The sequence below is a fragment of the Streptomyces sp. NPDC093071 genome, assembly GCF_044754545.1.
GTDB lineage: Bacteria > Actinomycetota > Actinomycetes > Streptomycetales > Streptomycetaceae > Streptomyces.
On sequence record NZ_JBIVPH010000012.1, the window covers coordinates 1 to 56,529 of the forward strand.

General features: G+C 72.8%; 48 protein-coding genes and 1 riboswitch. Of the genes, 13 read left to right on the forward strand and 35 right to left on the reverse strand.

What is annotated here, in order from left to right; all coding sequences use genetic code 11:
• From ACIQD7_RS30375 to ACIQD7_RS30385, 3 genes are all read right to left on the reverse strand, one after another.
• On the reverse strand, positions 1 to 719 hold a 719-nt coding region (locus ACIQD7_RS30375; protein ID WP_402445807.1), incomplete at its 3' end, for a thiamine pyrophosphate-binding protein.
• 233 nt (positions 720 to 952) lie between these two features.
• Entirely contained in the window at positions 953 to 3,787 is a 2,835-nt protein-coding gene (locus ACIQD7_RS30380; protein ID WP_402446033.1) for a putative bifunctional diguanylate cyclase/phosphodiesterase, read from the reverse strand.
• Between the two features lie 510 nt (positions 3,788 to 4,297).
• Positions 4,298 to 5,236, reverse strand: a complete 939-nt coding sequence (locus ACIQD7_RS30385; RefSeq protein WP_402446036.1) for a 2-hydroxyacid dehydrogenase — start codon at positions 5,234 to 5,236, stop codon at positions 4,298 to 4,300.
• 102 nt (positions 5,237 to 5,338) lie between these two features.
• On the opposite strand from ACIQD7_RS30385, the gene ACIQD7_RS30390 reads away from it, so the two are divergent.
• From ACIQD7_RS30390 to ACIQD7_RS30400, 3 genes are all read left to right on the forward strand, one after another.
• Positions 5,339 to 6,340, forward strand: a complete 1,002-nt coding sequence (locus ACIQD7_RS30390; protein WP_402445809.1) for an aldo/keto reductase — start codon at positions 5,339 to 5,341, stop codon at positions 6,338 to 6,340.
• Between the two features lie 141 nt (positions 6,341 to 6,481).
• Entirely contained in the window at positions 6,482 to 7,630 is a 1,149-nt protein-coding gene (locus ACIQD7_RS30395; protein ID WP_402445812.1) for a PQQ-dependent sugar dehydrogenase, read from the forward strand.
• Positions 7,631 to 7,656: 26 nt separating this feature from the next.
• Entirely contained in the window at positions 7,657 to 7,944 is a 288-nt protein-coding gene (locus tag ACIQD7_RS30400; protein ID WP_402446039.1) for a DUF6191 domain-containing protein, read from the forward strand.
• Here ACIQD7_RS30400 and ACIQD7_RS30405 read toward each other — a convergent pair.
• From ACIQD7_RS30405 to ACIQD7_RS30415, 3 genes are all read right to left on the reverse strand, one after another.
• Complete coding sequence (locus tag ACIQD7_RS30405) at positions 7,828 to 10,857, reverse strand: AAA family ATPase (RefSeq protein ID WP_402445814.1); 3,030 nt, start codon at positions 10,855 to 10,857, stop codon at positions 7,828 to 7,830. The two genes, ACIQD7_RS30400 and ACIQD7_RS30405, sit on opposite strands and share 117 nt — an antisense overlap.
• A gap of 179 nt (positions 10,858 to 11,036) precedes the next feature.
• The gene (locus tag ACIQD7_RS30410) at positions 11,037 to 11,216 is read right to left on the reverse strand and encodes a hypothetical protein (protein ID WP_121833256.1); all 180 of its coding nucleotides are present in this window, start codon (positions 11,214 to 11,216) and stop codon (positions 11,037 to 11,039) included.
• Positions 11,217 to 11,354: 138 nt separating this feature from the next.
• The gene (locus tag ACIQD7_RS30415; RefSeq protein WP_161371914.1) at positions 11,355 to 11,879 is read right to left on the reverse strand and encodes a hypothetical protein; all 525 of its coding nucleotides are present in this window, start codon (positions 11,877 to 11,879) and stop codon (positions 11,355 to 11,357) included.
• Positions 11,880 to 12,009: 130 nt separating this feature from the next.
• Between ACIQD7_RS30415 and ACIQD7_RS30420 the strand changes: the two genes are divergently transcribed.
• Both ACIQD7_RS30420 and ACIQD7_RS30425 read left to right on the forward strand, forming a co-directional pair.
• Positions 12,010 to 12,567 (forward strand): NADPH-dependent FMN reductase, encoded by a 558-nt coding sequence (locus ACIQD7_RS30420; protein ID WP_121833257.1) that lies wholly within the window; start codon positions 12,010 to 12,012, stop codon positions 12,565 to 12,567.
• 116 nt (positions 12,568 to 12,683) lie between these two features.
• On the forward strand, positions 12,684 to 13,241 hold the full coding sequence (locus tag ACIQD7_RS30425; RefSeq protein WP_402445817.1) for a MarR family winged helix-turn-helix transcriptional regulator: 558 nt from the start codon (positions 12,684 to 12,686) through the stop codon (positions 13,239 to 13,241).
• Between the two features lie 41 nt (positions 13,242 to 13,282).
• Here the strand turns inward: ACIQD7_RS30425 and ACIQD7_RS30430 are convergent, their stop codons facing one another.
• The 6 genes from ACIQD7_RS30430 to ACIQD7_RS30455 form a co-directional block, all read right to left on the reverse strand.
• Positions 13,283 to 13,858 (reverse strand): GNAT family N-acetyltransferase, encoded by a 576-nt coding sequence (locus ACIQD7_RS30430; protein ID WP_402445820.1) that lies wholly within the window; start codon positions 13,856 to 13,858, stop codon positions 13,283 to 13,285.
• A complete protein-coding gene (locus ACIQD7_RS30435; protein ID WP_402445822.1) occupies positions 13,836 to 16,073 on the reverse strand; it encodes an MMPL family transporter in 2,238 nt (745 codons plus the stop codon). Before ACIQD7_RS30435 ends, ACIQD7_RS30430 begins: the two co-directional genes overlap by 23 nt.
• Positions 16,074 to 16,265: 192 nt before the next feature.
• Positions 16,266 to 18,356, reverse strand: coding sequence for a phosphocholine-specific phospholipase C (locus tag ACIQD7_RS30440; protein WP_402445825.1), 2,091 nt, complete (start codon positions 18,354 to 18,356; stop codon positions 16,266 to 16,268).
• 273 nt (positions 18,357 to 18,629) lie between these two features.
• Complete coding sequence (locus tag ACIQD7_RS30445) at positions 18,630 to 19,208, reverse strand: hypothetical protein (RefSeq protein ID WP_402445827.1); 579 nt, start codon at positions 19,206 to 19,208, stop codon at positions 18,630 to 18,632.
• A gap of 2 nt (positions 19,209 to 19,210) precedes the next feature.
• Complete coding sequence (locus tag ACIQD7_RS30450) at positions 19,211 to 21,487, reverse strand: hypothetical protein (protein ID WP_402445830.1); 2,277 nt, start codon at positions 21,485 to 21,487, stop codon at positions 19,211 to 19,213.
• 19 nt (positions 21,488 to 21,506) lie between these two features.
• Entirely contained in the window at positions 21,507 to 21,938 is a 432-nt protein-coding gene (locus ACIQD7_RS30455; protein ID WP_402445833.1) for a hypothetical protein, read from the reverse strand.
• A 242-nt stretch (positions 21,939 to 22,180) separates the two neighbouring features.
• On the opposite strand from ACIQD7_RS30455, the gene ACIQD7_RS30460 reads away from it, so the two are divergent.
• Positions 22,181 to 24,184, forward strand: coding sequence for a serine/threonine protein kinase (locus ACIQD7_RS30460; RefSeq protein WP_402445835.1), 2,004 nt, complete (start codon positions 22,181 to 22,183; stop codon positions 24,182 to 24,184).
• A 74-nt stretch (positions 24,185 to 24,258) separates the two neighbouring features.
• Here ACIQD7_RS30460 and gatB read toward each other — a convergent pair whose 3' ends face one another.
• The 9 genes from gatB to ACIQD7_RS30505 all read right to left on the reverse strand — a co-directional run bounded on the left by gatB (position 24,259) and on the right by ACIQD7_RS30505 (position 35,049).
• Positions 24,259 to 25,770 carry an Asp-tRNA(Asn)/Glu-tRNA(Gln) amidotransferase subunit GatB gene (gene gatB / locus ACIQD7_RS30465; protein WP_402445838.1) on the reverse strand — a complete coding sequence of 504 codons (1,512 nt, stop codon included), beginning with the start codon at positions 25,768 to 25,770 and terminating at the stop codon, positions 24,259 to 24,261.
• Positions 25,771 to 25,786: 16 nt separating this feature from the next.
• On the reverse strand, positions 25,787 to 26,020 hold the full coding sequence (locus tag ACIQD7_RS30470) for a hypothetical protein (RefSeq protein ID WP_030218534.1): 234 nt from the start codon (positions 26,018 to 26,020) through the stop codon (positions 25,787 to 25,789).
• A gap of 5 nt (positions 26,021 to 26,025) precedes the next feature.
• A complete protein-coding gene (gene gatA / locus ACIQD7_RS30475; RefSeq protein ID WP_121833227.1) occupies positions 26,026 to 27,525 on the reverse strand; it encodes an Asp-tRNA(Asn)/Glu-tRNA(Gln) amidotransferase subunit GatA in 1,500 nt (499 codons plus the stop codon).
• Between the two features lie 6 nt (positions 27,526 to 27,531).
• Entirely contained in the window at positions 27,532 to 27,828 is a 297-nt protein-coding gene (gatC, locus tag ACIQD7_RS30480; RefSeq protein WP_121833228.1) for an Asp-tRNA(Asn)/Glu-tRNA(Gln) amidotransferase subunit GatC, read from the reverse strand.
• Between the two features lie 175 nt (positions 27,829 to 28,003).
• The gene (locus ACIQD7_RS30485) at positions 28,004 to 30,124 is read right to left on the reverse strand and encodes a putative bifunctional diguanylate cyclase/phosphodiesterase (RefSeq protein ID WP_402445842.1); all 2,121 of its coding nucleotides are present in this window, start codon (positions 30,122 to 30,124) and stop codon (positions 28,004 to 28,006) included.
• 316 nt (positions 30,125 to 30,440) lie between these two features.
• Entirely contained in the window at positions 30,441 to 32,630 is a 2,190-nt protein-coding gene (gene ligA / locus ACIQD7_RS30490; RefSeq protein WP_402445845.1) for an NAD-dependent DNA ligase LigA, read from the reverse strand.
• A 32-nt stretch (positions 32,631 to 32,662) separates the two neighbouring features.
• Positions 32,663 to 33,676 carry a methionine synthase gene (locus ACIQD7_RS30495; RefSeq protein WP_402445847.1) on the reverse strand — a complete coding sequence of 338 codons (1,014 nt, stop codon included), beginning with the start codon at positions 33,674 to 33,676 and terminating at the stop codon, positions 32,663 to 32,665.
• A gap of 115 nt (positions 33,677 to 33,791) precedes the next feature.
• On the reverse strand, positions 33,792 to 34,490 hold the full coding sequence (locus ACIQD7_RS30500) for an SDR family oxidoreductase (RefSeq protein WP_383413103.1): 699 nt from the start codon (positions 34,488 to 34,490) through the stop codon (positions 33,792 to 33,794).
• 7 nt (positions 34,491 to 34,497) lie between these two features.
• Positions 34,498 to 35,049, reverse strand: a complete 552-nt coding sequence (locus tag ACIQD7_RS30505; protein ID WP_402445850.1) for a TIGR00730 family Rossman fold protein — start codon at positions 35,047 to 35,049, stop codon at positions 34,498 to 34,500.
• A gap of 76 nt (positions 35,050 to 35,125) precedes the next feature.
• On the opposite strand from ACIQD7_RS30505, the gene ACIQD7_RS30510 reads away from it, so the two are divergent.
• Positions 35,126 to 35,728, forward strand: coding sequence for a hypothetical protein (locus ACIQD7_RS30510; RefSeq protein WP_402445852.1), 603 nt, complete (start codon positions 35,126 to 35,128; stop codon positions 35,726 to 35,728).
• 40 nt (positions 35,729 to 35,768) lie between these two features.
• Here ACIQD7_RS30510 and mnmA read toward each other — a convergent pair whose 3' ends face one another.
• A complete protein-coding gene (gene mnmA / locus ACIQD7_RS30515) occupies positions 35,769 to 36,902 on the reverse strand; it encodes a tRNA 2-thiouridine(34) synthase MnmA (protein WP_402445854.1) in 1,134 nt (377 codons plus the stop codon).
• A 61-nt stretch (positions 36,903 to 36,963) separates the two neighbouring features.
• Here mnmA and ACIQD7_RS30520 point away from each other — a divergent pair, with 61 nt between their 5' ends.
• Entirely contained in the window at positions 36,964 to 37,614 is a 651-nt protein-coding gene (locus tag ACIQD7_RS30520) for an N-acetylmuramoyl-L-alanine amidase (protein WP_391164703.1), read from the forward strand.
• A gap of 48 nt (positions 37,615 to 37,662) precedes the next feature.
• Here the strand turns inward: ACIQD7_RS30520 and ACIQD7_RS30525 are convergent, their stop codons facing one another.
• From ACIQD7_RS30525 to ACIQD7_RS30535, 3 genes are all read right to left on the reverse strand, one after another.
• Positions 37,663 to 38,826 carry a cysteine desulfurase family protein gene (locus tag ACIQD7_RS30525; protein WP_121828702.1) on the reverse strand — a complete coding sequence of 388 codons (1,164 nt, stop codon included), beginning with the start codon at positions 38,824 to 38,826 and terminating at the stop codon, positions 37,663 to 37,665.
• 135 nt (positions 38,827 to 38,961) lie between these two features.
• The gene (locus tag ACIQD7_RS30530) at positions 38,962 to 39,825 is read right to left on the reverse strand and encodes a thioesterase family protein (RefSeq protein ID WP_402445858.1); all 864 of its coding nucleotides are present in this window, start codon (positions 39,823 to 39,825) and stop codon (positions 38,962 to 38,964) included.
• A 23-nt stretch (positions 39,826 to 39,848) separates the two neighbouring features.
• A complete protein-coding gene (locus tag ACIQD7_RS30535; protein ID WP_121828704.1) occupies positions 39,849 to 40,526 on the reverse strand; it encodes a trimeric intracellular cation channel family protein in 678 nt (225 codons plus the stop codon).
• Between the two features lie 228 nt (positions 40,527 to 40,754).
• Here ACIQD7_RS30535 and ACIQD7_RS30540 point away from each other — a divergent pair, with 228 nt between their 5' ends.
• Positions 40,755 to 41,495: a VOC family protein gene (locus ACIQD7_RS30540; protein ID WP_402445860.1), complete on the forward strand. Its 741-nt coding sequence runs from the start codon at positions 40,755 to 40,757 to the stop codon at positions 41,493 to 41,495.
• Between the two features lie 88 nt (positions 41,496 to 41,583).
• Here ACIQD7_RS30540 and ACIQD7_RS30545 read toward each other — a convergent pair whose 3' ends face one another.
• From ACIQD7_RS30545 to ACIQD7_RS30580, 8 genes are all read right to left on the reverse strand, one after another.
• Positions 41,584 to 42,738 (reverse strand): ABC transporter ATP-binding protein, encoded by a 1,155-nt coding sequence (locus ACIQD7_RS30545; protein ID WP_402446041.1) that lies wholly within the window; start codon positions 42,736 to 42,738, stop codon positions 41,584 to 41,586.
• 8 nt (positions 42,739 to 42,746) lie between these two features.
• Entirely contained in the window at positions 42,747 to 43,844 is a 1,098-nt protein-coding gene (locus ACIQD7_RS30550; RefSeq protein ID WP_402445862.1) for an ABC transporter ATP-binding protein, read from the reverse strand.
• Positions 43,841 to 44,839, reverse strand: a complete 999-nt coding sequence (locus ACIQD7_RS30555; RefSeq protein WP_121828754.1) for an ABC transporter permease — start codon at positions 44,837 to 44,839, stop codon at positions 43,841 to 43,843. The genes ACIQD7_RS30550 and ACIQD7_RS30555 overlap by 4 nt, the downstream gene beginning before the upstream one ends.
• A gap of 116 nt (positions 44,840 to 44,955) precedes the next feature.
• Positions 44,956 to 46,725 (reverse strand): ABC transporter substrate-binding protein, encoded by a 1,770-nt coding sequence (locus ACIQD7_RS30560; protein ID WP_402445866.1) that lies wholly within the window; start codon positions 46,723 to 46,725, stop codon positions 44,956 to 44,958.
• 109 nt (positions 46,726 to 46,834) lie between these two features.
• Positions 46,835 to 47,863: an ABC transporter permease gene (locus ACIQD7_RS30565; RefSeq protein WP_402445868.1), complete on the reverse strand. Its 1,029-nt coding sequence runs from the start codon at positions 47,861 to 47,863 to the stop codon at positions 46,835 to 46,837.
• 353 nt (positions 47,864 to 48,216) lie between these two features.
• A complete protein-coding gene (locus ACIQD7_RS30570) occupies positions 48,217 to 49,008 on the reverse strand; it encodes an enhanced serine sensitivity protein SseB C-terminal domain-containing protein (RefSeq protein WP_402445871.1) in 792 nt (263 codons plus the stop codon).
• Positions 49,009 to 49,128: 120 nt separating this feature from the next.
• Positions 49,129 to 49,869, reverse strand: a complete 741-nt coding sequence (locus ACIQD7_RS30575) for an enhanced serine sensitivity protein SseB (protein WP_121828709.1) — start codon at positions 49,867 to 49,869, stop codon at positions 49,129 to 49,131.
• Positions 49,870 to 50,002: 133 nt separating this feature from the next.
• The gene (locus ACIQD7_RS30580; protein ID WP_402445874.1) at positions 50,003 to 50,665 is read right to left on the reverse strand and encodes an AAA family ATPase; all 663 of its coding nucleotides are present in this window, start codon (positions 50,663 to 50,665) and stop codon (positions 50,003 to 50,005) included.
• A gap of 151 nt (positions 50,666 to 50,816) precedes the next feature.
• A riboswitch (glycine riboswitch) is annotated at positions 50,817 to 50,930 on the forward strand.
• A gap of 168 nt (positions 50,931 to 51,098) precedes the next feature.
• Here ACIQD7_RS30580 and gcvT point away from each other — a divergent pair.
• From gcvT to ACIQD7_RS30600, 4 genes are all read left to right on the forward strand, one after another.
• Entirely contained in the window at positions 51,099 to 52,223 is a 1,125-nt protein-coding gene (gene gcvT, locus ACIQD7_RS30585; protein WP_402445876.1) for a glycine cleavage system aminomethyltransferase GcvT, read from the forward strand.
• Between the two features lie 77 nt (positions 52,224 to 52,300).
• Positions 52,301 to 52,681, forward strand: coding sequence for a glycine cleavage system protein GcvH (gcvH, locus tag ACIQD7_RS30590; RefSeq protein ID WP_030218599.1), 381 nt, complete (start codon positions 52,301 to 52,303; stop codon positions 52,679 to 52,681).
• A 32-nt stretch (positions 52,682 to 52,713) separates the two neighbouring features.
• Positions 52,714 to 53,982 (forward strand): serine hydroxymethyltransferase, encoded by a 1,269-nt coding sequence (glyA, locus tag ACIQD7_RS30595; protein WP_402445880.1) that lies wholly within the window; start codon positions 52,714 to 52,716, stop codon positions 53,980 to 53,982.
• A gap of 159 nt (positions 53,983 to 54,141) precedes the next feature.
• Positions 54,142 to 55,512: an L-serine ammonia-lyase gene (locus tag ACIQD7_RS30600; protein WP_351973247.1), complete on the forward strand. Its 1,371-nt coding sequence runs from the start codon at positions 54,142 to 54,144 to the stop codon at positions 55,510 to 55,512.
• Between the two features lie 303 nt (positions 55,513 to 55,815).
• On the opposite strand, the gene ACIQD7_RS30605 is transcribed toward ACIQD7_RS30600, so the two are convergent.
• Both ACIQD7_RS30605 and ACIQD7_RS30610 read right to left on the reverse strand, forming a co-directional pair.
• Positions 55,816 to 56,043, reverse strand: a complete 228-nt coding sequence (locus ACIQD7_RS30605; RefSeq protein WP_402445884.1) for a hypothetical protein — start codon at positions 56,041 to 56,043, stop codon at positions 55,816 to 55,818.
• An 86-nt stretch (positions 56,044 to 56,129) separates the two neighbouring features.
• On the reverse strand, positions 56,130 to 56,345 hold the full coding sequence (locus ACIQD7_RS30610) for an EF-hand domain-containing protein (protein WP_121828714.1): 216 nt from the start codon (positions 56,343 to 56,345) through the stop codon (positions 56,130 to 56,132).
• Positions 56,346 to 56,529 lie beyond the last annotated feature (184 nt).

Here is a 56,529-nt window from a genome sequence, read left to right on the forward strand (position 1 = left end):
GACTTGATCACCCCGCCGCCGACGTACAGGACGGGCCGCTTGGCGGCGCTGATCAGCTTGGCCGCCTCCCGGATCTGCTTGGCGTGCGGCTTGGTGACCGGGCGGTAGCCGGGCAGGTCGGTCTGCGGCGGCCAGGAGAAGGTGGTCTTCGCCTGGAGGGCGTCCTTGGCGATGTCGACCAGCACCGGACCCGGACGGCCGGTGGAGGCGATGTGGAAGGCCTCGGCGATCGTCCGCGGGATGTCCTCGGCCTTGGTGACCAGGAAGTTGTGCTTGGTGATCGGCATCGTGATCCCGCAGATGTCCGCCTCCTGGAAGGCGTCCGTGCCGATGGCCTTGGAGGCGACCTGGCCGGTGATCGCGACGAGCGGGACGGAGTCCATGTGGGCGTCGGCGATCGGGGTGACCAGGTTGGTCGCGCCGGGGCCGCTGGTCACCATGCAGACGCCGACCCTGCCGGTCGCCTGGGCGTAGCCGGTGGCCGCGTGGCCCGCGCCCTGCTCGTGGCGGACCAGGATGTGGCGCACCCTCTGCGAGTCCATCAGCGGGTCGTAGGCCGGGAGGATGCAGCCGCCGGGCAGGCCGAAGATGGTGTCCGCGCCCACTTCCTCGAGAGAGCGGATGAGGGACTGCGCGCCCGTGACGTGCTCGACGGGGGTGGGCAGCGCGCCGTTACGGGGCCGCGGCTGCGGATGGTGCCCGGTGGCCTGCTCGGTCATCAGCATCTCTTCTCGAAGCAGAGGGTTTTTGCGAGGTGTTTTACGAGGGTTTGCGGCGATTTCAAGGGGAGCCGGTGCAACAAAAAACCCCTCGTGCCGTGAGGCAAGCGAGGGGAGCGCGTCGGGTGCGTTCTAAGCGGGCCTGTGGTGACCCCGCTTCAGCCGACGCGCTTTCCAAGTACGAGAATTCGGGTGCGCATGGCACTGACCCTCCCCCTCAGCCCGGTTCACTGTCAAGTGGGTGGGACGGGCGTCTCATTATGTGAGCCGATCGGGGGACGGTTTCCGACACGTACGGAGACCGCTCCGGGCAGCGGATACTCGTCCCGGACCAGGGCCCTGCGCAGCCGGTACTCGTCGAGCGGGCCCGAGAAGGCCATGCCCTGGGCGTGGGTGCAGCCCATGGCGCGCAGGGCGACGACCTGCTCCGGCACGTCCACGCCGTCGGCGACGGTCCGCACGCCCAGGTCGCCGGCGATGCGGAGGACGCCCCGGGTGATCTTGCGGAGCCGGGCGGACTCGACCACGCCCTCGACGAGCCCCCGGTCCAGCTTCAGCATGTCGACGGGGAGCCGCCGCAGCGCGTTCACCGCCACGTGGCCGCTGCCGAAGCCGTCGAGCGCGATCCGCACCCCGAGCCTGCGCAGGGCGGCCAGGCGCTGCTCCAGCTCGTCGAGCGGGATCCGGGGGTCGCTGTCGGCCAGCTCGACGATCAGCGAGCCGGACGGCAGGCCGTGCCGGGTGAGCAGGGACTCGACGGAGCCGAGCGGCAGCGAACGGTCCAGGAGGCGCCGGGCGGAGAGCCGGATGGAGACGGGGGTGCGATGGCCGATTCCCGCCCGTTCGGCGGCCTGCTCCACGGCCTCTTCGAGGAGCCAGCGGCCGAGCTCGGCGGTGCGCTCGCCGTCGTCGGTGACGCGGAGGTACTCGGCGGGGGTGAAGAGGATCCCCTGGGCGGAGCGCCAGCGGGCCTGGGCGCTGACGGCGGCGATCCGGCCGGTGGCCAGGTCGACGACCGGCTGGTGGAGCAGGGCGAACTCGCCGTCGTGGAGGGCGGTGCGCAGCCGGGTGGCCAGCTCGGTCCGCCGGACGACCTCGGCCTGCATCTGGGGGGCGTAGAGCTCGACGCGATCCTTGCCGGCGGCCTTGGCGCGGTACATGGCGAGGTCGGCGTTGCGCAGGAGGTCCCCGGCGTCGATGCCGGGCTCGGCGAAGGCGACGCCGATGGAGGCGGCGACCCGCACCTCCTGGCCGCCGTCCAGGCGGTACGGCCGGGAGAGCGTGAGCCGGAGCCGGTCGGCGATCTCCTGGACCTGGTTCCTGCGGGCCGTCCGGTCGCGGCCGCCGTCGCCGAGGATGAGGGCGGCGAACTCGTCGCCGCCGAGCCGGGCGGCCGTGTCCCCGGCCCGTACGGAGTCCTGGAGGCGGCGGGCGGCCTGGACGAGGAGTTCGTCGCCGGCCTGGTGGCCGAGCCGGTCGTTGACCCCCTTGAAGCCGTCGAGGTCGATGAAGAGCACGGCGGTGCCGGGGTCGGAGGAGCGGCGGCCGCCGAGGGCCTGCCGGACCCGCCGGGTGAAGAGGGCCCGGTTGGGCAGGTCGGTGAGCGGGTCGTGCTCGGCGTTGTGCTGGAGCTGGGCCTGGAGGCGGACGCGTTCGGTGACGTCCCGGCTGTTGAAGATCAGGCCGCCCTGGTGCCGGTTGACGGTCGACTCGACGTTGAGCCAGTCCCCCCGGCCCGAGCGGAAGCGGCACTCGATCCGGGTGGTGGGCTCCTCGGCGGGCGAGGCGGCCAGGAAGCGCCGCACCTCGTGGACGACGGCGCCGAGGTCCTCGGGGTGGATGAGGGCGGCGAGTTCGGTGCCGATCAGCTCGTCGGCGTCCCGCCCGTACACCCCGGAGGCGGCCGGACTGACGTAGTGCAGCCTGCCGTTGGGCGCGGCGATCATGATGACGTCGCTGGAGCCCTGCACGAGCGACCTGAAGTGGTTCTCCTTGTGGGCCAGTTCGTGGGTGAGGGCGATGTTGTCGAGGAGCATGATGCCCTGCCGCACGACGAGGGCGAGCACCACCGCGCAGCCGGTGAGGACGACGACGCGGTCGACCCGGCGCCCCTCGACCACGTTGTAGAGGATGCCGAGGGTGCAGACGGCGGCGGCGAGGTACGGGGTGAGGGCGGCGAGCGAGCCGGCGACCGGGCGGCTGTGCAGCCCGGGGCCGCGCGCGGCGGCCGCGCCGTCCGGGAGCCGGCGCACCCCCCAGGGCGCGTAGGCGAGCAGCAGGGAGCCGGCGAACCAGCCGGCGTCCAGGAGCTGGCCGGAGGCGTAGTTCTCGCGGAGCAGCGGCGAGGTGAAGAGGGCGTCGCACAGGACAGTGAGGGCGAGGGCGGCGATCGCGGTGTTGGTCGCGGAGCGGTTGGCCTGCGAGCGCCGGAAGTGCAGGACGAGCACCATGCTGACGAGGACGATGTCGAGCAGGGGGTACGCGAGGGAGAGCGCGGCCCGGGCGACGGACTCGCCCTGGAAGTGGGCGTTGCGGGCGAGGGCCAGGCTCCAGGAGAGGGTGAGCAGGGAGCCGCCGATGAGCCAGGTGTCCAGCCCCAGGCAGACCCAGCCGGCCCGGTTGGCGGGTTTCTTGGCCAGGACGAGGAGGCCGACGATGGCGGGCGGCGCGAAGAGCAGGAAGAAGAGGTTGGCGACGGAGAAGTCCGGCACCTCGGTGCGCAGGACGACCTCGTACCAGCCCCACACCGCGTTCCCCGCGGCGGCCATGAACGAGGAGAAGGCGAAGAGCAGCCAGGCGGGGCGGGCGCTGCCGCGATGGGCCCGGGCGTAGAGGTAGCAGGAGACCGCGGCGGTGAGGGCGGCGGCGCTCAGCCCGAAGTCGCCCATGAAGAGCGCCGTCTCCGGGGAGCCCCAGCCGAGGGAGGCGCCGGTCGTGTAGCCCGCGCAGAGGAGCCCCAGGGCGATCTGGGCGAGGACCGCCCCGGTGCCGGGGCGGGCGGGCGCCGGGGGCCCCGGATCGCCGTCGCCGACGGGGCGGCGCGCGAGGACGGCCCCGGGCGCGCTCACCGGGCCCTCCGGCGCCGGGCTCCCGCACGCGGCCGCGTCGTGCGGCCGGGCGGGCGGCTCGTCGGCACGCCCGGGGGCGTGCCCGTCGCAGTCGTGGGGGCCGGGGGCGTCGCGGCCCGGGGGCGCGACGCCCCCGGCCACCGGGCGCCCGCCGGTGCCCGGCGGCCCCGCGGGGCCCGGCGACCGGTGCTGCGCGGTCTGGTCCGGCACCGAGCACACGAGGCCGGCGACGAGGCGCGGAAGGCCGGCGGACGGCGGCGCCGTCGTGTCGGACCGTCGGTCCTCAGGCCGTGCTCCACCCGTCGCCCCCCTCGGAATCTGATGTCCCGTCACTTCGCTCCCCGGCGTCAGCCCGTACTCGACGCAGTCCCCCGCTCCGGGACGATACACCAGTTTGGTCACTCAGGGACAGGGTCGCAGTACTCTCCGTGACGACCAGGGGCGTTGTGTCCGGTGTGCGCCGGCGTGCGCCGTCCGGGCGCGGTCCGCGACCGCGGCGGACGGCACGGCTCAGCCGGTGGTGAGGAGGACGTTGGCCAGGTCCTCGCCCGCCGCGAACCGCCGCAGCTGTGCCGCGATCAGCCGCTTCGCCCTCGGCATGAAGGCGGAGGTGGAACCTCCCACGTGGGGGCTGATCAGGACACCGGGAGCGTGCCACAAAGGGTGCCCGGCCGGCAGCGGTTCCGGGTCCGTGACGTCGAGCGCCGCCGTGATCCTGCCGCTCTCGACCTCCTTGAGCAGGGCGTTCGTGTCCACGACCGGGCCCCGGGCGACGTTCACCAGGAGCGCCCCGTCCCTCATCCGGGCGAGGAACCCGGCGTCGGCGAGATGCCTGGTGGCGGGCGTGAGCGGGGTGGAGAGGACGACGACGTCCGCCTCGGGGAGGAGCGCCGGCAGGTCGGCCAGGGCGTGGACCGGGCCGCGCCCTGTGGTGCGCGCGGAGCGTGCGACGCGCACCACCCGCGCGCACTCGAAGGGTGCGAGCCGGTCCTCGATCGCGGCGCCGATCGAGCCGTACCCGACGATCAGGACGGACTTGTCGGCGAGCGCCGGGTAGAAGCCGGCCCGCCACTCCTCGGCGTCCTGGCCGCGCACGAATCCGGGGATGCCGCGCAGCGAGGCCAGGATCAGGGCGAGGGTGAGCTCGGCGGTGCTGGCCTCGTGGACGCCCTTCGCGTTGCACAGGGCCACGCCCGGCCGCAGCGATCCGATGCCGGGGGTGACGTGGTCGATGCCGGCGGAGAGGGTCTGCACGACCCGGACCGAGGTCATGCCGTCCATCGGCCGGACGGCGATCTCCGAACCCTTCATGTACGGGACGACGTAGAAGGCGCAGTGGGCGGGGTCGGCCGGGAACTCCGGCCCGCCGTCCCAGAAGCGGTAGTTCAGGCCCGACTCGCCCGGCTCGGGAAGATCCTCGATCTCGTCCGCGGGAATCGGAAGCCACACGTCGGCGGCGGTGTCTTCGCATCTCATGTCCGGGAGGCTATGCGAAGAATCCCGTGCCCCATTGGTTACTTTGGGGGGCGGCACAGGGAGGGGTACCGGCAGGTGGAGCGCAGGACTATCGGGGCGACGGCGCTCGACGTGGGTGCGATCGGCCTGGGCTGTATGCCGATGAACTGGGCGTACAGCCGTTCGCAGCAGCGCGGGGACCGCTCGCTGCGGACCGTGCACGCGGCCCTCGACGCCGGGGTGAGCCTGCTCGACACCGCCGACATGTACGGCCCGTTCACCAACGAGCTGCTGGTGGGGCGGGTGTTGAAGGAGCGGCGGGCCGACGCGTTCGTCTCGACGAAGTGCGGGCTGCTCGTCGGCGACCAGCACGTGGTGGCCAACGGGCGCCCGGGGTACGTGCGTCGGGCCTGCGACGCCTCGCTGCGGCGGCTCCAGACCGACGTCATCGACCTGTACCAGCTGCACCGGGCGGATCCCGAGGTGCCGGTCGAGGAGACCTGGGGCGCGATGGCCGAGCTGGTGTCGGCGGGCAAGGTGCGGGCGCTCGGGCTCTGCGCGGTCGGCGCCCGGTCGGGACGCCGGATCGCGGGCCGCGACGGCTACGAGGGAACGATCCGGCAGCTGGAGCGGATCCAGCAGGTCTTCCCGGTGGCGGCGGTGGAGGCGGAGCTGTCGGTGTGGTCGCAGGAGGCGCTGGCGCGGCTGCTGCCCTGGTGCGCGGCCCGGGGCGTCGGCTTCCTGGCGGCGATGCCGCTGGGCAGCGGCTTCCTGACCGGGACGCTGACCCCGGGCGGCGGTTTCGAGCCGGACGACCCGCGGGCCCGGCACCCCCGCTTCACGGCGGAGATGATGGCGGCGAACCAGCCGCTCGTGGCGGGCCTGCGGCGGGTGGCCGCCCGGCACGGGGCGGAGGTCACCCCGGCGCAGGTGGCCCTGGCGTGGGTGCTGGGCCGGGGGCGGCACGTGGTGCCGGTGCCGGGGACGAAGCGGGAGCACTGGGCGGTGGAGAACGCGGCGGCGGCTTCGCTGCGGCTGACCCCGGCGGACCTGACGGAGATCGCGTCGCTTCCGGCGCCCCGGGGGTCCTGGGACTGAGCGGCCCGGACGCCGTTTTCCGGGGGTTCCGGGGTGCCGGGCCGTCCGGCCGGGAACCCCTCCGGGCCGGGAGGTGTTCTCAGGGGTAGGGATGCCGTTCGACCCGTCGAGCCCGCCGGACCCTCCGAAGGGGAGCGCGCCATGAAACGTCCTGTCGTCGTGAAGGCCCTGGGGGGTGCCGTCGCGCTGGTCCTGGCGGCCGGCTGCTCCTCGGGGGACGCGTCCTCGGGAAGCACGGAGGAACGGCCCCGTACGCCCCCGTCGGCGTCGGCCTCGACATCGGCATCGGCCTCGGGGACCGCCGCCGCTCCCCCGGCCGCCGGGCGGGTGACGGTGGCGGGGACGCTGACCGAGGGCCTGAAGTCGCCCTGGGGGCTCGCGGAGCTGCCCGGCGGCGACCTGCTCGTCTCCTCGCGGGACGAGCGCACGATCACCCGGATCGACGGCCGGACCGGCGCGAAGACGCCGCTCGGCGAGGTCCCGGGGGTCGTGCCGGGCGGCGAGGGCGGACTGCTGGGCCTCGCGGTCCGGGACGGCCGGGTGTACGCGTACCTGACGGCGGCCTCGGACAACCGGATCGTGCGGATGCGGTACGGGGGCGGGGCCGGCGACCGGCTCGGCCCGCCGGAGCCGGTCCTGACCGGCATCCCCAAGGGGTTCACGCACAACGGCGGGCGGATCGCGTTCGGCCCCGACGGGATGCTGTACGCGGGGACGGGCGAGACCGGCGAGACGGGTCTGGCGCAGGACCGGGAGTCGCTGGGCGGGAAGGTCCTGCGGATGACGCCGGAGGGCCGTCCGGCGCCGGGCAACCCCTTCCCGGACTCGGTGGTGTACTCGTACGGCCACCGGAACGTGCAGGGGCTCGCCTGGGACGAGGACGGGCGGCTGTGGGCGGCCGAGTTCGGGCAGAACACCTGGGACGAGCTGAACCTGGTCGGGGCCGGGAAGAACTACGGCTGGCCGGAGGCCGAGGGGAAGGCCGGGAAGCGGGGCTTCGAGGACCCGGTGGCCCAGTGGAAGACCTCGGAGGCCTCCCCGAGCGGCATCGCATACGCGCGGGGCGCGATCTGGATGGCCGGGCTCCGGGGCGAGCGGCTGTGGCGGGTCCCGCTCTCCGGCGCGGAACGTTCCGGGGAGCCCGAGGCGTTCCTGGAGGGTGGGCACGGACGGCTGCGGACCGTGCTCGCGACGGGCGGCGACCGGCTCTGGCTGGTGACCAGCGAGACCGACACCCGGGGGACGCCCGGGCCCGGCGACGACAGGATCCTCCGCCTCCGGGTGGGATGAGGGAGGCGGTGACCGTGTTCGGTCCGATGGCGGAGCTGTTCGCACCGGGGCGCAGGCACGCGGAGGACGAGCGGCAGCGCCTCGCCCTGACCCGGGAGGACCAGGGGGACGCGGATCCGGGACGGGGTCCGGTAGACCTGCGGTCGGGGCGGGTGACGATACGGGTCCCCCGCGCGGAGGAGGACTCCGGCGGCGGGTCAGCGGGGGACGTCGAGGAGGTGCAGGCGGTGGGCGAGGGCGGCGGCCTCGCCGCGGCCGGCGACCCCGAGCTTGGCCAGGATGTGGGAGACGTGGACGCTGGCCGTCTTCGGTGAGATGAACAGCTCCCCGGCGATCTGGCGGTTGGTGCGGCCGGCCGCGACCAGGCGCAGCACGTCCTGCTCGCGGGGCGTCAGGCCGAAGGCGTCGTCCGCGGGCTCCGCCGGTGCCGGGGGCCGCTCCTCGGGGGCGAGGGAGAGCCGGGCGCGGGCGGCGAGGAGCTCCACGTCCTCGCGGAGCGGGCGGGCGCCGAGCAGGCCGGCGGCGGCGCGGGCCTCGCGCAGCAGGGCCGCGGCCTCCTCGCGCCGGCCGCCCTCGGCGAGCAGGGCGTCGGCGAGGCGGTAGCGGGCGCGGGCCAGCTGGGCGGGGCGGTCCAGCGGCTCGTAGGCGGCGACGACCTCGGCCCAGCGGGCGGCGGTCTCGCGGCCCTCGGCGCGGGCCAGCTCCTCGGAGGCCTGCCGGGAGTACGCGGCCCAGACGGGGACCGGGGCGGCCAGGGAGCGGAAGCAGCGGCGGATCAGGGCGAGCGCCCCTTCGCGGCCCTCGTCGGCGGCGGGCAGTCCCCGGCTGTCGGCCTCGGCGGTGACGGCGGTGAGCACGAGCGGCCAGCCGTAGCGGTGGGTGCCGGGCGGGAAGCCGCCCCGCTCGGCGGCGGCGAGCTCGGCCCGGACGTCTGCGACGCGGCCCTCGGCGGCGGCCACGGCGACCGCGACCTGGGCCATGGGCAGGGTGTACTGCGGGATCGGGTCGCGGGTGCCGTAGACGGCCCGCGCGTCGGCGAGGTGGCGGGCGGCGGCGTCCGGTTCGCCCCGGGCGGCGGCGAGCTGGGCGAGCCGGAGGGAGGCGGAGCCCCGGGGCTTGGTGCTGGTGGCGGAGCGCAGCAGCCGCTCGGCGGCCTCCTCGACCTCGTCCCAACGCCCCAGGGAGAAGAGGGACTCGGCCCGGTTGGCCTCGGCCCAGCCGACGCTGTCGACGAGCCCGTACCTGCGGGCGAGGCGGATGCCGGCCTCGGCGGTCTCGACGGCCTCCGGGGAGCGGCCGAGGAACTCCAGGGCGGAGGCGATGTTGATGTGGGCGCGCGCGGTCTCGGTGAACTGGCCGAGGGCGCCGGTCCGTTCGCGTACCGCGTGCATCTCGGCGAGGCCGGTCTCCACGTCGCCGGCCGCGACCATGATGGTGCCGAGGGTGAGGCGGGCGTTGAGCTCGATCGACTCGGCCTTGACGAGGCGGGCGTACTCGACGGCGCGTTCGGCGGCGGTGAGGGCGTCGGGGCCCGGGTCGCGCAACATGCCCCAGCCGGCGGCGCCGACGAGGACGACGGCGTGGACGGCGGAGGGCGGGAGGCCCTTGACGAGCTCCTGGGCGCGGGCGATCTCCTCGCGTCCGTCGCCCCGGCCGAGGTTGGACTGGAGGCGGGCCTTCTCGGTCCAGAACCAGGCGGCGCGCAGGGGGTCGCGCTCCTCCTCGCCGCCGAGGATGCGCAGCGCCGTCTTCCCGATCTTGAGGGCGCGTTCGCGTTCGCCGCTGAGCCGGGCGGCGACGGCGGCCTCGGCGAGCAGGTCGAGGTGGCGCAGGGGGGTGGTGTCGGGGTCGCAGCCGCAGGGCGGGTAGGACTCGGCGTAGTCGATGGGGCGCAGCGAGGCCCGGACCTCGGCGGGGGCCTCGTCCCAGAGTTCCATGGCCCGTTCGAGGAGCCGGAGCTGCTCGGCGTAGGCGTGGCGCTCGCGGGTGGCGACGGAGGCGCGCAGGACGGCGGGCAGGGCCTTGGCCGGGTCGTGGGCGTGGTACCAGTACGTGGCGAGCCGGGTGGCGCGCTCGTCGGCCCGTACGAGGGTCGGGTCGGCCTCCAGGGCCTCGGCGTAGCGGCGGTTGAGGCGGGAGCGCTCGCCGGGCAGCAGGTCGTCGCTGACGGCCTCGCGGACGAGGGAGTGGCGGAAGCGGTAGCCGTCGCCGTCGGGGACGGCGAGCAGGATGTTGGCGCCGACGGCGGCCCGCAGCGCCTCGATGAGGTCGTCCTCGGCGAGCCGGGCGACGGCGGCGAGGAGGCCGTACTCGACGGTGGAACCGCCCTCGGCGACGATCCTGACGACCCGCTGGGCGTCCTCGGGGAGGGCCTCGACCCGGACGAGGAGGAGGTCGCGCAGGGAGTCGCCGAGCCGGCCGGGGGCGCAGCCGGCCTCGTGGGAGACGACGAGCTCCTCGACGAAGAAGGCGTTGCCGTCGGAGCGTTCGAAGACCTCTTCGAGGAGGCCGGGGTCGGGTTCGGCGGCGAGGATGCCGGTGAGCTGGTGGTGCACCTCGGTGCGGGTGAAGCGGGGAAGCTCGATGCGGCGGATGGTGCGGAGCCGGTCGAGTTCGGCGAGGAGGGGGCGCAGCGGGTGGCGGCGGTGGATGTCGTCGGCGCGGTAGCTGGCGACGACCACGATCCGGCCGCGCCGGAGGGTGCGCAGCAGGTAGGTGAGCAGGTGGCGGGTGGAGGTGTCGGCCCAGTGCAGGTCCTCCAGGACGAGGACGAGCGTGCGGTCGGCGGCGAGCCGTTCCAGGAGCCGTACGGTCAGCTCGAAGAGGCGGGCGGTGGAGTCCTCGTCGGCGGGGTCGTGGCCGCCGGGGTCGCCCAGTTCGGGCAGCAGCCGGGCGAGTTCGCCGTGCTGGCCGTCGGCGGCGGCGGTCAGCTCGTCGGGGAGCAGGCGGCGCAGGGCCCGCAGGGCGGCGGAGAAGGGGGCGAAGGGCAGTCCGTCGGCGCCGAGCTCGACGCAGCCGCCGAGGGCGACGACGGCGCCCCGGTCGCGGGCCGTGCCGGTGAACTCCTCGATGAGCCGGGTCTTCCCGACGCCCGCCTCGCCCCCGACGAGCAGGGCCTGGGGCTCCCCCGCGGTCGCACGGGAGAGCGCCTCGGCGAGGACGCCGAGCTCGCCGGCCCGGCCGACGAAGACGGGACTGACGGACCTGGTCTCCACGCAGCCGAGCATCGCACAGGCGCCGGTGGGGGCGCGCGGATGGGGGGCGGGGGGTGTGGGGGGCTTGGGCGCCGGCCCGGAGCCGGGCGCCGTCCCGAAGCCGGGTGCCGTGCCCGGCTCGGGGGTCGTACCCGGTCCGGGTGCCGTGCCGAAGGGGCGTGGCGTGTGGGGAAGGGGTGGCACGGGGCGGGTCACGCGGCTCGGGTGAAGTGGGTCGGGCCGTTGTCGTCGTCCGTCGGGTCCTGCGGGGGCCGGTGGGCGGGGCGGGGCTTGCGGTTCGTGGACGCGGCGGCCTCGTGGGTCAGGCGGCGGGCGGCGGCCTCGCGGACGAGCTGGGCGTGGTTCATGCGGTCGATCTCGTACTCGAACATCGGTGCTCCCCGGGTCGTTCGGTAGGGGCGTCGCTTCTCGCGACGCCTCTACGGTCGTCTCCCAGGGGGCCCGGTCGCATCGGGCGAGTGCCGCATGTTCGGGGCGCGGGGGTCCTTAGGCCGCTCCCCGGAGAGGCCTTAGGAGCCGGCGGTCGGGAGGCTCAGGAACAGGTCGAAGTAGGTGCCGATCGACAGGAGCACGCCGAGGCCGCCCAGGACGGCGCCGGCGACGGCGACCGCGCGGACCCAGGCGGGGCGCCGTGGAAGGAGCAGCACGGTGACGGCGACGATCAGGGCGAGCAGCGCGAAGACGCCGTTCACCAGGGCGGTGCTGTGCCAGGCGTCGCCGTAGATCTCGCTGATCTGCTGGGTGGGGGTGCCGCCGCCGGAGGTCTTGATCTGTCCGACGAGCGTCTCGCGCTCGGAGACCACCTTGCCGGTCCAGGTGCCGGTGAGCGCGACGGCGCCGAGGGCGGCGGAGACCACGGCGGCGGCACCGGCGCCGACACCGGCGTCCGCGGCGGGGGCCTCCCGCCCGTCGAGGTCGTCGTCCAGGTCCTCGTCCAGGTCCTCGACGAGCGGCTCCGTGCCGCTGTCCTCCGGCTCCACCGCCTCGTCGGTCTTCTCCGCGGGCTCGGTCTTCTCGGTCGTCTTGATGTCCATGCGGCGCACGCTAGGGGTCCCGTATGAGAGCGGCCTTAACGTGACCGCAATCCTCGCGGGTTGACGTATCACCTCACCCCCGCGCACCCTTGAGGTGATACGTCAACTCAACGAGGGACGAGGGGAAGCCATGCCCAAGATCGCCGTCGTCGTGGGAAGCGTGCGACCGGGTCGCGTGACGCGGGAGGTGGCCGAGTGGGTGCACAAGTCCGCCGCCGCCCGCACCACCGCCGCCTACGAACTGGTCGACCTCGCGGAGTACGACCTGCCCGCCTACGACGAGGCCCTGCCCCCGCAGTACGGCCGCTACGAACACGCCCACACCCGGCGCTGGGCCGAGAAGGTCGCCGAGTTCGACGGGTACGTCTTCGTCACCCCCGAGTACAACCACAGCGTTCCGGCGGTGCTCAAGAACGCGCTCGACTTCGTCTACGGCGAGTGGAACGACAAGGCGGCCGGATTCGTCAGCTTCGGCGGCACCGGGGGCGTCCGCGCGGTGGAGCACCTGCGGCAGATCGCGGCCGAGCTGCGGATCGCGACCGTCCAGGCCCAGCTGGCGCTGCCGATCGCGCTGGACTTCCCCGCCTACCCCGCCTTCGCCCCCGGCGAGGGCCGCGCGGAGGAGCTCTCCCGGGTGCTCGACCAGGTCGAGGCCTGGGCGGGCGCGCTCGCGCCGCTGCGCGGCTGACCCCGCGCGACCGGACGACCGGACGACCGGGCCGGGCCGGATTGACCGGCGGGAACGGGGGGTGTTGTGCTGGGGGGTTGACGGGTCGGTCCCCCAGCACGGCAAGGAGCGTGGAGATGAGCGGCACCTCGGAGTGGCTCGACGGGCACGAGGAGAAGGCCTGGAACGCGTTCTTCGAGATGCAGATGCTCTTCTGGCCGCAGATGGCCCGCCGGCTCCAGCAGGACACCGGCCTCTCCGAACCGGACTTCGCCATCCTCGGCGCGCTCGCCCGGGCCCCCGAGGGGCGGCTGCGGCCCTACGAGCTGAGCGGGGTGACCCAGTTCGAGAAGAGCCGGCTGCACCACCACCTGACCCGGATGGCCGGGCGCGGCCTGATCACCCGCGAGCGATGTCCCGGCTCCTCCCGGGGCGCGGTCGTCGCCCTCACCCCGCAGGGCCGGGAGGCCGTCACCGCGGCCTTCCCCCGGCGCGCGGAGCACGTCCGCCGCTGGCTGACCGGACCGCTGACCCCCGCCCAGCTCGACGCGCTCACCGAGATCTCCGGAACCCTCGCCGCCCGCCTCCGCGCCGAGTCCGAGGGGGCGGGACAGGAGGGGGCGGAACACGGGGAGACGGGGCCCGAGGGGACCGGATCCGGGGCGGACGGGCCCCCGGTGGCCGGGGGCTGCTGAGGAACGCCGGGGGGCTGCTGAGCCGGTGCCCGCCGGATCGGCTACGCCCCCGCCCCCTCCCTCTCCTTCTTCGCCGCCCGCCACTCCGGGGCGAGCACCGACCAGACCTCGGTGTCCGTGCGCGTTCCCCGGTGCGGGTAGTTCTCGCGCAGGACGCCCTCCTTCGTCATCCCGAGGCGGCGGGCGACGGCGACGCTCGCCCCGTTCCTCGTGGAGGCGTACCACTCGACGCGGTGGATGCCGCGCTCCTCGACCGCCCAGTCGATGATCGTCCGGCAGGCCCGGGTGACCAGGCCCTTCCCGGCGGCGGACGGTTCCAGCCAGCAGCCCGCCTCGGCGGTGCCGTGCGCGACGTCCATGGTCCGGAACATGACGCCGCCGACGAGGGTGCCGCCGGTCCAGATGCCGTAGATCCGGCCCGCGTCGTTCGCGGCCTTCTCCGCGTACGAGCGGAGGAAGGCACGGGCGGAGTCCAGGTCCGTGACGACGTCCGGCAGGCCGATGTGCCGCCCCACGTACTCCCGTCCCCGGTCCATGTGGGCCAGGAACTCCTCCGCCCGCCAGGGCTCCAGGGGCCGCAGCTCGGCGCCGTCGTCACCCAGCGATATCGCGAACATCCTCGTTCTCCTCCGTAGTCGGGACCGTCACGCGCTGTGCGGGGATCTTCGCACGCGCGTCGGCGGTGGCCCGGCTCTCCGGCGGTTCGATGCTGATCCGGGGCAGCAGGCGGTCGAGGCCCTTCGGCAGCCACCAGTTCGCGCCGCCGAGCAGGTGCATGAGGGCGGGGACCAGGAGGGTGCGCAGGACGAAGGCGTCGAGGGCGACGGCGGCCGCGAGCGCGATGCCGAACATCGCGATCACCCGGTCGCCGGAGAGCACGAACGCCAGGAAGACGGAGATCATGATGACGGCGGCGGAGTTGATCACCCGGCTGGTCTCGGCGAGGCCGACCCGGACCGCCCGCCGGTTGTCGCCGGTCTCCAGCCACTCCTCGTACATCCGGCTGACCAGGAAGACCTGGTAGTCCATGGAGAGTCCGAAGAGGACGGAGACCATGATCACGGGGAGGAAGGGTTCGATCGGTCCGGCGCTGCCGAGGCCGAGGAGTTCGCTGCCCCAGCCCCACTGGAAGACCGTCACGACGACGCCGAAGGCGCCGGCGACGGCCATGACGTTCATGGCGGCGGCCTTGAGCGGGATGCCGATCGAGCGGAAGGCGAGCAGGAGCAGCAGACAGCCGAGGGCGATGACGACGCCGACGAAGAGCGGCAGCTTGCCGACGATGATCTCGGCGAAGTCGTCGTACGAGGCGGTGACGCCGCCCACGTTCACGTCCAGGGAGGTGCCCGCCTCGGCCCTCGGCAGGACGTCCTGGCGCAGCCGGTCGACCAGCTCGCTGGTCGCCTTCGACTGCGGCGAGGAGTCGGGGACGACGGTGAGGACGGCGGTGTCGCCGGAGCTGTTGTACGTGACCGGGGAGACGGCGGCGACGCCCCTGGTCGCGGAGAGCGCGGCCGGCAGCTGGTCGAGGGCGATCCGGTCGTCGGCGCCGTCGAGTCCGGCGACGAGGGTGAGGGGGCCGTTGACGCCGGGCCCGAAGCCCTCGGCGAGCAGGTCGTAGGCCTTCCGCGTGGTCGCGGTGGCCGGGCCGTTGCCCTGGTCGGAGGTGCCGAGGTGGAGCGAGAGGGTGGGCAGCGCCAGGACCGTCATGACGACGGCGGCGACGGCCCCGAGGAGCTTGGGGTGGCGCTCGACGAAGGCCGACCAGCGGGCGGCGAAGCCGGTGGGCAGCTCCGGCTGCGGTCCGTGCTCGGCCAGGGTGCGGCGCTCGCGCCGGGACAGGGCGCGCGTCCCGATCAGGGAGAGCAGCGCGGGCAGGAGCGTGACGGAGGCGGCGACCGTGAGGACGACGGTGAGGGAGGCGGCGATGGCGACGCCGTTGAGGAAGCTCAGCCGCAGGATCAACATGCCGAGCAGGGCGATGCAGACGGTGGCCCCGGCGAAGACGACGGCGCGGCCGGTGGTGGCGACGGCGGTCTCGGCGGCCTCGGCGACGGGCAGGCCGCGTTTGAGGCCCTTGCGGTGCCGGGTCACGATGAAGAGCGCGTAGTCGATGCCGACGCCGAGGCCGACGAGCATCCCGAGCATGGGGGCGAAGTCGGCGACGGTCATCAGATGGCCGAGCAGCACGATCCCGGAGTACGCGATGCCGACGCCGACGAGCGCGGTGGCGATGGGGAGCGCGGAGGCGGCGAGCGAGCCGAAGGCGAGGAAGAGGACGACGGCCGCGACGGCGACGCCGACGACCTCCGCGACGTGTCCGCCGGGGGCCTCGGTGAGGGCGACGATGGTGCCGCCGAGCTCGACCCGGAGGTCGTCGGTCGCGGCGCCCTTCGCGGTGTCGACGAGGGCCTTCGCCTGGCTCTCGGGGACGTCGTCGGCCTGCTCGGCGAAGGTGACGGTGGCGTAGGCGGTGCGGCCGTCCTCGCTGATCCGTCCCGCCGCGTCCCCGTACGGGGAGGTGACGGCGGCGACGCCGGGCAGCTCGGCGACCTCGCGGAGCACGCCGGTCATCCGCTCCTGGACGGCGTCGGCGCGGACGCTGCCGCGTTCGGTGTGCCAGACGATGGTGTCGGCGTCGCCGCCGAGGCCGTGGAAGCCCCGTTCGAGGAGGGCGGTGGCGCGGCCGGACTCGGTGCCGGGGACCTCGTAGTCGTTGGAGTACGCGTTCCCCGCGAGGATCGCCCCGGTGCCGGCCCCGCCGAGGGCGAGGAGCCAGAGGAGGACGGCGACGAGGCGGTGCCGGATGCACCACCGGGCGATGGCTGCCAAAGGACGTGCTCCCTGGGTGGTTCGTGGATCTTTCACGGGAACAGCCCGAAAAGAACGCATGACCTACGTGCGCCCACTCTCGCAGCCAAACGTGATCGTTTGCCCCTTTCGTGTCGATGGTCACAGCGGTGTCGTTCACCGGGGCGCGGGGGGCGCGCCCTGACCCCCGCGCCCCGGTTCGCCGGGGTGCGCTCAGCCGGAGACGCTGGCGCGGCCGTTCTCGATGTGCCCCATGAGCCGGCGGCGGAAGCCCCCGGGGGCGGTCACCTCGACGTCGTACCAGCCGTGCGCGTCGGCGGCCGAGTGGACGACGGTACGGGTCTTCCCGGGCTTCACGGTGACGGTGCGGGTCCAGTCCGCGAGGTCGTCCTCGTCCACGTACCCCAGCGGCCGGACGGTGAAGGAGACGGGGGCGCGGCCGGTGTTCCGCACGGTGAGGTGCAGGTCGCGGTCGTGGTGGTCGATCCGGGTGGCCAGCTCGGCGCCGCCCGTCGCGGGGCCCTCGAACTCGCGCCGGAAGCCGTTGGGGCCGGTGATCGTGAAGCGGTAGCGGTCGCCCGGGACGGGGACGGTCCACTCCCCCGTACCCCTGACGTCCTTGTGCTGCGGGACGTCGAACTCGCCCGCGTACGGGTAGAGGGCGAAGTGCGCGCTCGCCTTGCCCTTGTTGCTCAGGGCGACCGTGACGGCACCGGCGCGGACGGTGGCGGCGGCGTCCGGCTGGTACGGCAGGGGGCGGGCGCGGCGGACGCCGGGCTCCTGGACGGGCATCCGCTGCACGGCCGGGGGCCGGGGGCGCCAGCGGCCGGTGAACGGCGGGACCGGCCCCGGCCGCTCGACCTCGGGCTGCCGGCGGCCCCGGTGGAAGTCGAAGGCGGAGGTGAGGTCGCCGGTGACGGTCCGGCGCCAGGGGGTGATGTTGGGCTCGCGGACGCCGGTGAGCTTCTCCAGGAAGCGGATCACGGAGGTGTGGTCGAAGGTCTCGGAGCAGACGTAGCCGCCGACGGACCAGGGGGAGACGACGAGCAGCGGGACGCGGATGCCGAGGCCGGTGGGCTGTCCCTTCCAGCGCTCGTCCGTGTTCTCCGCGGGCGGGACGGGCGGCGGGACGTGGTCGAAGAAGCCGTCGTTCTCGTCGTAGTTGATCAGGACGACGGTGTGGCGCCAGACGTCCGGGTGGGAGCCGAGGGCGTCGAGCACCTTGTAGACGAGGGTGGCGGAGGCGATCGGGGAGGAGGAGCCGGGGTGCTCGGAGTCGATCGCGGAGGGCACGAGGTACGAGACCTCGGGGAGGGTCCCGGCGGCGACGTCGGCGCGGAAGGCGTCGGCGAGGGTGCCGCTCTCGACACGGCGGAGGCCGCGCTCGAAGAGGGAGCGCTCGGCCTTCGTGAGGTCCGCGACGCCCTCTTCCAGGAGGCCGAGGAGCCGGGCCCGCTCGGCGGGGTCCTTCGTGCCGCGCACGGCGGCGTAGAAGGACTCCATGAAGGTGTGGCCGCCGGTGCGGGCGAGCGCCTTGCGGGCGATCTTCTTGAAGGTGGTGAAGAACTCGATGTTGTTGTCGGTGAAGTTCTCCCACTCGGTGTACGTCTTCCAGCTCCGCCCGGCGACTTCGAGGCGCTCGGCGTAGGTGGACCAGCCGTAGCCGGGGTGGGTGGCCTCGGCGTAGGCGGCGTTGGTGACGGCCCGGCTGCCGTCGGCCTCGTGACCGGTCCAGCCGGACCAGAGGTGGTTGCGGTTGGGGCTCGTCGAGGTGTGGATCGAGGAGTGGTAGGCGTCGCAGACGGTGAAGGTGTCGGCCAGCTCGTAGTGCAGGGGGATGTCGCGCCGGTCGTAGTACGCCATGGTGGCGGCGGTCTTGGCCGGGACCCAGCCGTCCATCCAGCCGCCGCGCCAGGCCTTGGCGCCGCCGCCCCAGGAATGGTCGAGGTCGCCGATGTACTGGAGGTCCTTCTTCTGCGCCTCGGCGGCGTCGCGGAGGGGGAAGGGGAGCACGGTCCGGCCGGGCTCGGCGGGCTGCTCGAAGACCGACGTCCCGGAGGGGAGCTCAATGGCATTGCGGTCGCCGAATCCGCGGACGCCGCGGAGGGTGCCGAAGTAGTGGTCGAAGGAACGGTTCTCCTGCATCAGCACCACCACGTGCCGGACCGCCGAAAGCCCTCCGGAGTGGGGCTCCGCGGCCATCGCGGCCTGCAACGACGGCGGCAGCAGCGATCCGGCCGCGGCGGCACCGAGGGTGCCTCCGCCCAGCGCGAGGAGCCTTCTGCGGGACATCTCGGACGACAAGACCGACCTCCAGTCGACGGCCAATGGTTCTCCTGCGAGCCATTGGGTGGTTCGTCGGGGACGGTAGTGAGACGGGGTGACGAGCGGAAGGCCCGGGGCGGGCCGGGCGGTGAACGTCCAACACCCGGCCACGGGAGTCCAAGCGAGGACCATGCGGCATCACATCGGACCGAACTCCGCCAATGGCCGCCAAAGGACGCGCTCCTTGAGCGGTCCGGCGCTCGCGGCCCACCCCCCAGCCGAACGCGACCGTTCGCCCGTTTCGTGTCGCCCCTACTTCGGGGCGGCCCCTCCGGCGCACCGGAGCTCGCGCTGGGCGTAGGCCATGAACTCCTTCATCAGCTCCGGCAGAGCGGCCTGCAGCTTGGATTTGTCGGGGGCGTAATGCGCGGTGATCATCAGCTCGATGTACCTCCCCGGCGAGTTGGGATTCTTGGCGGGCTCACAGATGAAATAGGAGGCCGCACCCGTGTCCCAGATGATTCCCTTCTCCCCCAAGTCGAGCGGCTTGGGATCAGCCGGGTCCCACGACGACCACTCGATGGACTCTGCGAAGCCCCGGCGCGTGGCACTCGCCTGGAATCTCGTTTTCCCGTCGATGTCAAGCGTGCAGGTCGCGGAGTCAAGTTCCTTGGTCAGAGTGAAGTGCCGGCCGGACAGGCGTGAGAACTCCACCTTGTCACCAGGAGGCAGGAGAGGGGACACGTCATTGCCGGCGAACGCTCCGTTCCAACAGATGCGCTCGGGCAGTTCGGGAACGGTCTTCTCCTCTCCGGTCGCGCAGCCCGCCAGAAGACCTGCCGCGACCACGGCTGTCGATACGGCTGCGGCAGTACGGGTGAAGCGGCGCATGTTCATTTCTCCCCGGAGGTCCGGACGACGGCGAAGTCGCGACCAATGGCATGTGCAGCGGCCGTCTCGGTCGAGGCGGAACCTCTATAGTCCTGGATCTGGGCCGATGTGAGACCGGCTGCCTTCCCCGCCCGTTCCACGGCGGCCTCGGCGGATCTCTTGGCGGTACCCTCGGCGTCCGAATAGCCCGACGCGGCTTCGTGGCGGGCCTCAGTCGACGTATCCTTCGCCGCCTCCTTCACCACCGACTCGGTGATGTCCTCCTTGAGCCAGTCGATGACGTCGCCGCCCACGGGCAGCATCTCGAGGTACTTGGCTCCCACGAGATCGATCATGCGGTTCGCCCATTTGGCGTTCTCCTCGACGCCCTCGTTGTACTCCGCGTTCTCACGGGCCGAGGCATCGACGACCGCCTGGGCCCTCGCCTCGCTCATCATGCCCGCGATCTCGCCGCCGGGGTGGACGGCGTTCCGCACGGCCTCGCCCGTGTCGGCGTACTTCCCCGGGTTCTGGAAGACGTCGGACACGAGGGCCGTGGTGAAGGCCTGCTGGGCGTTGGTGATCGCACCGTAGGCGTCGGGGTCCTGGCCGACCGCGCCGAGGAACTGTGCCATGGTCTGCTTGTTGAACTCCGCCTTCTCGCCGAAGGGCTTGATCCGGTCCGCGCCGTTCTCGGCGGTGGCCTGGAGGTCCGGCATGTACTCGGCGGCCATGTTGCCGAGGTTCGGGGCGATGCCGACGAGCGGGCCGTCGTCGACGGCGAGCTCCGGTGACGTGCCGACCTTCTCGACGACCTTCTCCATGACGCTCGCCATGCCCTTGGTGTGCTCCACGGGCTTCGCGTCGTCGTCGCCCGGGACGCGGCCGGTGACCGCCGCCTCCAGGGCGTTGCCCATGGCCGACTGGCCGGGGGTCGGCTCGCCGCCGGAGACCGTGTCGTAGTAGTCGTCCGTGGGCTTCTTGTCGAGCACGTAGTCGACGACGCTCTTCGCGTCCTTGCCGGTGAGCTCCTCGTCGGCGAGGGTGACGATGCCGTCCTTGTTCGTGTCCGTGCGGAGGTCCTCGTCGAAGAAGGCCGTCGAGGCGGCCGGGTTGTTGGCCATCGCCTCCATGAGGCCGGTCAGGGGGTTGAAGCCCTTGCCGCCGGTCTCGGCGAGGTTGATGCGCTGGTCCGTGCTCCCGGTCAGGGCCGGGGACCAGCGGCCCGGGTCCTCGCGGTCCATGGCGACCATGTCCCGGCCCACGGAGAGCAGGAAGTCCTTGTCGTACGTGCCCTCCCGGAGGAGGGCGCTCAGGGCCTGGTAGCCGTAGACCTGCGAGAAGCCGATGCCCTGGACGTCGAGCGGCTTGCGGCCGGCCCTCATGAGTCCGTCGGTCCACGCGACGTCGAGGTGGTTCGGAGTGGACCGCTGGGTGGCCAGGCCGAGCATGGCGCCCATGTCGGACTGGATGCCGCGGACCATGTCGACGCGGTCCCGGCCGGCCGGACCGAGGGACGTGGAGTTCAGGGACATCTCCGCGAAGGCGTCGAGCGTGGCCGCGGGGCCCATCCAGCGGTAGAAGCCGGTCGCGAACTCGGGGTCGTTCCTGTTGTCGTCCAGGAGCTCCTCGAGCTCCTTCAGCGCGGCGACGTTCCGCGCCGTACCGCCGTCGCCGGTGACCTTCTTCAGCAGCTCCGCGGCCCGGGCGACCTGCTCCTCGTCGAGGCTCTTGTAGGTGGGGGCGGTGAAGTCGTGGGCGTCCTTCACGTTCGCCGCGAGCGCGCGCCTCAGCGAGTCGTCGGCGTCGGCGCAGTCCTCGACGATCCGGTCGATCCTCACCTGCCAGGAGGCCACGGCCTCCTGCTGCTTCCGCACGTCGGCGGCGTAGTCCGGATAATCCGGGTCGCGGCGTGCCGCCACGTCCTTCGTCAGGTCGTGCTCGGGCCTGACCCTGCCGTGCGCGTCGACGCGCACACCGGCCGCCGGGCCCTCCTCGTCCCTGATCCTGACGAGCGAGTCCCGGGCCGCCGCGAACGAGGCGTGCGCGTCGGCGAGCAGCAGGTGGATGCCCTTCGCCTGCGCCTCGGCGTCCTCGAACTCCTTGGCCGTCTTGGCGATGAAGGGCCGGGTGACGTCGGAGTTGACGCCCTGCCACTGCGCCTTGTCGGTCTTGGCCTTCATGCCGTCGCGGGCGTCGGTGGCGAGCTTCTTCAGCTTGGCGGCCATCTCCGACCAGTCGTCCGCGGCCTTCTTCAGCTTGGCGACGGGCGCGTTGACGACGTCCTCGAATGTCAGCACGGCGGTTCCCCCGGATCCTCTACGTGAAGTACTCGTCGATCTTGGACGTGGAGAGCAGTTGGCCCCCGATGTCCGCGTCGTCCTCGGCGTGGGCGGACTTGGTGTAGTCGAGGTGGTTGGAGATCCGGGCGCAGGCGTCCAGGAGCGTCCGCCGCTGGCTGTTCCAGCGGTCGTGCACCTTCAGCAGCTCCGACCCGCTGGTGAAGTTGCCGTTCGTGAGGGCGATCGACGCGTCGAAGGTCGACGGCCGGGCGTGGTCGCCGTCCCGGGAGAGCCGGCCGTACAGGAGGTACGCCTCGTGGCCGATCGCGCCGAGGTCGTCCCGGTTCACCACGAGGTCGCCGGAACCCGCGCCCGTGCCGCCATCTCCGTCAAGTCCGTTCAGCCGCACCGGCGACGACCGCCGCTCCACGGCGTCGCTCTTGAGCTTCTCCCACTCGCTCCAGGACATGGATCCCCCTCTTCCGACCGGCCCGACATTCTATGCGGCGCACGTCGGGCGGTTTACAGAAGCGACGGCCGGCACCCTGCCGCCCACCGCCCGGAAGCGGTTCGGCCGTGCGTCTGCGAACCCTCGGGGGCGCCCTCGCGGGTGCGGGAAGCGCCCCTCTCGGGCGGGGCCTCTCCGGTTGACCACGGAGGCGGCCGGACGGCAAGCTGAGCGCCTGCCAATCACCGTGCCCTGGGGGAAACTTGAGCAAGACGGCACACCACATCGGCCCCGACTCCGCTCCCGACCGGTACCGGCTCCTCCGGTCCATCGGGCGCGGCGGCGAGGCCGTGCTCTATCTCGCGGAGATCGAACTCGCCGGCGGCACGGAGCCGGTCGTCGTCAAGGTCCTCGACTCGAAGACGACGATCACGCCCGAGATCTTCGAGCGGATCAGCCAGAAGTGGAACGAGCAGGCCGAGCTGCTCCGCTTCGTGCACCGCCCCGGCGTCGTCGGCGTGCGGGAGCACTTCCAGGGCCCGCCGATCCACCGCCCCGGCGAGTCCGGGACGATCACCGGCCGGGCCCTGGTGCTCGTCATGAACCACGTCGACGGCCTCGACCTGCGCGACTGGCGGGCCGAGCGCACCCTCGCCTCCCCCGCCGAGCGGCGCGAGGTGATGCGGACCCTGGAGCAGCTCGCGGACGTCCTCGACTGGCTGCACTCCGGAAAGGCCACCCCGTCCGGGCGCACGGTCGTCCACGGCGACCTCTCGCCCGGCAACGTCATGGTGGACGAGTACGGGCAGGCGACCCTCGTCGACTTCGGCCTCAGCAAGCTGACCGCCGACCACCAGACCGCCGAGGTGTGGTTCACCCCCGGCTACGCGGCCCCCGAGGTCTTCGAGGGCAAGCGCACCCCGGCCACCGACCGCTACGCCTTCGGCGCCATCGCCTACTTCCTGCTCAGCGGCCAGTCCCCGCCGACCGCGCCCGAGCAGCTGGTCGGCGCGTTCCGCGCGCTGCCGCAGATCGCCGGGCTGCCGGAGGAGCAGCGGGACCGGGTCCTCGACATCGCGGCGGCCGACCCCGCGCGGCGCCCGATCTCCCTGTCGTCCTGGGTGAAGGACGTACGGCACGGGGTGGTGTCCACCACGACGACCTCGCGCCCGGCGACGGTCGCGGACGCGGTCCCGCCCGCTCCGGCCGCACCGCCGGTCCCGACCGCCCGGCCCGCCGCGCCCCCGCAGCCCGCGACCCCGCCGCCGGCCGCCGCCGCGCCGGAGGACCGGCCGCCCGCCGCGCCTCCGCAGCCCGTCGTCACCCCCCGGCCGGTGGTCGCCCCGCCCGTCGTCACCCCGGCGCCCGCCGTCGCCCCGCAGCACGCCGTACCCCAGCCGTCCGCCGAGCCGCCCACCGTCGCCGCGTACGGAGCCAACGGACCGGGAGTCAACGGACCCGGCGTCAACGGCCCCGGCTTCGGCGCCCCCGGCTTCGGCCCGCCGACGCCTCTCCCGGCCCAGGCGGCCCCCGCAACCGCCCCCACCCCCACCCCCGCCCCCGCACCGCGCCGCCGCCGCAGGGGACCGCTGATCGGCGCCGTCGCCGGTGTCGTCCTGGTGGCCGTCCTCGCGGTGGCCGGGATCCAGCTCCTCGGCGACAAGAAGGACGACGGCGGGAGCGACAAGGCCGGTCCGGCCGCCGTGACCACCACGGCCACGACCACGGCCCCGGAGACGACGGAACCCACCCCCGACGTCACGTCCGAGGAGCCCACCGCGGAGCCCGCCTCGGCGGACCCGACCGACCCGGCCTCCACCGAACCGGACCCCTCGGGAAGCCCGACGAACGGCGACCCGGGCGCCGTGGACGGCAGCGACGAGGTGGACCTGACCGGCTTCTCCCCCATCGACGGCCTCGACAGGTTCACCGTGGAGTCCGCGACGCTCAACGCCCGGGACTACGGCTCGGCCTTCGTGACCGGCTGCTCGTCCGAGTCGACCATCGAGTTCAACCTGAGCCGGAAGTGGGAGACCCTGCAGTTCACCGCCGGCATCGCCGACGACTCCCCGACCGAGCAGGCCCGCATCACCATCTCCGTGGACGACCAGCCCGCCCTCTTCTCCGAAGCCGTGAAGCTCGGCAAGCCCGTCGCGGCGAGCTTCCCGGTCAAGGGCGCGCTGCGGCTGCGGATCCGGGTCGAGGACACCTGCACCTTCTCGCAGAAGGCGTACGTGGTCATCGCCGCCCCGCTCCTCAAGCGATAGCCGGGCCCCACGAGAAGCGGCCCCGCACCGGAGTTCCGGTGCGGGGCCGCCCTCTTTGCCGTACGGGACGGGGCTCAGCCCTCGGAGACGCCCAGCTTCTCCAGGATCAGGTCCTTGACCTTCGCCGCGTCCGCCTGGCCGCGCGTGGCCTTCATGACCGCGCCCACCAGCGCGCCGACCGCCGCGACCTTGCCGCCGCGGATCTTGTCCGCGATCGCCGCGTTGCCCGCGATGGCCTCGTCGACCGCCGTGCCGAGCGCGCCGTCGTCGGAGACGACCTTCAGACCGCGCTTCTCGACGACCTCGTCCGGGGCGCCCTCGCCGGCGAGGACGCCCTCGATGACCTGACGGGCCAGCTTGTCGTTGAGGTCACCGGCCGCGACCAGGGCCGAGACCCGGGCCACGTCCGCCGGGGAGATCGGCAGCTCCTCCAGGGAGACGCCCTGCTCGTTGGCGTTGCGGGCGAGCTCGCCCAGCCACCACTTGCGGGCCGAGGCCGCGTCCGCGCCCGCCTCGATCGTGGCGACGATCGGGTCGACCGCGCCCGCGTTGAGGATGGACTGCATCTCCAGCTCGGAGACGCCCCACTCCTCGCGCAGCCGGTTGCGGCGCACACGCGGCAGCTCGGGCAGACCCTTCCGCAGCTCCTCGACCCACGCGCGGGAGGGGGCCACCGGCACCAGGTCCGGCTCGGGGAAGTAGCGGTAGTCCTCGGCGTTGTCCTTGATGCGGCCGGAGGTGGTGGTGCCGTCGTCCTCGTGGAAGTGACGGGTCTCCTGCACGATCGTCCCGCCGGAGGACAGGACGGCCGCGTGCCGCTGGATCTCGAAGCGCGCCGCGCGCTCCACCGAACGGAGCGAGTTGACGTTCTTCGTCTCCGAGCGGGTGCCGAACTTCTCGGTGCCGTGCGGGCGCAGCGACAGGTTCACGTCGCAGCGCATCTGGCCCTTGTCCATGCGCGCCTCGGAGACGCCCAGGGCGCGGATCAGCTCGCGCAGCTCGGCGACGTACGCCTTGGCGACCTCGGGAGCCCGGTCGCCCGCGCCCTCGATCGGCTTGGTGACGATCTCGATGAGCGGGATGCCGGCCCGGTTGTAGTCGAGCAGCGAGTGCGAGGCGCCGTGGATGCGGCCGGTCGCGCCGCCGATATGGGTGGACTTGCCGGTGTCCTCCTCCATGTGGGCGCGCTCGATCTCCACGCGGAAGACCTCGCCGTCCTCCAGCTGGACGTCCAGGTAGCCGTTGAAGGCGATCGGCTCGTCGTACTGGGAGGTCTGGAAGTTCTTCGGCATGTCCGGATAGAAGTAGTTCTTCCGGGCGAAGCGGCACCACTCGGCGATCTCGCAGTGCAGCGCGAGGCCGATCTTGATGGCGGACTCGACGCCGATCGCGTTGACGACCGGGAGCGAGCCGGGCAGGCCGAGGCAGGTCGGACAGGTCTGCGAGTTGGCGTCCGCGCCCAGCTCGGTGGAGCACCCGCAGAACATCTTGGTGCGGGTGCCGAGCTCGACATGGACCTCCAGGCCCATGACGGGGTCGTACGCGGCGAGCGCCGCTTCGTACGACAGCAGTTCAGTGACAGTCACGGTGAGACTTTCCCTCTCAGCCCAGCAGGACGTCGTCGTCGCCCAGGCGCTTCAGCTCCCGGTAGAGGATCGCCAGGCCGGTCGCGATCGCGGCGGCGGACACCGCGGCGTCGATCAGCCGCAGGACGTCGTTGTCGTTGCGGGCCAGCTTGGCCTGCTTGGCGACGCTGACCGCGCCGAAGGCGGTGGTGGCCAGCGAGACGTACAGACCGGTCTTCGACTTCTTGAAGTTCTTGGCCTTCTTTGCCATGGCACTCACAGCGACGGAGCCTCCTCGAGCAGCGGGTGTCCCCACTTTTCCACGAAGGCGGCCTCGACGGCGGCTCCGACCCTGTAGAGCCGGTCGTCCTTCAGGGCGGGGGCGATGATCTGCAGACCGACCGGCAGGCCGTCCTCGGGCGCGAGGCCGCAGGGCAGCGACATGGCGGCGTTGCCGGCCAGGTTGGTCGGGATGGTGCACAGGTCCGCGAGGTACATGGCCATCGGGTCGTCGGCGCGCTCGCCGATCGGGAAGGCGGTGGTGGGGGTCGTCGGGGAGACGATCACGTCCACCTCCTCGAAGGCCTTCTCGAACTCGCGGGTGATGAGCGTGCGGACCTTCTGGGCCGAGCCGTAGTACGCGTCGTAGTAGCCGGAGCTGAGCGCGTACGTGCCGAGGATGATCCGGCGCTTGACCTCGTCGCCGAAGCCGGCCTCGCGGGTGAGGGCGGTGACGTCCTCAGCGGAGCGGGTGCCGTCGTCGCCGACGCGCAGGCCGTAGCGCATGGCGTCGAAGCGGGCCAGGTTCGAGGAGCACTCGGACGGCGCGATCAGGTAGTACGCCGAGAGGGCCAGGTCGAAGCTGGGGCAGTCCAGCTCGACGATCTCGGCGCCCAGCGACTTCAGCAGCTCGACGGACTCGTCGAAGCGCTGCACGACGCCGGCCTGGTAGCCCTCGCCGCGGAACTGCTTGACGACGCCGACGCGCATCCCGGCGACCGAGCCGCTGCGGGCGGCCTCGACGACCGGCGGGACCGGGGCGTCGATGGAGGTGGAGTCGAGCGGGTCGTGCCCGGCGATCGCCTCGTGCAGCAGGGCCGCGTCCAGGACCGTGCGGGCGCAGGGGCCGCCCTGGTCGAGGGAGGAGGAGAAGGCCACCATGCCGTAGCGGGAGACCGCGCCGTAGGTCGGCTTGACGCCGACGGTGCCGGTGACGGCGGCGGGCTGGCGGATGGAGCCGCCGGTGTCCGTGCCGATGGCGAGGGGGGCCTCGTACGCGGCGAGGGCGGCCGACGAGCCGCCGCCGGAGCCGCCGGGGATCCGGGTGAGGTCCCAGGGGTTGCCGGTCGGGCCGTAGGCGCTGTTCTCGGTGGAGGAGCCCATCGCGAACTCGTCCATGTTGGTCTTGCCGAGGATGACGACGTCGGCGGCCTTCAGGTTCTTGACCAGGGTCGCGTCGTACGGCGGGATCCAGCCCTCCAGCATCTTCGAGCCCACGGTGGTCGGGATGCCGACGGTGGTGAAGATGTCCTTGAGCGCGAGCGGCACGCCGGCGAGCGGGCCGAGCTTCTCGCCCCGGGCGCGCTTCTCGTCCACGGCGCGGGCCTGGGCGAGGGCGCCGTCGCGGTCGACGTGCAGGAAGGCGTGGACCTTCTCGTCGACGGCCTCGATGCGGGCGAGGTGGGCCTCGGTGACCTCGACTGCGGTCAGCTCGCCGGCGGCGATCTTCCCGGCGATCTCGGCCGCGGTGAGCTTGATGATGGTGTTGTCCGTCATGGCGTGTTAGTCCTCCCCCAGGATCTGCGGCACCTTGAAACGCTGCTGCTCCTGGGCCGGGGCGCCGGAGAGCGCCTGCTCGGGGGTGAGCGACGGACGGACCTCGTCCGCGCGCATGACGTTGGTCAGCGGCAGCGGGTGGGAGGTCGGCGGTACGTCTTGGTCGGCGACCTCGGAGACGCGGGCGACCGCGCCGATGACGTCGTCGAGCTGGTCGGCGAAGTGACTGAGCTCTTCGCCGGACAGCTCCAGACGCGCCAGCCGGGCGAGGTGGGCGACCTCCTCGCGCGTAATGCCAGGCATTCAGAGATCCTCTGGGTGAGTCTTGTGATGTGCCGCAATCCTATGGTGTGCGGCCCGCCGTCACTCACGCGACCGGATTTGCCCCCGCGTGCGCGGGGAGCACGGTCGCCCGGCGAAGTGATCGGGTTCCTCGCCCGGACCACCCCCGCACGGACACCGTACTTCCCCGGCCGGGTCAGGCCCGGGGGGCGACCTGGCCCGAGGGGTGGTCCAGGTCGGCCGGAGGGGCGAGGTCGGCGGGGCGGCGCCAGCCGTGCTCGCCGCGGGCCAGGAGCCAGGCGGTCGCCTCGTCGGGCGGCATGGCGGCGGCGACCAGCCAGCCCTGGACGGCGTCGCAGCCCAGGTCGCGCAGCCGCTCCCAGGTCTCGTCGTCCTCGACGCCCTCGGCGACGACGAGGAGGCCGAGGGAGTGGGCGAGGTCGACGGTGCAGCGGACGATCTCGGCGTCCTCGGTGTCGACGGCGAGCCGGGCGACGAAGGAGCGGTCGATCTTCAGTTCGCTGACCGGCAGCCGGCGCAGGTGGACGAGGGAGGAGTAGCCGGTGCCGAAGTCGTCGAGGGACATCTTGACCCCGTGGCCGGTGAGTCCGTTGAGCGTGTCGGCGGCCCGCTGGGGGTCCTCCAGGAGCACGTGTTCCGTTATCTCCAGCTGGAGGGAGCCGGCCGGGACGCCGTGGCGGGCGAGCCGGGCGGCGACGGCGCCCGCGAAGCCGGGGGTGTGGACGTCGCGCGGCGAGACGTTGACGGCGACCGGGACGTCGAGGCCCTGGGCGCGCCAGCGGGCGACCTGGGCGAGGGCGGTCTCCAGGACGTACTCGGTGAGGTGGGGCATCAGGCCGGAGGACTCGGCGATGGCGATGAACTCGTCCGGGGGAACCTTTCCGCGCTCGGGGTGGACCCAGCGGACGAGCGCCTCCAGGCCGGCGACCTGGCCGTCGAAGCGGACCTTGGGCTGGTAGTGGAGTTCGACCTCGTGGGCGTCGAGGGCGCGGCGCAGGTCGCCGAGGAGGCCGAGCCGGTCGGGGGTGTTGGAGTCGCGCTTGGACTCGTAGACCTCGACGCCGGTGCGGTCCCGCTTGGCCTGGTACATGGCGACGTCGGCGCGGCGCAGCAGGCCCTCGGCGTCAAGGGCGTGGTCGGGGAAGACGGCGACGCCGGCGCTGGCCTCCAGGACGAGGGTGAGGCCGTCGAGGTCGAGCGGGGAGGACAGCTCGGCGACGAGGTGGCGGGCGACGCGCTGGGCGCTGGTGGTGGAGTCGGCGGTGGGCAGCAGGACGGCGAACTCGTCGCCGCCGAGCCGGGCGGCCTCGGCGCCGCGGGGCAGGGCGAGGCGGAGCCGGTCGGCGATCTGGAGGAGCAGCCGGTCGCCGGCGAGGTGGCCGAGGGTGTCGTTGACCGAGCGGAAGCGGTCGAGGTCGATGAGGACGAGGGCGGCGCGGGCCCCCTCGCCCTCGGCGTCCTCCAGGGCGGTCCAGGCCCGCTCCAAGAGCCACTGGCGGTTGGGGAGCCCGGTGAGCGGGTCGCGCAGCTGTTCCTCGGCGCGGGCGCGGGCGATCCAGAGGGTGGAGTCGAGGGCGATGAGGGGGACGGCGAAGAGCGGCAGGAGGACGGGGCGGCTGGCGGCGACGGCGCAGATGAGCGGGGCGATGCCGAGGAGGGCGACGGCGACGAGGCCCTGCCGGAGGAGGGCGGTGCGGGCGGCGGTGGGCAGGCCGCGGCCCTGGGGGGCGAGCGTGTACCACAGGAGGAGCCGGGTGACCACGAGGTAGGTGGTGGCGGCGAGCGCGATCTCCGGAAGGTCGCCGATCGTCCAGTCGAGGGGCTGCCAGGGCTGTTCGACGGTCGGCACGTCGCCGAAGAGGGCGAGGACGAGGGCGGCGGCGCCGACGCCGAGGACGTCGGCGGCGCCGTGCAGCAGGCCCTGTCGCCAGCGGTGGTGGCGGGCGGCGCCGACGAGGGTGACGACGGTCAGCGAGACGAGTCCGGCGGGCACCCAGCCGTAGAGCAGGAGGACGGCGAGGGTGAGGGCGGCGCCGGAGCCGGTGCCGCCCCACCAGCGGTCGCGGCCGAGGGCGACCAGGTGGCCGACGATGAGGCCGGCGAGGAGGGCGAGGGACCAGCCGGTGACCCCGCCGGGGAAGAGTCCGTGCCCGGTGGTCAGGGCTTGCTGGAGCCCGGTGGCGAGCACGACGGCGGCGATGCCCACCACGGCTGCGGGCAGCCGGGAGGCGGAGCTCCCGGGGGCCGCGCGGCCGTGCGGCCGGGGGACCGGGGCGGCGCTCTCGGTCGGTTCCATTTCCGTCCCTCTCACAGGCGGCGGTGCCGTCGGTGTGCGATGGGCCGCGGGCAGGCGGCCGTCCGTCGTCCGGCCGCCGTCGCCCGGTGCGGGGCCGCCGGCGGGCGGCCGTTCCTCGGGCCAGGGGGCCGTTGTCCTGACGCCACGACCGGCAGAGCCCTCGCGCGGTCGTGCAGGACGGGACGCACGGTCACCACACTAGGCCGCCGAGGGCTCCGAGGGGCAGCGCTCTCCCTGTCTTGCCCGAATGAGGCCTGGTCACCCCTCACCATCTGGTATGCGCCGAACGGGTGATGTCTTCCGGGGCGGAAAGGGGCTATTGGGGGTCTTCGGGGATGGGGACCGCGGCCTCCCGGGCGGCGTCGGGTCCCTGTTCGAGCAGGATCGAGAAGCCCCCCTCGTCCAGAACCGGAACTTTCAGCTGCATCGCCTTGTCGTACTTCGAACCAGGGTTTTCACCCACGACGACAAAGGAGGTCTTCTTCGAAACGGAACCGGTCACCTTCGCTCCGAGCCGCTGGAGCGACTCTTTTGCGCCATCCCTGGTGAACTCCTCCAGGGTGCCGGTCACCACGACCGTGAGGCCCTCCAGGGGGCGCGGCCCCTCGTCCTCGCCGGCGCCCTCGTCCTCCAGGGCGACTCCGGCGGCCCGCCACTTGCGCACGATCTCGCGGTGCCACTCCTCGGCGAACCACTGCTTCACCGCCGCCGCGATGATCCCGCCGACCCCGTCGACGGCCGCCAGCTCCTCCTCGCTCGCCTGCTCGATCCGCTCCAGGGAGCGGAACTCGCGGGCCAGGGCCGCCGCCGCGACCGGTCCCACGTGCCGGATCGAGAGCCCGTTGATGAAGCGGGCCAGCGGGCGGGTCTTCGCCGCCGCGATGTTCTCCAGCATGGCGAGCGCGTTCTTCTTCGGCTCGCCCTTCTGGTTGGCGAAGACGGTCGCGATCTTCTCCTCGCCGGTCTTCGGGTCCCGCTTGGGCAGCCCGCTGTCCGGGTCGAGGACGTACGCCCTGATCGGCAGGAGCTGCTCGATGGTGAGGTCGAAGAGGTCGCCCTCGTCCCGGAGCGGCGGCTCGGCCGGCTCCAAGGGCTGGGTCAGGGCGGCGGCGGCCACGGCGCCGAACTTCTCGATGTCCAGGCACTCGCGGCCGGCGAGGAACTCGACGCGCTCGCGCAGCTGGGCCGGGCAGGTCCGGGCGTTCGGACAGCGGAGGTCGATGTCGCCCTCCTTCATCGGCTTCAGCGGCGTCCCGCACTCGGGGCACTCGGACGGCATCACGAACTCCCGCTCGCTGCCGTCCCGCAGGTCCGCGACCGGCCCGAGGATCTCCGGGATGACGTCGCCGGCCTTGCGCAGCACGACCGTGTCGCCGATCAGGACGCCCTTGGCCTTGACCACCTCCTGGTTGTGGAGGGTGGCGAACTCCACCTCGGAACCGGCCACGGTCACCGGCTCCACCTGCGCGTACGGGGTGACGCGCCCGGTGCGGCCGACGCCGACCTTGATGTCGACCAGCTTGGTGTTGACCTCCTCCGGCGCGTACTTCCAGGCGATGGCCCAGCGGGGCGCGCGGGCCGTGGAGCCCAGCCGACCCTGGAGCGGGATCTCGTCCAGCTTGACGACGACGCCGTCGATCTCGTGCTCGACGGAGTGCCGGTTCTCCCCGAAGCGCGCGATGAACTCCCGCACCTCGGCGAGGGTCTTCACCACCTCGTTGTGCCGGGCGGTGGGCAGGCCCCACTCGTGGAGCAGTCCGTACGCCTCCGAGAGCCGGGCGACGGCGAAGCCCTCGCGGGCGCCGATGCCGTGCACCACCATGTGGAGCGGGCGGGAGGCGGTGACCTTGGGGTCCTTCTGGCGGAGCGAACCGGCGGCCGCGTTGCGCGGGTTGGCGAAGGGCTTCTCGCCGGCCTCGACCAGGCGGGCGTTGAGCCCGAGGAAGGCCTCCATCGGGAAGTAGACCTCGCCGCGGATCTCCACGAAGTCCGGGATGCGGTCGCCGCTCAGCCGCTCGGGGACGTCCGCGATCGTGCGCACGTTGGGCGTGATGTCCTCGCCGGTGCGCCCGTCGCCGCGGGTCGCGGCCCGGGTGAGGCGTCCGTGCTCGTACGTCAGGTTCACGGCCAGGCCGTCGACCTTCAGCTCGCACAGGAAGTGGTGGTCGGGCGTGCCGACGTCCCGGGCGACCCGCTCGGCCCAGGCGGCCAGTTCCTCGTCGTCGAAGGCGTTGTCCAGGGAGAGCATCCGCTCCCGGTGCTCGACGGCGGTGAACTCGGTCTCGTACTGGCCGGCGACCTTCTGGGTCGGCGAGTCGGGGGTCCGCAGCTCCGGATACTCCTCCTCCAGCGCCTCCAGGGAGCGCAGCAGCCTGTCGAACTCGCCGTCGCTGATGACCGGCTGGTCCTTCACGTAGTACCGGAAGCGGTGCTCCTCGATCCGCTCGGCCAGGTCCGCGTGCTTCTCCCGTGCCTCGGCGGGCAGGGCCCCCTCGTCGACTGCCACCTTCGTCCGTCCTCCCGTGCCTCGGTCCCCGGTCACTCCGGGTTGTCCGCGAGCGACTTCGCAGCCCGGACGCAGTGGGCGAGGGCCGCGCGGGCGTGGGCGGGCGACGCGCCCGCGAGCCCGCACGTGGGGGTGATCACCACGGACTCCGCGAGGGTCCCCGGATTCAGCCCCAGCCTGCGCCACAGCGTCCTGACACCCATGACGCTACCGCCCGGGTCCGACAACGGGCCGTCGGTGGACGGCACCACACCGGCGAAGAGCTTCGTGCCGCCCTCCACGGCCTCCCCGATCGCCTCCTCCTCACGCTCGGTGAGCAGCCCGAAGTCGAACGAGATCCCGGTCGCGCCGGCCCGCCGCAGCAGCGCGAAGGGGACGCCGGGGGCGCAGGAGTGGACGACCAGCGGCCCGTCGTGGACCGCGGCCACGTCCCGCAGGGCGCCCTCCACGACCTGCCGGTCCACGGCCCGGTACGTGCGGTAGCCGCTGGCGGTGCGGACCCGTCCGCTCAGTACGGCGGTGAGCGAGGGTTCGTCGAGCTGGAGGACCACCCGGGCCCCGGGCACGCGCTTGCGCACCTCCGCCAGGTGCTGGTGGAGTCCTTCGGCGAGCGAGCCCACCAGGTCCCGGCAGGCGCCCGCGTCGCCGAGGGCGGCCTCGCCGCCGCGCAGCTCCAGGGCCGCGGCGAGCGTCCAGGGGCCCACCGCCTGCACCTTGAGGGCGCCCTCGTACCCCTGGGTGAACTCCTCCAGGGCGTCGAGGTCCTCGCCGAGCCAGGAGCGGGCCCGCCGGGTGTCGCGGCCGGGCCGGTCGCTGATCCGCCAGCCGCTCGGCTCCACGTGCGCGTACAGGTCGACGAGCATCCCGATCGTCCGGCCGATCATGTCGGCGCCGGGCCCGCGCGCGGGCAGCTCCGCGAGGAACGGGAAGTCCTCGAAGGAGCCGGTGACGGTCTTGGCGGCCTCGCGGGCGTCGCCGCCGGGCAGGGACCCGACGCCGGTGGCGGGGCCCCAGGGGAAGTCGTGCTTCTCGGTCGTGTCGCTCACCCGGGAAGCGTACGTGCCGGGGGCGCGCCGGGCGGCGCCGGTGACCGTGTCCCGGGCCGCCCCGCCCCCGGCTCCGGCTCCGGCTCCGGCTCCGGCTCCGGCTCCGGCTCCGGCGTCAGCGTCCCGGGCGGACGGTGAGGTCGTTGATCTCGGCGTCGCGCGGCAGGTCGAGCGCGGTGAGGATCGCCGTCGCGACCGACTCGGGGTCGATCCACTTCGCCGGGTCGTACTCCTTGCCCTCCTGCTGGTGCACCTTGACCTGCATGGGGCTGGCGGTGCGGCCCGGGTAGACCGAGGTGACCCGGACGCCGTGCGCGTGCTCCTCGTGGCGCAGGGAGTCCGCGAGGGCCTTCAGGCCGTGCTTGGAGGCGGCGTACGCGCTCCACTCGGCGTGGGCGTTGAGTCCGGCGCCCGAGTTCACGAAGACGACGTGGCCCTGGGAGACGCGCAGTTGGGGCAGGAAGTGGCGGGTGAGCTCGGCCGGGGCGACCAGGTTCACGTTCAGCTGGTGGTGCCAGGTCTTGGGGGTGAGCTCGCCGACCGGTCCGAGGTCGACCACGCCCGCGACGTGCAGCAGGCCGTCGACCCGCTCGGGGAGGTTCTGGTGCGAGAACGCCCAGGACAGCCGGTCCGGGTCGGCGAGGTCCCCGACGAGGGTGCGGGCGCCGGGGAACGCGGCGGCGAGCTCCTTGGCCCGGCCCGCGTCGCGCGCGTGGAGCACGAGGTCGTCCCCGCGCGCGTGGAGGCGGCGCGCGACGGCCGCGCCGATGCCGGAGCCGGCTCCGGTGATCACATGAGTAGCCATGGCCCCCATGCTCGCATCAGCGGGGGACGGAGGAGGCGGCGATCTCCGCCTCCAGGTGCGCGAGGGCCGCCGCGCCGTCGTCCGCGAAGAAGACGAGGTCGGCGAGGGGGATCGGGAGGAAACCCTCCTCCTCCATGCGCCGGAACTGCTCCTTCAGGCCGTCGTAGAAGCCCGCCGTGTTGAGCAGGACCACCGGCTTGCGGTGCTTGCCGTGCTTCTTCAGCTCCAGGATCTCGGTGGCCTCGTCCAGGGTGCCGGTGCCGCCGACCATGACGACGATCGCGTCGGACTTGGCGAGGAGGAGCGCCTTGCGCCGGGCGAGGTCCTCGGTGACGACCATCTCGTCGGCGCCGGGGCGGGCCTTGTGGGCGAGGAAGTCGACGGAGACGCCGACGAGCCGCCCGCCCGCCTCCTGGACGCCGTCCGCGACGACCTTCATCAGGCCGGTGTCGGAGCCGCCCCAGACGAGCGTGTGGCCGGCCTTCCCGAGCAGGGTGGCGAACTCGCGGGCCGGGCCCGTGTACCGCTCGTCGAGGTGGGCGGCGGAGAGGAAGACGCAGATGTTCATGGATCCCACCGTACGGGTCCCGGAAAAGTCGGGGCCGGGGCGATGAGTTCCGGCGACGGCCCCGGTCTGCCCTGCCATGGACGAGGTGAGCAGGTTCGGGGGACGCGTCACGTCACGGGACGGGACGACGGTCGCGTACGAGCGGTACGGGGACGGGGGCGGGCCGCCGCTCGTCCTGGTGGGCGGGGCCCCGGGGGCGGACGGGCGGGTGCTCGCCGGGCTGCTCGCCCGGCGCCTCCCGGTCGTGGCGTACGGCCGCCGGGAGCACGGGGACGCCGGGCGGGAGGTCGAGGACCTGGCGGCCGTCCTGGCGGCGGCCGGTCCGGGGGCGGCCGTGCACGGCACGGGCACGGGCGGCACGCTCGCCCTCGCCGCCGCGGCGGCCGGACTGCCGGTGGGCCCGGTGTCGGTCTACGAGCCGCCGTACTCCGGCGCGGCCCTCGACCGGGTCTCCGCGCGCGTGCTCGTGGTCGACGGGGGCTCCAGCCCGGCGGAGACCCGGCGCGCGGCCCGCGAGCTGGCGGCGGCCCTCCCCCGGGCCCGGCACCGCACCCTGACGGGCCAGACCCACGAGGTCGCCCCGCACGTCCTGGCGCCGGTCCTGGCGGGCTTCCTCGCGGAGGAGCTCCTCCTGGAGGGGGTCCTTCCGGAGGGCCGGAGGGACGGGGGGCCGTTCTGAGGCGCGCCCGACGGGCACCCCGCCCCCTCCCGCGGGGCCCTCAGGCCCCGGCCGGCTCCGTCGTCCGCCGTACCGTCGTGGCGATCGTCGCCGAGCCCACCACGCGCGTGCCGTCGTACAGGACGATCGCCTGGCCGGGGGCGACGCCCCGGACGGGCTCGTCGAAGACGACCTTCAGCTCGCCGTCCTCCAGCGACGCGCTCACCGGCGTCTCGCCGCCGTGGGCGCGGAGCTGGGCGGTGTAGCGGCCGGAGCCCTCGGGGGCGGTGCCGCACCAGCGGGGCTTGATCGCGGTGAGGGCGGTGACGTCGAGGGCCTCGACGGGGCCGACGGTGACCGTGTTGTTCACGGGCGAGATGTCGAGGACGTAGCGGGGCTTGCCGTCCGCCGCCGGGTGGCCGATCCGCAGGCCCTTGCGCTGGCCGATGGTGAAGCCGTACGCGCCCTCGTGGGTGCCGACCTTCGTGCCCGCCTCGTCGACGATGTCGCCCTCCGCCCTGCCGAGGCGGGAGGCGAGGAAGCCCTGGGTGTCTCCGTCGGCGATGAAGCAGATGTCGTGGCTGTCGGGCTTCTTCGCGACCGCGAGCCCGCGCCGCTCGGCCTCCGCCCGGATCTCGTCCTTGGTGGTGAGGGTGTCGCCCAGCGGGAACATCGCGTGCGCGAGCTGCTTCTCGTCCAGGACGCCGAGGACGTACGACTGGTCCTTGGCCATGTCCGAGGCGCGGTGCAGCTCGCGGGTGCCGTCCTCGCCCAGGACGACGGTGGCGTAGTGGCCGGTGCAGACCGCGTCGAAGCCGAGGGCGAGCGCCTTGTCGAGGAGCGCCGCGAACTTGATCTTCTCGTTGCAGCGCAGGCAGGGGTTGGGGGTGCGGCCGGCCTCGTACTCCGCGACGAAGTCGTCCACGACGTCCTCGCGGAACCGCTCGGCCAGGTCCCACACGTAGAAGGGGATGCCGATGACGTCGGCGGCCCGGCGCGCGTCGCGGGAGTCCTCGATCGTGCAGCAGCCGCGCGCTCCGGTGCGGAACGACTGCGGGTTCGCGGAGAGGGCGAGGTGGACGCCGGTGACGTCGTGGCCCGCCTCGGCGGCGCGGGCGGCGGCGACGGCGGAGTCCACTCCGCCCGACATGGCGGCAAGGACGCGAAGGGGGCGCGAGGGCGGGGTCTGAGTCATAGCCCTACCAGGGTACGGGGCGCCGGGAACCACGGTCGCGGTAGTAAGCGTTCTCGATGACATGGGGAGCAAGGGGAACAGGGCGGTGGGACGGCGGGCCGTCCTGCTCGGCGGCGGGGCCGCCGTGGTGGGCACGGCCGTGCTCGCCCGGGAAGAGCTGGCGCGCGCCTGGTGGCGGCTGCCGGGGATGGAGAAGAAGCGGGTCGAGGGGGAGCTGGACCACGCGCGCGCCGAGTGGACGTCGGCGGCCCGGGCGAACTGGCGGCGGGCGGACCGGCCGGACGACTACGCGGTCGACCGGGTCGTGATCCACGTCGTGCAGGGCAGCTACGCGACCGCCCTGAAGGTCTTCAAGAACCCGGGGCACGGGGCCGCCACGCACTACGTGGTCCGCAAGGACGGGCACGTGGCGCAGATGATCCGGGAGCTCGACGTGGCCTTCCACGCCGGGAACCGGGACATGAACGAGCGGAGCATCGGCATCGAGCACGAGGGCTTCGTGGACCGGCCGCAGGACTTCACGGCGGCGATGTACGCGGGGTCGGCGCGGCTCACGGCGGACATCTGCGCCCGGCACGGGATACCCGTGGACCGGGAGCACATCATCGGGCACGTCGAGGTCGAGGGCACCGACCACACCGATCCCGGTCCGCACTGGGACTGGGACCGGTACATGCGGCTCGTGCGGGAGGCGTCGAAGAAGCCCGCGTGAGGGGGCCGGGGCCCGGGCGGAGCGGCCCCCTCCGGAAGGCCCCGGGTCTCAGGAGAGGCCGGCCGTGCGGGCCCGCTCGACGGCCGGGCCGATCGCCCCGGCCACCGCCGCCACGTCCTCCTCGGTGGAGGTGTGGCCGAGGGAGAAGCGCAGGGTGCCCCGGGCCAGGTCGGGGTCGGTGCCGGTGGCGAGCAGCACGTGGCTGGGCTGGGCGATGCCGGCGGTGCAGGCGGAGCCGGTGGAGCAGGCGATGCCGGCGGCGTCGAGCAGCAGGAGCAGCGAGTCGCCCTCGCAGCCGGGGAAGCTGAAGTGGGCGTTGGCGGGGAGCCGGTCGACGGGGTCGCCGCCGAGGACCGCGTCGGGGACGGCCGTGCGGACGGCGGTGACGAGGTCGTCGCGCAGGGCGCCGACCTCGCGGGCGAACTCCTCGCGCCGCTCGGCGGCGAGCCGGGCGGCGACGGCGAAGGCGGCGACGGCCGGGACGTCGAGGGTGCCGGAGCGGACGTGCCGCTCCTGGCCGCCGCCGTGCAGGACGGGCACGGGGGTGTGCTCGCGTCCCAGGAGCAGGGCGCCGATGCCGTAGGGGCCGCCGATCTTGTGCCCGGAGACGGTCATGGCGGCGAGTCCGGAGGCGGCGAAGTCGACCGGAACCTGACCCACGGCCTGGACGGCGTCGGCGTGCAGGGGGACGCCGAACTCGGCTGCCACGTCGGCGAGTTCGCGGATCGGCATGAGGGTGCCGATCTCGTTGTTGGCCCACATGACGGTGGCCAGGGCGACGGTCCCGGGGTCGCGGGCGATCGCCTCGCGCAGGGTCTCGGGGTGCACCCGGCCGTGGTGGTCGACGGGCAGGTACTCGACCCGCGCGCCCTCGTGGACGGCGAGCCAGTCGACGGCGTCGAGGACGGCGTGGTGCTCGACCGGGCTGGCCAGGACGCGGACGCGGCGGGGGTCGGCGTCGCGCCGTGACCAGTAGAGGCCCTTGACGGCGAGGTTGTCGGCCTCGGTGCCGCCGGAGGTGAGGACGACCTCGCTCGGCCGGGCGCCGAGGGCGGCGGCGAGGGTCTCGCGCCCCTCCTCGACGGTCCGCCGGGCCCGCCGTCCGGCGGCGTGGAGGGAGGAGGCGTTGCCCGTGACGGCGAGGTGGGCGGTCATCGCCTCGATCGCCTCGGGCAGCATGGGCGTGGTCGCGGCGTGGTCGAGGTAAGCCATGGTGGGTCGATTCTACGAGCCCGCCGCGATGCTCCCCGCGCCCGGCCCGCGCGCCCGCCGTGACGCTCCCCGCGTCTGGCCGGTTCGCGCCGCCGCCCCCGCCCCTGTGCGGCAAGGGCGGGGGCGGCGGTGGTCTCAGCCGCGCGGGGCGCGGGCCAGCTGGCGGGACTGGGCGACCAGGCGGTCGGCGCTGTCCCAGACCTCGGCGTCCTCCTCCAGGAAGCCGCCGGCCAGGTTGCGGGTGGTGATGGAGACCCGCAGCGGGCCGGGGGCCGGGCGGCAGCGGACGTGGGTGGTGAGCTCGACGGTCGGGGTCCAGCCCTTGAGGCCCAGCTCGAAGGAGGTCGGCGGCAGGGCGTCGACGGTGAGGAGCAGGGAGAGGGCGTCGGGCGCGCGTCCGTCGGCGAGGCCGAACCAGGCGCGCATCTCGCCCTTGCCCGAGGGGGCGCCGATCGCCCAGCCGACGCAGGCCGGGTCGAGGCGGATGTCGAGCCGCTCGGTGATGGCGGAGGAGCCGGGGATCTGCGGGGTGGGGCCATCGGAGGCGCCGAAGCAGTTCTCGATCGGGGCCATCGCCGGGGGCGTCGCGCTGGTGCGGACGTCGTCGGGGAGGGCGTCGAGGTCGCCGTACGAGGCGAGGACGCGGATGCGCTCGACCTCGGTGCCGTCCTCGGCGTACTGGAAGAGCGAGGCCTGGCCGGTGGAGAGGGTCCGGCCGGTGCGGACGGTCTCGGTCCGGATCACCGCGGGGCCGGGCACGGACGGCGTGAGGTAGTGCGCCGAGATCGTGAACGGGTCGGGGTGCGGGAGGTGGTGGCCGAGGGCGCGGCCGAGCAGGGCGAGGAGGTAGCCGCCGTTGACGGCGTGGATGATCGTCCAGCCGGCGGAGAGGTCGGCGTCGTAGACGCCGGGCTCCCGGAGGCTGACGGCGGTGTCGCGGTCGAACTCGTTCGTCGCGACGGACGGCGCGGCGGCGTTCGTCTCGGTGCTCGTGCTCATGGGTCCGACGGTACCGCAGGTTACTACTGAGCGGTAGCTTTTTCCGGGTCCTCACGGGTGGAGGAGCGGCGGTTCCAGGCGCGGGGCGCGCGCCAGTGGTAGCGCATCGCGAGGAGGCGGAGCACGAAGGCGGTGAGGACGGCGGCGCCGCTGGTGAAGGCGTTGAGGGCGTCGAAGCGGATGCAGAGCACGACCGTCGTCGCGCCCACGATCGCCGGGACGGCGTAGAGGTCCCGGTCCCAGCGCAGCAGCGAGGGCACCTCGTTGGCGAGCACGTCGCGCAGGACGCCGCCGCCGACGGCGGTGGCGAGGCCGAGGGCGGCCGAGGCGGTGAGGCCGAGGCCGTAGTCGTACGCCTTCGTCGTCCCCGTCACGCAGAAGAGGCCGAGCCCGGCGGCGTCGAACACGTTGACGGCGGTCTGGGTGCGCTCCACCTGGGGGTGCAGGAAGAAGACGAGGACCGTCGCGACCAGGGGCGTGAGGAAGTAGCCGAGGTCGGTGAAGGCGGCGGGGGGCACGGCGCCGATGATCAGGTCGCGGAAGAGGCCGCCGCCGAGGGCGGTGACCTCGGCGAGGACGGCGATGCCGAAGACGTCGAAGTTCTTGCGGACGGCGAGGAGGGCGCCGGAGATGGCGAACACGAAGATGCCGACGAGATCGAGCGCGTGTTGGACGGAGGGGGTGAACAGTTCGTGGAGCACCGGCCAATTGTGCCGGTAGTTCCCGGCCCCGGACGCTTGCCGCCGGACCCTTGCCGGCGGCCGCTCGCCGCCGACCGCTCGCAGCCGATCGCGCCCGCACCGGCGGCCCCGGCGGCCCCGCGGCGGAAACCCGGATGCGGGCGGCGCGCGGCCGCCCCTAGGCTGCGCTCGCCCGGAGGGCGGAACCGCCCCCGTACGGGCCGTCGACGACGAGGAGACCCACGGAACATGACCGGTCGACTGTTCGCGATCCGCTTCCGCGCGACCCGCCCGGCGGAGCTGGCGCGGTTCTGGTCAGGGGTCCTGGGCTGGGAGCGCGCCGGGGAGCCGGACGACGGCGTCGCGCTGCTGCCTCCCGGGGACGCCGGGTTCCGCCTCCGCTTCCTGCCGGGCGCGGAGCCGAAGTCTGCTCGGAACCGGGCGCACTTCGACCTGACGAGCGCCTCCCCGGAGGACCAGCGGCGGACGGTGGCCAGGGCGCTGGAGCTCGGCGGGAGCCACCTCGACGTGGGGCAGCTCCCCGAGGAGGGGCACGTGGTGCTCGCCGACCCGGACGGCAACGAGTTCTGCGTCATCGAGCCGGACAACGCGTTCCTCGCCGACACCGGTGTCATCGGGGCGCTGGCCTGCGACGGCACGCAGCGGGTCGGTCACTTCTGGAGCGAGGCGCTGGGGTGGCCGCTGGTCTGGGACCAGGACGAGGAGACCGCGATCCAGTCGCCGGACGGCGGTACGAAGATCACCTGGGGCGGTCCCCCGGTGGCGCCGCAGACGGGCGCGAACCGGCTGTCCTTCGAGCTGGCGCTCCCCGCCGGCGCCGACGCGGAGGCCGAGGTCGACCGGCTGGTCGCGCTCGGCGCGCGGCGCGCGAACACCGGCACCGGCACCGGCACCGGCGAGGGCGACGACGGGTACGTCCGGATGCTCGACCCCGACGGCAACGAGTTCTCCGTGCGGAGGCCCGGCTAGCGGGCCCGCGCACCGCCCGTCCCCGCCCCGCCCGGCCGCGACGCGCGGGAGGCCCCGTCGCCACGAGGACGACGGGGCCTCCCGGGACTCACTCCTTCGACGCGGCGTCCCCGGTCGCGGAAGCGGTACCGGCCTCGGGAGCGGCGGTGGAACCCTCGGCGGGACCGACCTCGGGACCGGCCCCGGAGTCGGCGGCAGGACCGGCGGCGGGCTCCGGCGCGGTGATCTCCACCGACTCCCGCGCCCCCGGCACCGTCACGCCCTCCGCGTTCTCCGGGTGGTGGCAGGCCACGCGCTGGCCCGGACGGAGCTCCAGGAGCGGGGGCTCCTGGGTCTTGCAGACCTCCGTGGCCTTCCAGCAGCGGGTGTGGAAGCGGCAGCCCGGCGGCGGGGCGATCGGCGAGGGGACGTCCCCGTTGAGCAGGATGCGTTCGCTCTTGACGCCCCGGCGGCGCGGGTCCGGGACCGGGACCGCCGACATCAGGGCCCGGGTGTACGGGTGCATCGGGGCCTCGTACAGGGACTTGCGGTCCGCGAGCTCGACGATCTTGCCGAGGTACATCACGGCGATGCGGTCCGAGACGTGCCGGACGACCGAGAGGTCGTGCGCGATGAACACGTAGGTGAGGCCCAGCTCGTCCTGGAGGTCGTCCAGGAGGTTGACCACCTGCGCCTGGATGGAGACGTCCAGGGCCGAGACCGGCTCGTCCGCCACGACCAGCTTCGGCTTGAGCGCGAGCGCGCGGGCGATGCCGATGCGCTGGCGCTGGCCGCCGGAGAACTCGTGCGGGTAGCGGTTGTAGTGCTCCGGGTTGAGGCCCACCAGGCCGAGGAGGCGCTGCACCTCCTTCTTCACGCCGCCCTCGGGCTCGACGCCCTGGAGCCGGAAGGGCGCCGAGACGATCGTGCCGACCGTGTGGCGCGGGTTCAGCGACCCGTACGGGTCCTGGAAGATCATCTGGATGTCCCGGCGGAACGGCCGCATCCCGGACACCCCGAGGTGGGAGATGTCCTTGCCCTGGAACTCGACCGTGCCGCCGGTCGGTTCGAGCAGGCGGGTGATGAGCCGGCCCATCGTGGACTTGCCGCAGCCGGACTCGCCGACGATGCCGAGGGTCTCACCGGGGTAGACCTCGAAGTCGAGGCCGTCGACCGCCTTGACCGCACCGCTCTGGCGCTGCAGCAGGCCCTTCCGGATGGGGAAGTGCTTCTGCAGGCCGGTGACCTTGAGCAGGGGTTCCATGGTCTCGCTCACAGCTTCGGCGCAATCTCTTCGGTCCAGATGCGGGTGCGCTCCTCCTGCGGCATGTGGCAGGCGGAGTAGTGGCGCTCTCCGACGAGCTCCAGCTCGGGCCGCTGGGTGCGCGTGATGCCGCCCTTGGGGACGTCCGCGTACGGGCAGCGCGGGTTGAAGGCGCAGCCGCTCGGGATGTTGATGAGGCTGGGCGGGTTGCCCTTGACCGGGATGAGCCGTTCGGTCTGCTCCCGGTCGATCCGCGGCATCGAGCCGAGCAGGCCCCAGGTGTAGGGGTGCTGCGGCTCGTAGAAGACCTGCTCGGCCGGGCCGCGCTCGACGCAGCGCCCGCCGTACATGACGAGGATGTCGTCGGCCAGCTCCGCGACGACGCCGAGGTCGTGGGTGATGATGACGACCGCCGAGCCGAACTCCTTCTGGAGGTCGCGCATCAGGTCGAGGATCTGCGCCTGCACGGTCACGTCGAGGGCCGTGGTCGGCTCGTCCGCGATGAGCAGCTCGGGGTTGTTGACGAGCGCCATGGCGATCATCGCGCGCTGGCGCATACCGCCGGAGAACTCGTGCGGGTAGTTGTCGAACCGCTTGGCGGGCTCGGGAATGCCGACCCGGTCCAGGAGTTCGGTGGCCCGCTTGCGCGCCGTCTTCTTGTCGACGTCGTGGTGGACGCGGTACGCCTCCACGATCTGGGCGCCCACCGTGTAGTACGGGTGCATCGCGGACAGCGGGTCCTGGAAGATCATGGCCATCTCGCGGCCGCGCATCCGGCGGACCTCGTCCGGGTCGGCCGAGAGCAGCTCGCGCCCGTTCAGCCAGATCTCGCCGGAGATGCGGGCCTTCTGCCGGCCGTACTGGCCGACCGTGTGCAGGCCCATGATGCCGAGCGAGGTCACCGACTTGCCGGAGCCGGACTCGCCGACGATGCCGAGGGTCTTGCCCTTCTCCAGCTGGAAGGAGAGGCCGTCGACCGACTTGACCAGACCGTCGTCGGTCGGGAAGTGGATCTTCAGGTCGCGTACGTCGAGGAAGGCGCCGGAACCGCCCGGGGCGACGGGCTCCTCCACCGCCGCTCCGGTCTTCGACAGCTGGTCCGTCATGCGAGCCTCACTCGGGGGTCGATCACCGCGTACAGAAGGTCCACCACGAGGTTGGCGATGACCACGGAGGCGGCTGTGATGAGGGTGACCGCGAGGATCACCGGCAGGTCGCGGTCGCCGACCGCCTTGAAGGCGGCGTTTCCGAGCCCCGACAGGTTGAACGCGGTCTCGGTCAGGACCGCGCCGCCGACGAGGGCGCCGAGGTCCATGCCGAAGATGGTCAGGATGGGGGTCATGGTGGAGCGCATCGCGTGCTTGCCGAGCACGACCGGCTCCGGCAGGCCCTTGGCGCGGGCGGTGCGGATGTAGTCCTCGCCGAGAACCTCCAGCATGGTGGCGCGGGTGAGGCGCGCGTACATCGCCGCGTAGAGGAAGGCGAGGGTGACCCAGGGCAGGAGGAGGCCCGCGAACCACGCGCCCGGGGACTCGGAGATCGGGACGTACTTGGCGTCCAGCCAGCCGAGCTGGGTGCGGAAGAGGAACATCGCCAGCATGGCGGTGAAGTAGATGGGGAGCGAGACACCGGCGAGCGCGGTGACCATCGCGATGCGGTCGACCGCGGTGCCGCGCTTCAGCGCGGAGACGACGCCGGCGGTGACGCCCATGAGCAGCCAGAGCACGGCCGCACCGATGACCATGGAGAGGGTGACCGGGATCCGGTCGACCAGCATGGTCCAGACGTCCTGCTCGGTCTTGAAGGAGTAGCCGAAGCACGGGGCCGCGCAGTGGATGCTGTCGCCGCCGCCCGTGTAGTCCCGGCCGACGAAGATGCCGGAGACGAAGTGCCAGAACTGCACCAGGATCGGCTCGTCCAGGCCCAGCTTCTGCCGGATGCCCTCGATGGAGGCCGGGTCCGCCTGCTTGCCGACGAACATCGCGGCAGGATCACTGCCGGTCAGCTTGGGAATGAGGAAGAAGATGCTGAGCGTCACGAGCGTGACGACGAGCAGCATCACGACGACCGCGAAGAGTCGCCGGACTATGTATGCAAGCATGTGCGGTCGGCCGGTCGGCGGCCGGGGCATCCGATCGGATGCCCCGGCCGCCGTTCTCGGCCATCACCTGCCCTTCGGACCTGGCGGCGGGTGGTGCGCCGGTGGAGCGGGTCGGATTACTTGACGACGCCGAGCGACGCGTAGTCGTAGCGGCCGTTGTAGGCGTCCGCCGTGTAGACGTTGGTCAGCCGGGAGCTGCGCCAGATGATGTTCTTCTCGTGGGTGAAGGGCAGGTAGACCGCGGCCTCCGAGACCTTCGTGTTGATCTGCTTGTAGAGCTCGCCGGCCTTGACCGGGTCGGTCTCCTTCAGCGCCTGGTCGAACAGGCCGTTGACGGCCTTGTCGTTCAGCTCGGAGAAGTTGTTGTTGCCGCTCTGGAGGATGAAGCGGCCGTCGACCAGCGGCTGGAGGAAGCCCTGGCCCGACGGGAAGTCGGCGCCCCAGCCCATGATGATGATGCCGTAGCCCTTCTCCTTGACCACCTTCGGCGAACCGATGATGCCCGAGGTCTGGGCGCCGTCGAACTGGTCGATCTGGGCCTCGATGCCGACGGCCTTCAGCGACTGCTGGAGGGACTCGGCGGTGGCGATCTCGATCGGCTTGTTGTTGCGGACCGCGATGGTGGTCTTGAAGCCGTTCGGCTTGCCGCACTTCGCGAGGGCCTCCTTGGCCTTCGCGACGTCCGCCTTGCCCGCGAGCTTGCCGTACGGGTCGGCCTTCGGGTCGGCGCCCTTGATCGCCGGCGGCAGCATGTTGGAGGCGATGTCGCCACCGGCCTGCGGGCCGCCGCGGGCGGTCTGGAGGGACTTGGAGTCGGCCGCGTAGATGATGGCCTTGCGGCACTCGACGTTGTCGATGACCGTCTGCGGGAAGACCGCGTAGCGGATGAAGCCCGTCTGCGGGTTGTCGATGTTGCCCTTGTGCTGCTGGAGCACCTTCTGGCGGGCGGCGGCGCCGACACCGGTCGCGTTGATGTCGAGGTCGTACTCGCCCTCGATCAGGCGGTTGTCCATGTCGTCGGCGTTCGTGGTGAACGTGACGCTGATCTTGTCCGGCAGGGCCTTGCGGATCGTGTCCGTCTTGGCGTCCCACTTGTCGTTGCGGACGAGCTTGATCGACTTGTTGGGGGTGTACGAATCCCACTTGTACGGGCCCGAGGAGAAGGGCTTCAGGCCGTACTTGGACTTGGTGTCCTTGTCCTGGCGGACCGGGGAGGCCGCGGGCATCGCCAGCATCTGCAGGAAGTCGCCGTTGGCGACCGGCAGCTTGAAGACGATGGTCTTGTCGTCCGGGGTCTCGATCGCCTTCAGGCCGAGCTTGTCCGGGGTGGTGTCCTTGTACGGGCCCTTGTACTCGCCCTTGGGGTCGAGGACCTGCTGGAGGTAGATCGGGCCGCCGGAGATGACGTCCTGCGCCCAGATGCGCTCGATGCCGTACTTGATGTCCTTGGAGGTGATCGGCTTGCCGTCCTCCCAGGTGATCCCGTCCTTCAGGGTGAAGGTGTAGGTCAGGCCGTCGGCCGAGACCTTGCCGGTGTCGGTGGCGAGGTCGGAGACCAGCTCGGTGGAGGCGGCGCCCGGCTCGGCCTTGAAGGTGACCAGCTGGCGGGTGTAGTAGCGGGCGAAGTCCCACACGAAGCCGTAGTAGCCGCGCTGCGGGTCCCACGAGTCGGCCTCCTGCGAGCCGATGAACTTCAGCTCGCCGCCCTTCTTGTCGGAGGCGTTGAGGACCTTGTTGACGCCACCGTTGAAGGCGAGGCCGTCCTTGCCCTTGTCACCGCCGCCGCTGCCGTTGCCGCCGCCGCAGGCGGTGGTGACGACCATCGTGGCCGCTGCGAGCAGCGCGCCCGCGGCGATTCTGCGCCTCTGAGAGCTCATCAAGGTCATGGGTCTCGCAACCTCCGGGATAGTGGCGGCCGTTACGGCGGTCCGCCGAGGGGGATGTGCCTCCTGTCGACAGCGGCAGGGGCTGGTCTTGCGGATCGTCGGCGAACGGTCAGCGGGAGCCCTTCGGGTCGAGCGCGTCGCGCACGCCGTCGCCGAAGAGGTTGAACGCCAGAACGGTGATGAAGATCGCGAGGCCGGGGATCACCATGAACAGGGGGTCCGACTCGTAGGTGTTGACGGCCTTGGACAGCATCTGTCCCCAGGAGGCGGTGGGGGGCTTCACGCCCGCGCCGAGGAAGCTGAGCGCCGCTTCGGTGAGGATGTTGGTGGGGATCATGAGGGTCGCGTAGACCGTGATCGGAGCCACCAGGTTGGGCAGCAGCTCCTTGCGGAGGATGTAAAGACGGCCGGCGCCCAGGCTGCGGGCGGCCTCCACGTACTCGCGCTCGCGCAACGAGAGGGTCTGGCCGCGGACGATACGGCCGACGTACGGCCAACCGAAGAAGCCGATCACCACGACGAGCGCGCCGATGCGGACGCCCGAGCCCTCGATGCCGAAGAGCTCGTTGGGCAGCACCGAGACCAGCGCGATGGTGAAGAGCAGCTGCGGGAAGGCGAGCATGACGTCCATGACCCGGCTGAGGGCCGCGTCGATCCAGCCGCCGAAGTAGCCCGCGACGATGCCGAGGACGGTGCCGAGGAGGACCGCGAAGACCGCCGCGAGGAAGGCGACGAGCAGGGAGATCCGGGCGCCGTAGACGATGCGGCTGAAGACGTCGCGGCCGTTGACCGGCTCGACCCCGAGGAGGAAGTCGGAGCTGATGCCGCCCCAGGAGCCGATCGGGGTGCCGAAGAGCGGGTCGATCTGGTCCTCGTGGAACTCGTCCGGCGGGTGGCCGAGGAGACCGACGATGAGCGGCGCGAAGACCGCGACCAGGATGAGGAAGACGACGACGCAGGCGCCGGCGAGGGCGAGCTTGTCGCGCTTGAGGCGGGTCCAGGCGATCTTCCAGGGCGAACGGCCCTGGATTCCCTTGTCGGAGGAGCCGGGGGTGCCGGGGGTGCCGGGATCGGCGGGCACGCCGTCGACGGTGGCGGTCGACGCGCCCGCACTGGTCTCGTGCAGTGGTGCCGTCATCGTGGTGAGGACCCCTCTCGGCCGCCGGTAGCCGGCCCTTGCCCGCCGCGGGTAGCGGCTCGGTGGAACAACCTGCCGGGTACCTGCTCGAAAAGGAGCTGAACACCCGGTGTTCCGGGGAGTCTTCAATGCGCTCGTGATCACCCGCCAGCCCTGACGGGGAATGTTTGCTCAAACGTGATGCGGTGCTGCGACTTCCGTTATCCGGACGTCGTGCGGGTGTGAGCGGACCATCTCGGCCCCTCTTCCCCTCAATCGGACATGTCACCCAACTGGGCGTTTGAGCTCTTCAATTGGGGCGAACGAAGGCCTCCAGCGAGGCCGGTGGGGCCACCGGGGAAGAAGGGGCCGTCTCAGTATCCGGACGGGGCCGCCGGCGGGTATCCGTACCCCGGGGCGGGGGCGGAGCCGCGCCCCGCGTGCGCCTCGCGGTCGTAGAAGGGGCGCGCGTTCGCCCGCAGCCAGAGCGCCACCGGGTCGTACGCGTCGGAGAGGGCGACCGTCGAGACGGGCAGCCCGTCGGGGACGGAGCCGATGGACTGGCGCATCATCGACCGGACCGTGTCGACGGCCGCCGGGGAGGTGTCGTACAGGTCGAGCCCGATGACGAGGTACGCGGAGCCGAGCGCGGGCTGCACCCAGCCGCGGCGCAGCGCCCGGACGGCCGGGGTGCGGTGCGCGTTCTGCGTGATCAGGGCGTAGAACTGCGGGATCTCCAGGGCGGGCTCGGTGACCCGCAGCGGACCGGCGGGCATCCGGTCGAGGCCGGTGGCGATCCGGCGCAGGTCGGCCCAGGGGATGCCGACGCCGCCGCCGGGGGCGTGCGGATTCAGCCAGACGCCCCAGCGGTCGGGGTAGAGGGCACGGGCGATCTCGCGGCCGGTGACGCGCTCGTGGGCGCGGTTCCATCCGGAGGCGGCGAGCTCCTGGTCGGAGGTGACGCAGGGCGCGTAGCCGAAGCCGTCGACCTCCATGTTCCCGTACTGGGCGTCGGGCGAGCCGGCCGTGCCCTGCCAGAGCAGCATCCGGAGCTCGCCGTCGGCGAGGGCGTGCAGCAGCCGCTCGTACGCGTCGTAGCGTCCGGGTGCCACCTGGCGCAGCATGTGCTCGACCTGACCGGTCGCAGCGGTGCCTGACGCGCTCACCCTGGGTCCCGCCCCTCTTCCGTCCACCACGTCTGTACGGCCACCGGGTCAGGTGCGGCCGTCGAACGGTTCCGTCGAACCGGTTCCGTCGAATTCAGTTCAGCTTAAACAGGGTGCCGCTCACACGGCGGCGCGCTGGTAGAAGGGGCGGACCCGCTCCACCATCCAGTCGCCCACCGGGTCCTGCGCCATGTCGAGCAGGATGAGGTTGACCGGCCAGGCGACCTCGACGCGGCCGAGGGCCCGGCCGAGGGCGTCCAGGGGGGCGGTGCGGTCGGCGCCCTCCCAGTGGGAGAGCTGGACGCCGATGAAGAGGGCCGGTTCGGTGCCCTCGACGCTGGCGAGGGCGCGGCGGGCGCTGGCGACGACGCCGGTGGCCTCGAACTCGGCGGAGGCGGCGGCGAGGAAGTCGACGGGGTCGTCCTGCCAGTCGGGCTCGAAGAGCCGGACGCGGCCGCCGGACGCGGGCCCGTCGAGCGGGGTCCGGCCGGCCCGGCAGAGCTCGGCGACGGCGGGCGGGGGCAGCGGGACGCCGACGGTGCCGCCGGGGTTCACGGCGATGCCGAGCTGCGGGGGCAGGCCGCGGGCGAAGTCGCGGGCGGGGGCGACGGCGAAGGACATGTGGTCGCCGGCGCAGGCCCGGAGCTGCTGCTCGGAGCTGAAGACGGGAACGTAGGCCGCGCCGTCGATCTCCAGGGTGGCGAGGTCCAGGTCGGGGCTGTCGGGGCCGCCGCCGTTGGGCAGGGGGACCCAGACGGGGCTGCGGCCCAGCACCTCCAGGAGGCGGCCTCCCGCCCCGGGGTCGCCGAGCGAGGCGGCGAGCACCTCTTCGAGCTCGTTGCCCGGCCACGTCACGTCCACGGTCCCGTTCCCCTTCTCCGCACGGCCTGCCGTACCCGGCCGCCCGGCAGCACCCTAACGCCGCCCCGGCACCGCCGTGGCCAGAAGAGAAGGGTACGAGCGGCCCGGAGGGGCCGTGCCGGAGGGCCGTGGGTCAGGCGGCCTCCCCGAAGGAGATCGTCCGGAGGGCGTCGGCGGCGTCCCGGTCGAGCAGGGTCGCCGAGGCGCAGCCGTGCGGGAGCCGGCCGGTCTCGACGGCCCGCAGCAGCCGGCCGACGGCACGCCGGTGGCGGGCGAAGGCGTACGCGGAGACGCCCCGGCCCCGGGCGTCCTGCCCGGCCCTGGCGGTGTCCGGGGTGACGTCGAGGAGGACCAGGTGCAGGTCGCTCCCCCGGCGGCGGGCCTCGCGGGCGAGCCAGCCGCGCACCCAGGACTGGGTGCCGCAGTCGTGCACGATCACGCTCGCGCCGGAGCGCAGGGCGCGGCGCAGCCCGGCGTAGTGCGCGATCCGGACCAGGGGGCGGTAGACCGCGTACGGCAGGAGGCCGGGCATCCGGGCCTCCCAGCGCTCCCGGGCGTCCTGGGAGTCGACGCCCCGGCCCCCGGCGGTCCGTCGCATGAGGGTGGACTTGCCGCTGCCGGGCAGTCCGGAGACGACCACGAGGTCTCCGGCCGCGAAGACGAGGGCGCGGGGGCCCCGGTCTCCGCGCTCGCGCAGGTCCCGCAGGAGCCGGCCCCGTCCCCGGGTCCGGGCGCGGGCCCGTGGGGACGGTATGCCGGTACTCGTCGCATACGCACCGGTGTGCTGGAACGTCATCGCTTCTCCCCCTGCCGGGCCTCAGGAGACCCTTCCCAAGAAGTGTAAAGAAACGGTAATGGGGCACAAGCGATTTGCCGCGCCGACACCGCGTGCAATGATGTGCCCGCCAGGCGCGCACAGTCGCCTGTACAACCGCATACCGGCCGTTCGAATCCGCGCGGGAGAGTTCCGGAGCACTGTGGCTCGTCCACGGAGTGCGTCCGGGCGCCGAAGGAGCAAGACCCTCCCTTGAATCTCTCAGGCCCCGTACCGCGTGGATGAGGCAGATCTGAAAAGCGGGACACCGTGGTGTCCCCACCCAAGGTGCAAGCCGGGATCTCGGTGACGAGATGCCCCCGGTGAACCTCTCAGGTTCCATGACAGATGGGGAGGACGTCCTCGCCCGTCATGTCTTCGTCACCGAACGCCCTTGGGACCCGGGAGCCACCCCATGACCTCTGCCCCCCGCCTCACCGCCCTCGATGCCCTGCATCGTTCGCTGGGCGCGACCATGACCGACTTCGCGGGCTGGGACATGCCGCTGCGGTACGGCAGCGAGCGCGACGAGCACAACGCCGTCCGCACCCGGGCCGGCCTCTTCGACCTCTCCCACATGGGCGAGATCACCGTCACCGGCCCGCAGGCCGTCGAGCTGCTCGACTTCGCCCTGGTCGGCAACATCTCCACGGTGGGCACCGGCCGCGCCCGGTACACCATGATCTGTCGCGAGGACGGCGGCATCCTGGACGACCTGATCGTCTACCGCCTCGGTGACACGGAGTACATGGTCGTCGCCAACGCCTCCAACGCCCAGACCGTCCTGGACACCCTCACCGAGCGCGCGGCCGGCTTCGACGCCGAGGTCCGCGACGACCGCGACGCGTACGCCCTGATCGCGGTCCAGGGCCCGGAGTCCCCCGGCATCCTGAAGGCGGTCACCGACGCCGACCTGGACGGCCTGAAGTACTACGCCGGCCTGCCGGGCACGGTCGCGGGCGTGCCCGCGCTGATCGCCCGCACCGGCTACACCGGCGAGGACGGCTTCGAGCTCTTCCTGAAGCCGGAGCACGCCGAGGGCGTGTGGAAGGCGCTGACCGCGGCGGGCGAGGGCGTCGGCCTGATCCCCTGCGGCCTGTCCTGCCGCGACACGCTCCGCCTGGAGGCGGGGATGCCGCTGTACGGCCACGAGCTGACCACCTCCCTCACCCCCTTCGACGCCGGTCTCGGCCGGGTCGTGAAGTTCGAGAAGACGACCAACGAGGGCCGTTTCGTCGGCCGCGAGGCCCTGGAGAAGGCCGCCGAGCGCGCCGAGACCGCCCCGCCGCGCAAGCTGGTCGGCCTGATCGCCGAGGGCCGCCGGGTCCCGCGCGCCGGTTTCTCCGTCGTCAAGGACGGCGCCGTGATCGGCGAGGTCACCTCCGGGGCCCCGTCCCCGACCCTCGGAAAGCCGATCGCGATGGCCTACGTGGACGCGGCGCACGCGGAGCCCGGCACCCAGGGTGTAGGTGTGGACGTCCGGGGCACCCACGAGCCGTACGAGGTCGTGGCGCTGCCGTTCTACAAGCGCCAGAAGTGACGAAGTCGTCCCACCGCGCGTCTCACCCCGCAAGACCCACGTTCATCAGCACTCCCCCGATCCAGGAGAATCAGGTCATGAGCAACCCCCAGCAGCTGCGGTACACCAAGGAGCACGAGTGGCTGTCGGACGCCGAGGACGGCGTCGCGACCGTCGGCATCACGGAGTTCGCGGCCAACGCGCTCGGTGACGTCGTCTACGCCCAGCTCCCCGAGGTCGGCGACACCGTCACCGCGGGCGAGACCTGCGGCGAGCTGGAGTCGACGAAGTCCGTGAGCGACCTGTACTCCCCCGTGTCGGGTGAGGTCGTCGCCGCCAACCAGGACGTGGTGGACGACCCGTCCCTGGTGAACACGGCTCCGTTCGAGGGTGGCTGGCTGTTCAAGGTGCGCGTCGCGGGTGAGCCGGACGACCTGCTCACCGCCGACGAGTACGCCGCGTTCTCCGCCGGGAACTGAGACCGGGCCCGAGACCCCTTAGGGATCGATTCATGTCGCTTCTGAACACCCCCCTCCACGAGCTGGACCCCGACGTCGCCGCCGCCGTCGACGCCGAGCTCCGCCGTCAGCAGTCCACCCTCGAGATGATCGCCTCGGAGAACTTCGCTCCGGTCGCGGTCATGGAGGCCCAGGGCTCCGTCCTCACCAACAAGTACGCCGAGGGCTACCCGGGCCGCCGCTACTACGGCGGCTGCGAGCACGTCGACGTGGCCGAGCAGATCGCCATCGACCGGATCAAGGACCTGTTCGGCGCCGAGTACGCCAACGTCCAGCCGCACTCCGGCGCCTCCGCGAACCAGGCCGCCCTCTTCGCGATCGCCCAGCCGGGCGACACGATCCTGGGCCTGGACCTGGCGCACGGCGGCCACCTCACCCACGGGATGCGCCTGAACTTCTCCGGCAAGCAGTTCGACGTGGTCGCGTACCACGTGGACGGGGCCGGTCTGGTCGACATGGCCGAGGTCGAGAGCCTCGCCAAGGAGCACCGTCCGAAGGTGATCATCGCGGGCTGGTCGGCGTACCCGCGCCGGCTGGACTTCGCGGAGTTCCGCCGGATCGCGGACGAGGTCGGCGCCTACCTGTGGGTCGACATGGCCCACTTCGCGGGCCTGGTCGCCGCCGGTCTGCACCCGAACCCGGTCGAGTACGCGGACGTGGTGACCTCCACCACGCACAAGACGCTCGGCGGTCCGCGCGGCGGCATCATCCTGGCGAAGAAGGAGTTCGCGAAGAAGCTGAACTCCTCCGTCTTCCCGGGCTTCCAGGGCGGCCCCCTGGAGCACGTGATCGCGGCCAAGGCCGTCTCCTTCAAGGTCGCGGCCTCGGAGGAGTTCAAGGAGCGCCAGCAGCGCACCCTGGACGGCGCCCGCATCATCGCCGAGCGCCTGGTCCAGGACGACGTGACCGCCCACGGCGTCTCGGTCCTGTCCGGCGGCACGGACGTGCACCTGCTCCTGGTCGACCTGCGCGACTCGGAGCTGGACGGCCAGCAGGCCGAGGACCGGCTGCACGAGGTCGGCATCACGGTCAACCGGAACGCGGTCCCGAACGACCCGCGTCCCCCGATGGTCACCTCGGGCCTGCGCATCGGCACGCCGGCGCTCGCGACCCGCGGCTTCGGGGCCGAGGACTTCCGCGAGGTCGCGGACGTCATCGCCGAGACCCTGAAGCCGGGCTTCGACGCGGAGAAGGCCGAGGCCCTCAAGGCCCGGGTGACCGCCCTCGCGGACAAGCACCCGCTGTACCCCGGCCTGAAGTGATCTCGTAGTAATTTCGTACGCTTTTGTTCGTACGGACATCCGGGGCACCGCGCACACTGGAACGACGGGCGCGGTGCCCCGACCCATGTCCCCCGCCCCACTCGCTCTCTGCACCACCCCGGCAGACAACGACGTCCAGCCCCCACAAGGAGTCCTCCCGTGGCCATCTCGGTCTTCGACCTGTTCTCGATCGGCATCGGCCCGTCGAGCTCCCACACGGTGGGCCCCATGCGCGCGGCCCGGATGTTCGCCCGCCGGCTGAAGAACGAGGGCCTGCTGGCCCACACGGCGAAGGTGCGGGCGGAGCTGTACGGCTCGCTGGGCGCGACCGGCCACGGCCACGGCACCCCCAAGGCGGTGCTGCTCGGCCTGGAGGGGAACTCCCCGCGCACGGTCGACGTCGAGCACGCGGACGAGGAGTTCGAGCGGATCAAGGCGAGCGGCCGGATCAACCTGCTCGGCGCGCACGAGATCCCCTTCGACTTCGACGCCGACCTGATCCTGCACCGGCGCAAGGCGCTCCCGTACCACGCCAACGGCATGACGGTCTTCGCGTACGACGCGGAGGGCGGGCTCGTCCTGGAGAAGACGTACTACTCGGTGGGCGGCGGCTTCGTAGTCGACGAGGACGCGGTGGCCGGCGAGAACCCGATCGTGCCGGACGACACGGTTCTGAAGTACCCCTTCCGCACCGGCGACGAGCTGCTCCGCCTCGCGAAGGAGACCGGTCTGTCGATCTCCGCGATGATGCTGGAGAACGAGAAGGCCTGGCGGACCGAGGACGAGATCCGCGCGGGCCTCCTGGAGATCTGGCGGGTCATGCAGTCCTGCGTCTCGCGCGGCATGTCCCGCGAGGGGATCCTGCCCGGCGGCCTGAAGGTGCGCCGCCGCGCGGCGAACTCGGCCCGCAAGCTGCGCTCCGAGGGGAACCCGGCGGCCCACTCGATGGAGTGGATCACCCTGTACGCGATGGCGGTGAACGAGGAGAACGCGGCGGGCGGCCGGGTGGTCACCGCCCCGACGAACGGCGCGGCCGGCATCATCCCCGCCGTCCTGCACTACTACATGAACTTCGTGCCTGGCGCGGACGAGGACGGCGTGGTCCGCTTCCTCCTCGCGGCCGGCGCGGTCGGGATGCTCTTCAAGGAGAACGCCTCGATCTCCGGCGCCGAGGTCGGCTGCCAGGGCGAGGTCGGCTCGGCCTGCTCGATGGCGGCCGGCGCCCTGGCCGAGGTCCTCGGCGGCTCCCCCGAGCAGGTGGAGAACGCCGCCGAGATCGGCATGGAGCACAACCTGGGCCTGACCTGCGACCCGGTCGGCGGCCTGGTCCAGATCCCCTGCATCGAACGCAACGGCATGGCCGCGGTCAAGGCCGTCACGGCCGCGAAGATGTCGATGCGCGGCGACGGCAGCCACCTGGTCTCCCTCGACAAGGTCATCAAGACCATGAAGGAGACGGGCGCGGACATGAGCGTCAAGTACAAGGAGACGGCGCGGGGCGGGCTCGCGGTGAACATCATCGAGTGCTGAGGCGGCGGGCCCTCACCGGCCCGCCCGGAGCGGCGCCCACAGATCGAGGCTCCACACGTCGCCGTGGCCGACGCGGTCACCGCGCTCCTCGTCCGCGTCGTCCACGACGAGGACGGAGACGTGCGAGGACGCGGCCCGGTACCGGAGGAATCCGCCCTGGTCGGTGACCGTGAGCTCCGGGACGCCGTGCGTACGGGAGAGCGCGTCGCGCAGCTCCTCCCAGGAGGTGTACCGGGGGAACCCGACGCCCGTGCTCCGCGCCCAGGACCGGGCCAGGCCGTCGTCCGGCGCGAGGCGGTGCAGCTAGACCGTCGCGGTGGCCGCGACCCACTCCGCCCCCGGCCCCGTCCCCGGGTTGAAGGCGAACTCGACGAGCCCGTAGTCCCGCCGCAGCCACGCCCCCTCCTCGCCGACGACGTCGACGAAGGGGTGCCGGAGCGCTCGGTCCACCTCGGTGAGCGTCGAGCCGACGCGGAGGCCGTACAGCTCTCCGGTGGTGAGGAAGGAGGCGAGGAATTCCACGCCGGTCACGGCCGGTGTCCTCCCGTGCGTCGGTCGGGGCCGGGCCCGGACGGGTGGCGGACCGCAGGGTCGCGCGGCCCGTCCGGGCGGGCGGGTCAGGCCTTGCTGAGGTGCGACCAGAACTCGTCCCACGACAGCCGGCCGTCGCCGTTGTCGTCGCGCTGCTTGATGATCGCCTCGGCGACCGTCTCGGTGACGTTGAAGTCGCCCAGCTGCGCCATCACGCTCTTGTACTCAGCGGCGGTGATGAAGCCGTCCCCGTCCACGTCGTACCGGTTGAATGCCGTGCGTGCCGACTCGATGTCCGCCACTGTTTCCGCCCCTTCATGGTGCTTGTCTGACGGGGCCAGATTAGCCGCCCCGGCCCCGGCGGCCGCGCCCGCCCGGTTGCCCGCGGGGCGGTGCTTCCCGTTGGTGGACATTGGCCCGATTCGGGACGTTCGGCGGCTCATGTCCGGTGTCCATCATGCGGACGAGCCCGGGAAACACACAACG

Bases quoted from the DNA above. Each gene is read 5' to 3' on its own strand.
- ACIQD7_RS30395 (WP_402445812.1), top strand. From the start codon at position 6,482: ATGAAACGTCCTGTCGTCGTGAAGGCCCTGGGGGGTGCCGTCGCGCTG.
- ACIQD7_RS30400 (WP_402446039.1), top strand. From the start codon at position 7,657: ATGGCGGAGCTGTTCGCACCGGGGCGCAGGCACGCGGAGGACGAGCGG.
- ACIQD7_RS30405 (WP_402445814.1), bottom strand. From the start codon at position 10,857: ATGCTCGGCTGCGTGGAGACCAGGTCCGTCAGTCCCGTCTTCGTCGGC.
- ACIQD7_RS30410 (WP_121833256.1), bottom strand. From the start codon at position 11,216: ATGTTCGAGTACGAGATCGACCGCATGAACCACGCCCAGCTCGTCCGC.
- ACIQD7_RS30415 (WP_161371914.1), bottom strand. From the start codon at position 11,879: ATGGACATCAAGACGACCGAGAAGACCGAGCCCGCGGAGAAGACCGAC.
- ACIQD7_RS30420 (WP_121833257.1), top strand. From the start codon at position 12,010: ATGCCCAAGATCGCCGTCGTCGTGGGAAGCGTGCGACCGGGTCGCGTG.
- ACIQD7_RS30425 (WP_402445817.1), top strand. From the start codon at position 12,684: ATGAGCGGCACCTCGGAGTGGCTCGACGGGCACGAGGAGAAGGCCTGG.
- ACIQD7_RS30430 (WP_402445820.1), bottom strand. From the start codon at position 13,858: ATGTTCGCGATATCGCTGGGTGACGACGGCGCCGAGCTGCGGCCCCTG.
- ACIQD7_RS30445 (WP_402445827.1), bottom strand. From the start codon at position 19,208: ATGCGCCGCTTCACCCGTACTGCCGCAGCCGTATCGACAGCCGTGGTC.
- ACIQD7_RS30455 (WP_402445833.1), bottom strand. From the start codon at position 21,938: ATGTCCTGGAGCGAGTGGGAGAAGCTCAAGAGCGACGCCGTGGAGCGG.
- ACIQD7_RS30470 (WP_030218534.1), bottom strand. From the start codon at position 26,020: ATGGCAAAGAAGGCCAAGAACTTCAAGAAGTCGAAGACCGGTCTGTAC.
- gatA (WP_121833227.1), bottom strand. From the start codon at position 27,525: ATGACGGACAACACCATCATCAAGCTCACCGCGGCCGAGATCGCCGGG.
- gatC (WP_121833228.1), bottom strand. From the start codon at position 27,828: ATGCCTGGCATTACGCGCGAGGAGGTCGCCCACCTCGCCCGGCTGGCG.
- ACIQD7_RS30485 (WP_402445842.1), bottom strand. From the start codon at position 30,124: ATGGAACCGACCGAGAGCGCCGCCCCGGTCCCCCGGCCGCACGGCCGC.
- ACIQD7_RS30500 (WP_383413103.1), bottom strand. From the start codon at position 34,490: ATGGGGGCCATGGCTACTCATGTGATCACCGGAGCCGGCTCCGGCATC.
- ACIQD7_RS30505 (WP_402445850.1), bottom strand. From the start codon at position 35,049: ATGAACATCTGCGTCTTCCTCTCCGCCGCCCACCTCGACGAGCGGTAC.
- ACIQD7_RS30510 (WP_402445852.1), top strand. From the start codon at position 35,126: ATGGACGAGGTGAGCAGGTTCGGGGGACGCGTCACGTCACGGGACGGG.
- mnmA (WP_402445854.1), bottom strand. From the start codon at position 36,902: ATGACTCAGACCCCGCCCTCGCGCCCCCTTCGCGTCCTTGCCGCCATG.
- ACIQD7_RS30520 (WP_391164703.1), top strand. From the start codon at position 36,964: ATGGGGAGCAAGGGGAACAGGGCGGTGGGACGGCGGGCCGTCCTGCTC.
- ACIQD7_RS30525 (WP_121828702.1), bottom strand. From the start codon at position 38,826: ATGGCTTACCTCGACCACGCCGCGACCACGCCCATGCTGCCCGAGGCG.
- ACIQD7_RS30530 (WP_402445858.1), bottom strand. From the start codon at position 39,825: ATGAGCACGAGCACCGAGACGAACGCCGCCGCGCCGTCCGTCGCGACG.
- ACIQD7_RS30540 (WP_402445860.1), top strand. From the start codon at position 40,755: ATGACCGGTCGACTGTTCGCGATCCGCTTCCGCGCGACCCGCCCGGCG.
- ACIQD7_RS30545 (WP_402446041.1), bottom strand. From the start codon at position 42,738: ATGGAACCCCTGCTCAAGGTCACCGGCCTGCAGAAGCACTTCCCCATC.
- ACIQD7_RS30550 (WP_402445862.1), bottom strand. From the start codon at position 43,844: ATGACGGACCAGCTGTCGAAGACCGGAGCGGCGGTGGAGGAGCCCGTC.
- ACIQD7_RS30555 (WP_121828754.1), bottom strand. From the start codon at position 44,839: ATGCTTGCATACATAGTCCGGCGACTCTTCGCGGTCGTCGTGATGCTG.
- ACIQD7_RS30560 (WP_402445866.1), bottom strand. From the start codon at position 46,725: ATGACCTTGATGAGCTCTCAGAGGCGCAGAATCGCCGCGGGCGCGCTG.
- ACIQD7_RS30565 (WP_402445868.1), bottom strand. From the start codon at position 47,863: ATGACGGCACCACTGCACGAGACCAGTGCGGGCGCGTCGACCGCCACC.
- ACIQD7_RS30580 (WP_402445874.1), bottom strand. From the start codon at position 50,665: ATGACGTTCCAGCACACCGGTGCGTATGCGACGAGTACCGGCATACCG.
- gcvT (WP_402445876.1), top strand. From the start codon at position 51,099: ATGACCTCTGCCCCCCGCCTCACCGCCCTCGATGCCCTGCATCGTTCG.
- gcvH (WP_030218599.1), top strand. From the start codon at position 52,301: ATGAGCAACCCCCAGCAGCTGCGGTACACCAAGGAGCACGAGTGGCTG.
- glyA (WP_402445880.1), top strand. From the start codon at position 52,714: ATGTCGCTTCTGAACACCCCCCTCCACGAGCTGGACCCCGACGTCGCC.